The 57,671-nt window shown below is 66.7% G+C and carries 38 protein-coding genes (1 of these 38 running past the window's edge); 30 read left to right on the forward strand and 8 right to left on the reverse strand.

Features of this window, described 5'->3' with window-relative positions:
* The 4 genes from ACVOJ1_RS06525 to ACVOJ1_RS06540 all read left to right on the forward strand — a co-directional run.
* Positions 1-397: DUF2345 domain-containing protein (locus ACVOJ1_RS06525; protein WP_346480168.1), on the forward strand; the 397-nt coding region annotated here is incomplete at its 5' end.
* A 4-nt stretch (positions 398-401) separates the two neighbouring features.
* On the forward strand, positions 402-1,307 hold the full coding sequence (locus tag ACVOJ1_RS06530; protein WP_346480169.1) for a DUF4123 domain-containing protein: 906 nt from the start codon (positions 402-404) through the stop codon (positions 1,305-1,307).
* On the forward strand, positions 1,300-4,314 hold the full coding sequence (locus tag ACVOJ1_RS06535) for a T6SS effector BTH_I2691 family protein (protein ID WP_346480170.1): 3,015 nt from the start codon (positions 1,300-1,302) through the stop codon (positions 4,312-4,314). The genes ACVOJ1_RS06530 and ACVOJ1_RS06535 overlap by 8 nt, the downstream gene beginning before the upstream one ends.
* Positions 4,314-5,255, forward strand: coding sequence for a DUF6708 domain-containing protein (locus ACVOJ1_RS06540; protein ID WP_053520405.1), 942 nt, complete (start codon positions 4,314-4,316; stop codon positions 5,253-5,255). The genes ACVOJ1_RS06535 and ACVOJ1_RS06540 overlap by 1 nt, the downstream gene beginning before the upstream one ends.
* Positions 5,256-5,305: 50 nt before the next feature.
* Here ACVOJ1_RS06540 and ACVOJ1_RS06545 read toward each other — a convergent pair whose 3' ends face one another.
* Complete coding sequence (locus ACVOJ1_RS06545; RefSeq protein ID WP_111185956.1) at positions 5,306-6,055, reverse strand: hypothetical protein; 750 nt, start codon at positions 6,053-6,055, stop codon at positions 5,306-5,308.
* 197 nt (positions 6,056-6,252) lie between these two features.
* Between ACVOJ1_RS06545 and ACVOJ1_RS06550 the strand changes: the two genes are divergently transcribed.
* The 6 genes from ACVOJ1_RS06550 to ACVOJ1_RS06575 all read left to right on the forward strand — a co-directional run bounded on the left by ACVOJ1_RS06550 (position 6,253) and on the right by ACVOJ1_RS06575 (position 14,462).
* Complete coding sequence (locus ACVOJ1_RS06550) at positions 6,253-7,134, forward strand: M15 family metallopeptidase (RefSeq protein WP_239519783.1); 882 nt, start codon at positions 6,253-6,255, stop codon at positions 7,132-7,134.
* 105 nt (positions 7,135-7,239) lie between these two features.
* The gene (locus ACVOJ1_RS06555; protein WP_053518398.1) at positions 7,240-7,500 is read left to right on the forward strand and encodes a PAAR domain-containing protein; all 261 of its coding nucleotides are present in this window, start codon (positions 7,240-7,242) and stop codon (positions 7,498-7,500) included.
* Between the two features lie 42 nt (positions 7,501-7,542).
* On the forward strand, positions 7,543-8,976 hold the full coding sequence (locus tag ACVOJ1_RS06560) for a hypothetical protein (RefSeq protein ID WP_346480171.1): 1,434 nt from the start codon (positions 7,543-7,545) through the stop codon (positions 8,974-8,976).
* Between the two features lie 16 nt (positions 8,977-8,992).
* Positions 8,993-12,694 carry a type VI secretion system membrane subunit TssM gene (tssM, locus tag ACVOJ1_RS06565; protein WP_346480172.1) on the forward strand — a complete coding sequence of 1,234 codons (3,702 nt, stop codon included), beginning with the start codon at positions 8,993-8,995 and terminating at the stop codon, positions 12,692-12,694.
* The gene (gene tagF, locus ACVOJ1_RS06570; RefSeq protein ID WP_053518394.1) at positions 12,691-13,674 is read left to right on the forward strand and encodes a type VI secretion system-associated protein TagF; all 984 of its coding nucleotides are present in this window, start codon (positions 12,691-12,693) and stop codon (positions 13,672-13,674) included. The genes tssM and tagF overlap by 4 nt, the downstream gene beginning before the upstream one ends.
* A 2-nt stretch (positions 13,675-13,676) precedes the next feature.
* Entirely contained in the window at positions 13,677-14,462 is a 786-nt protein-coding gene (locus tag ACVOJ1_RS06575; RefSeq protein ID WP_111185953.1) for an OmpA family protein, read from the forward strand.
* 56 nt (positions 14,463-14,518) lie between these two features.
* On the opposite strand, the gene tssA is transcribed toward ACVOJ1_RS06575, so the two are convergent.
* Positions 14,519-15,577 (reverse strand): type VI secretion system protein TssA, encoded by a 1,059-nt coding sequence (gene tssA, locus ACVOJ1_RS06580; protein ID WP_065175277.1) that lies wholly within the window; start codon positions 15,575-15,577, stop codon positions 14,519-14,521.
* A gap of 233 nt (positions 15,578-15,810) precedes the next feature.
* On the opposite strand from tssA, the gene ACVOJ1_RS06585 reads away from it, so the two are divergent.
* The 12 genes from ACVOJ1_RS06585 (at position 15,811) to ACVOJ1_RS06640 (ending at position 30,839) form a co-directional block, all read left to right on the forward strand.
* Positions 15,811-18,594, forward strand: a complete 2,784-nt coding sequence (locus ACVOJ1_RS06585; RefSeq protein ID WP_346480173.1) for a type VI secretion system Vgr family protein — start codon at positions 15,811-15,813, stop codon at positions 18,592-18,594.
* Positions 18,591-19,487 (forward strand): DUF4123 domain-containing protein, encoded by an 897-nt coding sequence (locus ACVOJ1_RS06590; RefSeq protein ID WP_346480174.1) that lies wholly within the window; start codon positions 18,591-18,593, stop codon positions 19,485-19,487. Before ACVOJ1_RS06585 ends, ACVOJ1_RS06590 begins: the two co-directional genes overlap by 4 nt.
* Positions 19,488-19,497: 10 nt before the next feature.
* Entirely contained in the window at positions 19,498-19,977 is a 480-nt protein-coding gene (locus ACVOJ1_RS06595; protein WP_231107796.1) for a DUF3304 domain-containing protein, read from the forward strand.
* Positions 19,978-20,334: 357 nt separating this feature from the next.
* A complete protein-coding gene (locus ACVOJ1_RS06600) occupies positions 20,335-21,915 on the forward strand; it encodes a phospholipase effector Tle1 domain-containing protein (protein WP_343237013.1) in 1,581 nt (526 codons plus the stop codon).
* A gap of 92 nt (positions 21,916-22,007) precedes the next feature.
* Complete coding sequence (locus ACVOJ1_RS06605; protein ID WP_262218310.1) at positions 22,008-22,598, forward strand: hypothetical protein; 591 nt, start codon at positions 22,008-22,010, stop codon at positions 22,596-22,598.
* A 91-nt stretch (positions 22,599-22,689) separates the two neighbouring features.
* Positions 22,690-23,298 (forward strand): hypothetical protein, encoded by a 609-nt coding sequence (locus ACVOJ1_RS06610; RefSeq protein WP_220083897.1) that lies wholly within the window; start codon positions 22,690-22,692, stop codon positions 23,296-23,298.
* A gap of 126 nt (positions 23,299-23,424) precedes the next feature.
* Positions 23,425-24,042: a decarboxylase gene (locus tag ACVOJ1_RS06615; protein WP_346480175.1), complete on the forward strand. Its 618-nt coding sequence runs from the start codon at positions 23,425-23,427 to the stop codon at positions 24,040-24,042.
* Between the two features lie 122 nt (positions 24,043-24,164).
* A complete protein-coding gene (locus ACVOJ1_RS06620; protein ID WP_346480176.1) occupies positions 24,165-26,939 on the forward strand; it encodes a type VI secretion system Vgr family protein in 2,775 nt (924 codons plus the stop codon).
* A 2-nt stretch (positions 26,940-26,941) separates the two neighbouring features.
* Positions 26,942-27,805 carry a DUF4123 domain-containing protein gene (locus ACVOJ1_RS06625; protein ID WP_065182771.1) on the forward strand — a complete coding sequence of 288 codons (864 nt, stop codon included), beginning with the start codon at positions 26,942-26,944 and terminating at the stop codon, positions 27,803-27,805.
* A gap of 16 nt (positions 27,806-27,821) precedes the next feature.
* The gene (locus ACVOJ1_RS06630; protein ID WP_111185948.1) at positions 27,822-28,322 is read left to right on the forward strand and encodes a DUF3304 domain-containing protein; all 501 of its coding nucleotides are present in this window, start codon (positions 27,822-27,824) and stop codon (positions 28,320-28,322) included.
* On the forward strand, positions 28,309-30,006 hold the full coding sequence (locus ACVOJ1_RS06635; protein ID WP_111185947.1) for a T6SS phospholipase effector Tle1-like catalytic domain-containing protein: 1,698 nt from the start codon (positions 28,309-28,311) through the stop codon (positions 30,004-30,006). The genes ACVOJ1_RS06630 and ACVOJ1_RS06635 overlap by 14 nt, the downstream gene beginning before the upstream one ends.
* A gap of 56 nt (positions 30,007-30,062) precedes the next feature.
* Positions 30,063-30,839: a CDP-diacylglycerol diphosphatase gene (locus ACVOJ1_RS06640; protein WP_258391151.1), complete on the forward strand. Its 777-nt coding sequence runs from the start codon at positions 30,063-30,065 to the stop codon at positions 30,837-30,839.
* Here ACVOJ1_RS06640 and ACVOJ1_RS06645 read toward each other — a convergent pair.
* Positions 30,836-31,387 (reverse strand): GNAT family N-acetyltransferase, encoded by a 552-nt coding sequence (locus tag ACVOJ1_RS06645; RefSeq protein WP_309250431.1) that lies wholly within the window; start codon positions 31,385-31,387, stop codon positions 30,836-30,838. The two genes, ACVOJ1_RS06640 and ACVOJ1_RS06645, sit on opposite strands and share 4 nt — an antisense overlap.
* Before the next feature lie 262 nt (positions 31,388-31,649).
* On the opposite strand from ACVOJ1_RS06645, the gene ACVOJ1_RS06650 reads away from it, so the two are divergent.
* The gene (locus tag ACVOJ1_RS06650; protein ID WP_346480177.1) at positions 31,650-34,376 is read left to right on the forward strand and encodes a TonB-dependent receptor plug domain-containing protein; all 2,727 of its coding nucleotides are present in this window, start codon (positions 31,650-31,652) and stop codon (positions 34,374-34,376) included.
* Positions 34,377-34,484: 108 nt separating this feature from the next.
* Here the strand turns inward: ACVOJ1_RS06650 and ACVOJ1_RS06655 are convergent, their stop codons facing one another.
* Together ACVOJ1_RS06655 and ACVOJ1_RS06660 are read right to left on the reverse strand one after the other, a co-directional pair.
* Positions 34,485-35,126 carry a hypothetical protein gene (locus tag ACVOJ1_RS06655; RefSeq protein ID WP_111185944.1) on the reverse strand — a complete coding sequence of 214 codons (642 nt, stop codon included), beginning with the start codon at positions 35,124-35,126 and terminating at the stop codon, positions 34,485-34,487.
* A 109-nt stretch (positions 35,127-35,235) separates the two neighbouring features.
* Positions 35,236-36,117, reverse strand: a complete 882-nt coding sequence (locus ACVOJ1_RS06660; protein ID WP_065182775.1) for a LysR substrate-binding domain-containing protein — start codon at positions 36,115-36,117, stop codon at positions 35,236-35,238.
* A gap of 92 nt (positions 36,118-36,209) precedes the next feature.
* Between ACVOJ1_RS06660 and ACVOJ1_RS06665 the strand changes: the two genes are divergently transcribed.
* From ACVOJ1_RS06665 to ACVOJ1_RS06690, 6 genes are all read left to right on the forward strand, one after another.
* A complete protein-coding gene (locus ACVOJ1_RS06665; RefSeq protein WP_197571162.1) occupies positions 36,210-36,914 on the forward strand; it encodes an ankyrin repeat domain-containing protein in 705 nt (234 codons plus the stop codon).
* 51 nt (positions 36,915-36,965) lie between these two features.
* Positions 36,966-38,432 (forward strand): amidohydrolase family protein, encoded by a 1,467-nt coding sequence (locus tag ACVOJ1_RS06670; RefSeq protein WP_346480178.1) that lies wholly within the window; start codon positions 36,966-36,968, stop codon positions 38,430-38,432.
* A 591-nt stretch (positions 38,433-39,023) separates the two neighbouring features.
* On the forward strand, positions 39,024-47,174 hold the full coding sequence (locus ACVOJ1_RS06675) for an Ig-like domain-containing protein (RefSeq protein ID WP_346480179.1): 8,151 nt from the start codon (positions 39,024-39,026) through the stop codon (positions 47,172-47,174).
* Positions 47,174-48,448, forward strand: a complete 1,275-nt coding sequence (locus tag ACVOJ1_RS06680) for a TolC family protein (RefSeq protein WP_065175268.1) — start codon at positions 47,174-47,176, stop codon at positions 48,446-48,448. Before ACVOJ1_RS06675 ends, ACVOJ1_RS06680 begins: the two co-directional genes overlap by 1 nt.
* Positions 48,429-50,594 carry a type I secretion system permease/ATPase gene (locus ACVOJ1_RS06685; RefSeq protein ID WP_262100521.1) on the forward strand — a complete coding sequence of 722 codons (2,166 nt, stop codon included), beginning with the start codon at positions 48,429-48,431 and terminating at the stop codon, positions 50,592-50,594. Before ACVOJ1_RS06680 ends, ACVOJ1_RS06685 begins: the two co-directional genes overlap by 20 nt.
* A complete protein-coding gene (locus ACVOJ1_RS06690) occupies positions 50,587-51,777 on the forward strand; it encodes a beta-barrel domain-containing protein (RefSeq protein ID WP_005414746.1) in 1,191 nt (396 codons plus the stop codon). Before ACVOJ1_RS06685 ends, ACVOJ1_RS06690 begins: the two co-directional genes overlap by 8 nt.
* On the opposite strand, the gene ACVOJ1_RS06695 is transcribed toward ACVOJ1_RS06690, so the two are convergent.
* On the reverse strand, positions 51,758-52,705 hold the full coding sequence (locus ACVOJ1_RS06695; RefSeq protein WP_346480249.1) for a LysR family transcriptional regulator: 948 nt from the start codon (positions 52,703-52,705) through the stop codon (positions 51,758-51,760). The genes ACVOJ1_RS06690 and ACVOJ1_RS06695 overlap by 20 nt on opposite strands.
* A gap of 93 nt (positions 52,706-52,798) precedes the next feature.
* On the opposite strand from ACVOJ1_RS06695, the gene ACVOJ1_RS06700 reads away from it, so the two are divergent.
* On the forward strand, positions 52,799-53,992 hold the full coding sequence (locus ACVOJ1_RS06700) for an MFS transporter (RefSeq protein WP_193395914.1): 1,194 nt from the start codon (positions 52,799-52,801) through the stop codon (positions 53,990-53,992).
* Positions 53,993-54,014: 22 nt separating this feature from the next.
* Here ACVOJ1_RS06700 and ACVOJ1_RS06705 read toward each other — a convergent pair whose 3' ends face one another.
* Together ACVOJ1_RS06705 and ACVOJ1_RS06710 are read right to left on the reverse strand one after the other, a co-directional pair.
* Positions 54,015-54,668, reverse strand: a complete 654-nt coding sequence (locus ACVOJ1_RS06705; RefSeq protein WP_065175264.1) for a response regulator — start codon at positions 54,666-54,668, stop codon at positions 54,015-54,017.
* Positions 54,661-57,671 carry the 3' portion of a sensor histidine kinase gene (locus ACVOJ1_RS06710; RefSeq protein WP_346480180.1) on the reverse strand. Its footprint extends 19 nt past the window's final position, so 3,011 of the gene's 3,030 nt are visible here — the last part of the coding sequence; its start codon lies off the right edge, out of view; it ends in the stop codon at positions 54,661-54,663. The genes ACVOJ1_RS06705 and ACVOJ1_RS06710 overlap by 8 nt, the downstream gene beginning before the upstream one ends.

Raw genomic sequence — 57,671 nt, forward strand, 5'->3', positions numbered from 1 at the left:
CGCCGGCATGGAACCCAGCGGCGAGAGCCCGAACCAGGAGCGCGGCATCGCGCTGCATGCTGCACAGGGCAAGGTGAGTGCGCGTGCGCACAAGAACCAGGCGATCGTGGCGGCCAAGACGCAGGTGCGCATCGCCAGTACCGAAGCGGACGTGCAGCTGTCGGCGCCGAGCAAGCATCTGCTGGCGACGGCGGCCGGCGCCTACATCCGGATCGAGGGCGACAACATCGAACTGGGCGCGCCGGGCAAGGTGGAATTCAAGGCGAGCCAGAGGGAATGGCTGGGGCCGGCGAGTGTGCCCGGTGAGGCGTCGAAGAACGAAGGGAAGCTCGCCCTGTGCCCGACCAAGGCGGCAAATGCCGAGCGCACGGGTGCGGCTGTCGTGGGAGTGGGCTGATGCCATGAGTTTTTCGCATAGGCACTTTCTCGAACATCCCATTGCGATCATCAGTGAATCCACACTTGGCCTGATCCCACTCCTGGCCCGGTTCCAGTGCCACAGCCTGGAACCGTCGGGACTTGCTTTGCCTGCCGGTGTCTGCCCGCATCTGGTCGTGCTCGATGGCGTGGATGCAGCACTGCGCCTTGCTCTGCTGGACGAGCTGGAACATCTTCATGTGGAGGGAGAACTGCGTGGGTTGCTGGCATTGCTTGGGAGCAGTGAGTCAGGAGAACGGGTAGCCGCGCACCTGCGCTCTGTAATGCTGAGACGCAAGCCCGGTAGTACGCGCTATTGGCTCCGGCTCCACGATCCGCGTGTATTCATGCATTTTCCCCGCATCCTTGACTCCCTCCAGCTGCGTGATCTGATGGGACCCATCAGCGTATGGTGGTGGCGCGATCCCGACCTCAATCGTTGGGGAAGCATCGACCGCCCAGCGGAAGCAGGACAGCCTGGCCAGGGCTGGACAGAGCGTCAGTGGGATGCAGTCTTCAGGATAGAACTGGTGAACCGTGTTGCGCTCGATGTGGTGCGCGCCGCCCCGCAGATGGCGGCCCATCCAGATCTCCACGAGCGCGCCGACGTGGCCTTGCGAAGAGCGATCGAACTGGAAGCGCTTGTAGTGCCGGAGGACCAGCAGGCATTCGCCGTGGACCATGTGATCCATGGAGAGGCGCTGTTCGCACACCCGGAAATGCAACGCTGCCTGCGCGACGTTCGCGAGAATGGCGCGACCTACGTCGGCGGTACCGTCGATCTGGACCTGTTCGCGCTCGCACGCGCCACGAATCCAGCAGCCCAGGCCGAACGCCCCTCCGGGCGGCACTGGTCGGAAAATGAAATCAAAGGAGTGAGAGATGTCTGACTTCAAGCCAGGTTGGTATATCGTCTCCGAACCGGATGCCGAGGGACGGACCACGCTCAAGTACTTCGCCGAGCGAGGTCTGGTCACCTGTGAGTGCTACAGCACGAGTGATGGCCGACAGATCTATCTCTGGGGTAACCGTGAGCGCCCGGCGGGACGAAAGGAGTCCTGGAAATCCACCTACAGGTTCGTCGCGACGGATCCCAATGGGCATTGGGACAACGAGAAGGTTGCTGCCAAGACCAACAAGGGTGCAGGCCAGGGGAAGGCGAAGGCGCTTTCCCCCTGTGAAGACCTGACCAAGCACTGCCCCGCCTGTGACCGGAAAGGCCTGCTGCTCATGCCATTGCGTTATGCGGTCGCGAGGGCGGACGTCAATGGCTGGGCGCAGGCCCCGAAGCTCGCTGGAAGTTTCGCCAGTGGTGGAAGCGCGGTGCCGCTGCCTGGAGCGCTTGCGCAATACACCCTGAGAACAATGCGCGAGGGCTACCTGTATGTGTTCAACGAGCGACTGGGTGCCAAGGGGTGGAAGGGCTACCTGGTAGATGCCAAGGGCTATCTTTCCGAGTTCGACGTGCACGCGTCGCAGCCTCCGACCCTGGAAGCACTGGACAATGCGCCATGCGGTCGTCGAGCGACATCCGAGATGGCGCGCTGCATACCCATTCCTGATGCGCACCTGCCTGGCAAGGTCGGCAACATCTGGATGGCGTTCTGCGATACGCCCTGGACCCCTGCCGTGCTGAAGGAGCACATGGACAAGCCTGCAGTGAGACAGGCGAACATGCGTGTGTTCGATGGTGCCGCGTGGTGCGAGTCCAAAGGCGCAGCAGCGCAGTCGCATGCCGCGACCCTTGCCGCGAATCATTCCAGCGTTGCGGAGTTCAAGGTGGGCGGGGATCTGTTCGAGCGGATGATGCAGCCGATCAGCTTTGCCTGGCCGCTCGGGCTCAACGCCGTGCAACAGAACACGTCACCAGCGTTCGCCGACTCATTGAGTCCCTTCATCAGTGCGGTTGGGAAAGTTCCCCAGCTGCTTGAGGCCGCCAGGCAGGCCGGAAAGGATATTCCGGTCGCAATGGTTGCGCTTGAGGATCCAATAGGCATTGCGATGGATCTGAATGCCCAGATCATCCGACGGACCCATGCATGGACCAACGAACCGCTGCGCCGCTGGAAGAGGGAAAGCGCGCAGGCGATTGATGCGCTCGCCATGGCGGTGCGGCACAACGTTGTCCAGCGCACGAGCGAGACACGCTCGACTGTGGCGGGAATTTTCGGAACATGGTTCCCCGCGCACTCCAGCGCGGTGTACCGCGGACGGAACCCGGGCGAGAAAATGGAGTACGCGGGCTACATTACCGAGGAAGAAGCTGATCGTCTCGGCACGGAAGCCTGGAATAGCGACCATATCGAACTGTTCGACAATGCCAAGAAGAAGAACTACATCGAGGTTGAGTACCCCGCAGAGCTCTCCGCATTCGAGAAGGCAACCATCGAGCCGCTCGATGCGGCCTACCTCTCGTGGATGAAGTCGGATCTTTACAGAAATCACTTCATCTACAATTTCGACAGGCGGAACATCGACAGTGGCGTGGCCTATGTCCACAAGGTGATGCTGGTCATCACCGATGCCACGGCACGCGCCAGCGTTACCCGGTTCCTGATGGATCGCCTTGGTGATGACCCTGAGAAGCCAGGCTCCGTCGAGGTGCGTGCCCTGGCAGCCAATCAGGAGGAGATCATCAAGGGGTGGGCAGCGGCTACCAAGGAGGGGGCCATGAAGAAGGATGGCGTCAGCTGGGCGGATGCGTCCGAGAAGATCTGGGGCGTGTTCAATTCCGTGCTGACCAGTGATGGCTACAAGGCGGCGATGGCTGGTGGCCCTGCGCCGGTTGGCGGAAAGTGGATGGAGGTGGCGATGAATGCCATCGCCAAGTACGCGTTCCAGATCAGCGGCCCGGTGGTCTCGAGACTGAATGGATTCGGCAACGGTGCGGTGGGCTGGGTGGCGGCAAAACTGCCAGAGCGACGCATCATCTCTCTGCTGGGGGCACTCGCCAAGACGGAGGATCCGAACCGGCGATTGAGGTTGATCGACCTGCGCACGGAGGCGACCCGCAAGCAGGCGACCCGAATGGTGGCCTCCGCGCTGGCAAGCATTTCCGGCGGAAACGAACAGCAGTACCGCAGCGCCGTGCGCGCATCGCTTGATGGAATCCAGGATGCGCAGGGGCGGCGCTATCCGTATCAGGCCCTCATGTTCGTTGACGAGGGCGAAGCACAGCGCCTGACCCAGTTGCGGGGTGCACAGCTCGATGCGCACATTTCCCAGTCGGTGATCGTGCGGCACGAGGAATTCGATGCGCTGCTGCAACGAAATGTCAGGCGGGTTTTCGATCTTGATTTCAAGGCCGGCGTCGTCTCGAACATCTTTACCGCCTTCAGCCTCGGGCGAGCGTGGGATGAGATGAAGAAGGCGAAGCAGGAAGAGAAGGACGTCAAGATCGTCAACTTCGCAGGTGGCGTCGCGGGATTGACTGGCGGTCTGATGGAGCTGAGCGCAGGTGTGGCGAAGAAGCACCCCTGGTGGGTTGGCACCCACGGCATCAGGTTGCGGGCACTTTCCGGACAGCTGAGCACAAGGGCGGGGCTGCTGGGAGGGCTTGGAAAGTTCCTTGGCGCCGCGGCGGGATTCATTGGCGGCACGCTGAACATCATCGACGGCTATCAGGACATCGGTCTTTCGCGAGGTTATGGCATCTGCATGATTGGCCTTGGTCTGGCCAGCATCATCGCCGCCATCCTGCTGTTCACTACCTTCGCCTTCGTCGGCTTGATCATCGGCCTGGTGGTCGCGATCATCACGTTGATTGTCGGCTACTTCAAGCCGACGAAGATACAGAAGTGGCTTGATGCCTGCTATTTCGGAAAGCACAAGAGCAAGAAATTCGAGGGTCTCCAGCAGGAGACAGAAGGCTTGAAGGCACTGAGTGAGGCGGATTGATGTACAGCGGCTGGATGCGCAGTTTCCCGACGGATCGCTTTCTCTCGGCACAGGAGAGCGCCTCGCGTTTCGATCCTCGGATCGCCGAGGATGTCGCACCTGACGAACGTGCGTCGTTGGTTCATTTCAACTCGACCTACATCGATCTGATCGACCGAAGGTTCCGCCTGCGCGGAATGGTCTCGACCACCATGGTCCTGCTGGGGACGCTGGCCCTGTTCCTGTTCGGTTTCTTCCTGCTTTTCACGCTGGTGATCCCGAACCTGGAAGGCGACTTCTGGGACTGGGTGATGTACGCCATGGTCGGCGTGTGCGTGGTCGGTGCCCCGGTGCTGTTCTGGCACACGACGCTGCGCTACGAGTTCTTCACCTATGTCTGGTATCCGACACGGTTCAACCGGCGCAACCGGACGGTCTATTTCTTCACGGGTGGGGAAGAGGGCGCTGTATCCGTCCCATGGGATGAGGCCGTGTTCTACATCGGGCAGGGGACCAGCCAGGCCTTCCTGCGCGACCTGCGCTGCAGCATCCTTGAGGATCGGGTGATCAAACGGACCTTCGCGGTGGGCCATTACTTCGACGACGAACAGAAGATCCGCGGCATCTGGGAGTTCATTCGCCGCTACATGGAGCAGGGGCCGGCAGAGGTGGTCGATACCATCGAGGGTCGCCAGATGAACCTGTCCGTGACGCCGTCATGGCGCAACTGCTACCTGTTCGTGGTGGCCAGTCTCGGTCCCAGCCTGCTGGGCGCACGCTTCATCCTGATGCCCTTGCTGCTGCCCCTGGTGTTGTGCCGATGGCTGGTCCTTCGATCCTGCCGCGCGCCCGTGTGGCCACAGTGGGTGGAAGACGAGTGCGCAATCGATGCCAACGATCCTCTTCGGCTCGTGGAACCCGAGGTGATGGCGCAGTTCGAGCCGGATCGGCGTCCGCTCTGAGCGGGCCGCTGCGGCAGCGCCCTGCCTGCGTCAGCAGGCAGGGCTCGGGATCACATCGCCGGGCAGGCCGGATCCTTGCCGCTCACCGCCGCACAGATCCTGCGCCGGCAGTCCACGCCTTTCAGTGACGTAGGGCTGGGGCAGCTGCGCAGCTGCGCCTGGATGTTGGATTCGGTCGAGGCGGACTTCTTGCTGGCCACGCGCTCGAACGCGGCGCGCTCGTCTTCGGCGCGTTTGCGCTGGTCTGCTTCGATCTGGGCGATCAGATCATCCATGCTTTGAGGCTGGGCCTTGGCTTTTGCCTTGGCCTTGTCCTCTTCCTTGATGATGCCGAGCAGGGTGCCGAGCAGATTTTCATCGCCCTTGCCTGCGGTACCGGCGGCGCGACTGCTGCGTTCACCCGGCTGGGCGCCCCGTGCCCGCGTCGTTGCAGCGGTGCCGGTGGTTGCGGCAGCGCCCGCAGCAGCGGTTGCCGCGTCAGCGGCAGGAGCGGGTGGGCTCCCGGCGGTGGCCGGCAGCGCCGGCTCAGACGGAGAAGCGGGCGCATCGACGATCATCGCGGCGCCTTCACCCGGTGCCACCGACGGGGCGTCCGGGTGCCCGGTCACATGGCCGGTGTCGGGTGTCAGTGAATACTCGGACGGGTCGCTGTAGTCATTACTACCGGACAGACCCCAGGCGGTCAGCCCGGCGATGACGACCACGGCACTGGCCAATGCCAGCCACAGGACCGTACGGCGTTTGCCGCTGGACGGCGCGCGTGCGGCACGTGGCGACGCGGTTGCCTGCCGGCCCTCCATGTCTGCCAGAATACGGCCCGAATTCGGGGCCTGGCCCTTTGCCTGCGCTCCCCCTGAGAGCAGACTTGGCCGATTGATTCCGCCATTATTCAAGTGCATCCAGCCCTTGGTTTGAGTCGGCAACTGCCGAAGCGAATTTGCGCATTCTTAGTGAAAGCGGTTGGGGCGTCAACCAGATCGCGTGTCAGGGAGGACCGGTGTTGCCAATCGTGGTTGCTGCCATTGCCGTCGTACTGTTGGTGGCTGGCGTGTGCTGGGTACTGTTGTTCCCCGAGACGGTCGAATCGCTGCGTCAGGCGATCGCGAAGCGTCTGGGCGGATTCCGTCGTCGGGCGGGGCAGGTCGGTGACCGGGTCGGCCACGGCGCCACCCGCGTGCGCAGTGGGGTTCGTGAAGAGGTCGGAGCCGTGCACGGCGCACTGCGGCGCCACTGGCTCATTCTGGTTGTCGCCGCAGCGTTGCTGCTGATTCCTCCAATTGTGATATTCGTCACGCGGCAGACCGTGGTGCTGGAGGATTTCAGGGGCGATGATCTGGCGGAATCGAGTTCGATGGTCGCCCAGCTGCTACGCGGGGAGCGGCTGACGCCGCCACCGCCGCCGCCGCCGGAGGTGTTCACCACTGCCGAAGTGCGTCGTCTGCGGCCTGAAATCGTCACGGCTGATCGCAAATGGGGTCAGATCGATCCCGATCTGCAGCAGCGCGTGCTGGCCATCTATGAGGTGATGCGACGCCAGTACGGTTACGAAATGGTGCTGATCGAAGGCTATCGCAGTCCGCAGCGGCAGGCCGAACTGATGGCCGGTGGCAAGGCGACCCGGGCCGGTGCCTGGCAGAGCTGCCACCAGTATGGGCTGGGCGTGGACAGCGCACCCATCCGCGATGGCAAGCTGCAATGGGACATGGAAGATCCGTGGACCCGGCGTGGGTACTTCCTGTACGGCGAGCTGGCTGAACAGGCGGGCCTGGACTGGGGCGGAAACTGGCGGAGCATCAAGGACTATGTTCACGTGGAAATGACGGACCGCTGCCGCGCCGCCCGGGTGGCAAAGCGCGAGGAACTGTCCCGTCAAGGGTGATAACCGCACGGCGGTACTGGTATGGTTACGCCGATGGCCTGCGTCGTCGGGGGAACCGGGGGGCGATGGAACGCCGGGTCACACATGGATCAAGGAGCATGATGGATGGCACGACCGTTTATCGTCGTCGGTGACCCGCTCAGCCACGGAGGGACCGTGGTGGCGGGCACCGGACAGACCGACATCAATGGCAGGCCGGTGGCGCGCGTCGGTGATCGTGCGTTGTGCGCCGTGCACGGCGCCACCACGATTGTCAGTGGCGACGCGACAGTGCTCATCGACGGTCAGCCGGTGGCGCGCGACGGCGACCGCACCGCGTGTGGAGCGACGCTGGTCGCTTCACAGGCCATGACCGGTCTGCGTTGACCTGCGCGGTCGACAGGAGCAGCGCATGGAGCAGGGCAACTGATGGCAGGATGGCTGGGCAAAGCAGCTTCGGTGGTGATGATCTTCGTCGCCACCTGGGGCGCGACGATTCTCTACTGGCGCAACAGCGGCACGGTACCGACCGGCATGCAGATGCTGGCCTACCTGGGCCTGCTGCCCGTCGGCCTGAGCGGTGCCGGCTTCATGCTGCGTGGCGCCGCGCGCCGTGGCGTCGATGCGGCGCTGGACAAGGCTGCGGCCAACGATGGGGAGCCGGTCAAGGGCAAAGGCGAAGCCGTCGCGACGAAGGTGATGGTGCCGCCGTCGGTGGCGTTGATTGCCGGTGGCCTCAGGCTGGGTGTGGATCTGGATGCCCAATCATGGCTGGCTGCTGCCGCTGCGCCACCGCGTCCGACGCTCGATGGCCGCTTCCGCGACAATTACAACCTGCCGGTGCGCATGAGCGCGGCGCAGGACCTCGATGAGTTCCTGGTGCTGCAGGCCCGTCAGGACGGCATCGACACCGCAGCCCACGAACGGCGTGCGCTTGCCCTGCTGCAGCCGGTGCTGGAGGAACTGCTGGAGGCAGCATCCGCGGCGCTGCCGGAAATCATGGCTTCCGAGGAAGTGGTGGTGGCCGGTCTGCGACGTCGCGACGAACAGCGCGTGGAGAACGTACTGAGCGTCGAGCTGCTGGTGCCGGGCAGCTGGTCCGATGCGCTGCGCCCCTGGGTGCAGACATGGCTGCTGGAGCAGGCGCGGATGGCAGGCATCGATGCGCGCCGCTTCGATGTCCGGGTCACCTCGCTGGACGGCGCACGCGAGGTGTGGCCGCACCTGCAACGGGTGATCGACGCACTGGATCAGGGCGAGCCACGCTGGCACCTGCTGGTGTCCGCGTCTTCTTCGATCGATGCCGCCATCGTTTCCTCATGGCAGTCCTCCGGTGTGCTGGCAACCGCACAGAATCCGGATGGCCGCATACCGGGCGAGGGTGCTGCCGGCGTCCTGCTGGCGAGCCGGGGCGTTGCCCATGAAGGCGACGCGCGGCTGTGGCGCCCGCAACTGGTACGCGCCGAGCAGATCGAGGCAACCCGGCCGGCCGAACAGCGCCGTCAGCTGGCGACGCTCGCTGCGCAGTGGCAGCAGACGCTGGGCCTGGAGGGCGCACAGGCCCAGTTCGTGCTGCATGATGCCGATCACCGGGGCGATCTGATGGTCGATGCCGCCGCCATCACGGCGTCGCTGGCTCCCGACCTGGACTTCAGTCCGCAGAGCCTGGCGCTGGCGATCAGCGCAGGCGAACTGGGCCCGGTGCTGCCGTTGGCGCAGCTGGCACTGGCCCGCGCACAGCTTGACCGCCAGGCCGAGCCGGTGCTGTTGCTCGGCGTGGCCGACAACCAGCAGCGACTGTTCGGCCTGGTCGACCCTCTTCCTTCCCCGACGCAGGCGGCCGATGCGCCGTCGGCCCCCTGACTTCCTGGATCCCTGCATGAGTTTGAGCAATTTCAGCTACTACCTGCGCGACTACCGTCTCTGGATGGTGCTCGGCCTGGTCGGTGCCGCTGCGCTGGCCCACTACGGTGAGGCCGAAGCACGGCAGATCGGCATCTGGGTGGCCATCGTGCTGGCCGGCCTGCTGGTGCTGGCGCTGCTGGTCTGGATCGTGAAGCGGATCCTGGCCCGTCGCGCGGCCAAGCGCGTGGAGGCGATGGTCAAGGATGAGGCGGACAAGGCGGTAGCCACCGCTCAACCCGCCCAGCGTGCCGATACCGAGGCGCTGCGCACGCGCATGATGGACGCGGTCAAGCAGATCAAGTCCTCGCGGATGGGCGTGCTGAAGGGCAACGCCGCGCTGTACGAGCTGCCGTGGTACGTGATCATCGGCAATCCGGCTGCGGGCAAGAGTACGGCCATCCTCAATTCCGGCCTGCAGTTCCCGTTCGAGGACAACCGCGGCAACGTGGTGCAGGGCATCGGTGGTACCCGCAACTGCGACTGGTACTTCACCACCAACGGTATCGTGCTCGACACCGCTGGCCGCTACTCGGTCAGCGTCGAGGACCGCATGGAGTGGCTGACCTTCCTCGGCCTGCTGAAGAAGAACCGCCCGCGCGCACCGATCAACGGCGTGATCATCGCCGCCAGCCTGGCCGAGCTGTCCGGCAGCAAGCCGGAGTTCGCGATCGAGCTGGCCAAGAACCTGCGCCAGCGCGTGCAGGAAATCACCGAGAGGCTGGAAGTGTTCGCGCCGGTGTACGTGCTGTTCACCAAGGCCGACCTCATCGCCGGTTTCAGCGAGTTCTTCCGCAACCTCGATCCCGGCGAGCGCGAGCATGTGTGGGGTGCGACGCTGCCGTTCGACGTGCATCAGCAGGGCGACGCGCTGGCGGCATTCGACAGCCATTTCGACGAGCTGGCCGAAGGCATCAAGGAAATGAGCCTGACCCACATGGCGATGCAGCGTGGCCGTGAAGTCTCGCCTGGGCTGCTGTCGTTGCCGCTGGAGTTCGTCGGCATCAAGCCGGCGCTGCGCACCTTCATCGCTACGCTGTTCGAGGACAACCCCTACCAGTTCAAGCCGGTGTTCCGTGGCTTCTACTTCTCCAGCGCACTGCAGGAAGGCCGTTCGGTGCATCACGCGTCCGAACGCGTCGGCCGCCAGTTCAACCTGGAGCGCGGGTCCAATGTCGATGAGGCGCCGACCGGCCATACCGCGTTCTTCCTCAAGGACCTGTTCCGCAAGGTGATCTTCGCCGACAAGGAACTGGTCCGGCAGTATTCCAGCCCGCACCAGAACCGGCTGCGCTATGGCGTGTTCCTGGGCGCAGTGGGTGTGCTGGCGCTGGCGCTGGGCCTGTGGACCTGGTCGTACACCACCAATGCCCAGCTGGTGGCCAATGCCACCAAGGACCTGGATCAGGCCGTGCGCGTGCAGAAGGACCGCATGGACCTGAAGTCGCGCATCGATGCCTTGCTTCTGCTGCAGGATCGCATGGAGCAGCTGGACCGTTATGGCAAGGAGGGCGGCATCACCACCCATCTGGGCCTGTACCAGGGCACCGCGATCCGCGAGAAGCTGCTGCGTGAGTACAACCACGGCATGCAGCAGGTGATGCTGGCGCCGACCGTCTCCAATCTGGAGAACTATCTCGGCCAGGTGGTCGCCGAGCGCGACAAGCTTGGCCAGGGCAGCAGCGCTGCCGCCGAGAGCGAGGTGCTGTATCAGAACGCATCGCCGACCAGCACCAACGATGCGTACAACGCACTGAAGACCTACCTGATGCTGGGTAATCCGAAGTACGTCGAAGGTGCTCACCTGTCGCAGCAGCTGACCCTGTTCTGGCGCACCTGGCTGGAGGCCAACCGCGGCCAGATGAGCCGTGAGGAGATGGTGCGCGCGGCCGAGAAGCTGATGACCTTCTATGTGGCGCAGGCGGGCCAGCCCAGCTGGCCGCAGATACAGAACAAGGTCACGCTGGTGTCCGACACGCGTCAGGCGCTGGGGCAGGTGATGAAGGGGCAGCCGGCGATGGAGCGCGTGTACGCGCAGATCAAGGCACGTGCCGGCGCCCGCTTCGGAACGACCACCGTCGACAGCCTGGTGGGTGTGGAGCGCAACGGGCGCCTGATCAACGGCAGCTATGCGATTTCCGGTGCGTTCTCGCGCAAGGCGTGGGAAGAGTACGTAAAGGATGCGATCAAGGAAGCGGCCAATACCCAGCTGAGCACCACCGACTGGGTGCTGGGTACCACCGAGCAGAGCGATCTGTCGCTGGCCGGCAGCCCCGAGCATGTCTCGCGCGAGCTGGTGACCCTGTACAAGAACGACTACGCGCGCGAGTGGAGCAAGTTCGTGCAGGGCCTGAGCGTGGCCGAGTTCAGTACGTTCGACGAGGCGGTGGCCCGCATCAACAAGCTGGGTGATCCCGGCAACTCGCCGCTTCGTGTTCTGCTGGAGCGCATCAACGAGGAGACGGTATGGGACAACCCGCCGGCGCAGGCGCGTTCGAGCAAGGCGCGCAAGGGCTTCGTGGCCTGGTTCCAGCGCACCATCCTGCGCAAGGACCCGGCAGCGACGGCCGCCGCGCAGCCGGTGGGTCCGATCGGCAAGGCGTTCGAAGGCATCGCGCGGCTCACCAGTGAGCGCGGCGATCAGCCGGCAGTGATCACGGCCTACTTCGAGACACTGGGCAAACTGCGTGCGCGCCTGAATGCCATCAAGAGCCAGGGCGAAATCGGCGTGGGCACCCGCAAGCTGATGCAGGACACCTTCAGCAATGAAGGCTCCGAACTGAGCGCGGGCCTGGCGCTGGTCGACGAGCAGGTACTGACCGGGTTGGACGAGAAGCAGCGCGAAGCCCTGCGCCCGCTGCTGCTGCGCCCGTTGACCCAGACTTTCAGCGCCCTGATCCCGCCGACCGAGGAAGAGGTCAACAAGACCTGGAAGGCGCAGGTCTATGACCCGTTCAAGGCACGCATCGGGCAGCAGTACCCGTTCAACCTCAACTCGGATGTGGATGCCGCACCGAGCGACATCGCCGGCATCTTCGGCGCCAGTGGCAGCATTGCCGCCTTCAACAAGGACGCGCTCGGCACGCTGGTGATCCAGCGCGGTCCGCTGCTGGAGACCCGCCGCTGGGCAGGGCAGGGTGTGAACCTGTCGGCTGAGCTGGTTGCCAACTATGGCAACTGGGTGAGCGGCTCTGCCGCCGGCGCGGCGCAGGACACCACGATCTTCGAGATCCTGCCGTCGCCGGCTGCCGGCGCGCTGGAGTACAGCATCGAGATCGATGGCCAGGTGCTTCGTTATCGCAATACCCCGCCGCAATGGACCACCATGCAGTACCCGAACGCGGGGCAGGTGCCGGGCGTGAAGATCACGGCGGTGACCGGCGATGGACGTACCGTGGAGGTGTTCAGTGCACCGGGCGCGAACGGCTTCAACCGCCTGATGGCCGAAGGCGAATACGAGCGCCTGGATGATTCCAGCCGGATCACCTGGAACGGCAATGGTGTGGCCGTGACGGTGGAAATGCGCATCGTCCGCCGGGCCGGCAGCGGCAGCGAGGGCGGTGGCGACTGGCAGCGCGGCCTGCAGCTTCCCGAGCGGGTGGCCGGTGGTACCCCTGCCGCGCCCGCGCCGGCAGCCACCGCGCCTGCTGCGGCGCAGACCACGGGAGGTGCGCGATGAGCCGCGTCGTCAGTGCCGGAGTTTCCTACTTCGGCAAGGTGCCGTCGCGCGGTGATTTCGTCCGTGCGGCCGACAATCACCAGCTGCTGGGCTGGCTGGACCGGTGGGCGGGCGAGAGCCTGGAACTGCTGAGCCAGAGCCCGGACTGGAAGCAGCGCTACGACGAGGCACCGGAGATCCACTACGCGTTCCTGGGTTCTCGCAGCAAGATGGTGCTGTGCGGGCACTTCCTGGCCAGCCGCGATTCCTCCGAACGCCGCTTCCCGCTGCTGTCCGCGCTGCGCCTGGATGCGCCGGAACCGTTGCCGTTCATCGGCCGCAGCCCGCTGGCGATGTCCAACGCCTGGTCCGGACTGGCCCGCCTGGCACGCCAGGCCTACCAGGAAAGCGACGCGGCGCAGGCGCTGGCGCAGCTGGCGGACGCACGTTTCAGCATCAGCACCGATCCCGGTGACTACAACGGCAGCTTCCAGGACTTCCTGGAGAGCACCTCCGTGGCAGACCTCGAGTCGCGCCTGCGCGATTCCGGTCACGGCGAGGTGGCGCTGCGACAGGTGCTGCCGGCACTGGGCCTGCTGCTGCAGCCGGTGCTCAGCGGGGGCGATGTCAACATCGACAAGGCGCTGGTGTTTCCGCTGGTCCGTGACCCGGCCTATCGCCCACTGGTGGCGGCATTCTGGCTGGATCTGCTGTCCAGCTTCGTCTCCCGCGGCGATTTCGAACTGGCGGTGCTGATCCGCAACGACGCTGCGCCGAGCATGATCGTCGGTTTCAACGGCGCCGACCGCCAGGTGCTGCGTGCGGTGCTGGACCCGGCGGAAGCCGGCGACTTCCTGATCCGGATCCAGCATTCGGAATGGGTGGACGACTATCTGCGCGGCGATTACAACCTCAACCGCTTCGGCAGCTTCCTCGACCGTGACGATCTGGCCCTGGCCACCGCACGCAAGCTGTTCGGCGAGACTTTCCTGGGAACCTGATGATGCGCTTGTGCAACCCTCTCTCCCTTGCGTTGCCGCTGCTGCTCGCAGCCGTGCCGCTGGCCGCGCAGAACGCGCCTGCTGCGGCACAGGCTGCCACCGAACGACCGGTGGTGATCGAAGGCGTGGTGCCTGACCAGGCGACCAAGGCCAAGCTGCTGAACAATCTGCGTGCCGTGTATGGCGCCGAGCGCGTGGTCGACCGCATCCAGGTCGAGACGATCGCGACCCCACCGAACTGGGGCGATTACGTGGCGGGCATGATCAATCCCGGCTTGAAGCGGGTGTCGCCCGGCAAGCTGGAAGTGAACGGACAGGCAGTGCGGATCACCGGTGAGGTCGGCAACGAAGCGCTGCGGCAGCAGGTGGCCAGCGACCTGAGTCTGGCCAGCAATACCAGTTACACCGTGACCAACGCGCTGAAGGTCGGCTCGCAGCAGAACGTGCTGGACCAGACGCTGGCCAACCGCATCATCGAGTTCCAGAGTGGCAGTGCGCGTCTGACCCCGTTCGGCATGAGCATCCTCGACGAGATGGTCGCCAAGATGGCGCAGATGCCGGACAGCCGTTTCCTGATCATCGGCCATACCGACAATGTCGGGCAGCGCGAATCGAACCTGGCGCTCAGCCACGCGCGTGCGCTGTCGGTGAAGAACTACATGGTGTCCAAGGGCATTCCGGGCAGCCACATGGATGTCGTCGGCAAGGGACCGGACGAGCCGGTGGCGGACAACACCAGCAACGATGGCCGCGCACGCAATCGGCGCATCGAGTTCAAGATCCAGTAAACATGACGGGGATCGGGCCAGACCCGATCCCCGCACGAGCGTGATCCGCAGGCAGATCAGTCTTCTGGATTGACGTCCAGCATCTCTTCCATCTGTTCCAGCGTGCCGTGGTCCTTGATGACGCGCTTGAGCCAGACATGCAGCGGCATCTCGCCCCAGCGTGCGGCCTTCTCGGCGAGATAGGCCACGGGGCTGTGCGGTTCGGTCCGACGGAAGAACTCAGCGACCTGGCGCAGCTGCTGCAGCGCTTCCTTGCGCGAGCCGGGTGCACCCGCAGGGCCACGCGGTGCTGTCACCGGGACCGCTTCGGACGCGGGCGCCTCATGGCCGAACGATGCATCTTCAAAATCGTCGGAGGAGGCTTCGGTTTCACCATCGAGCAACACCCCGGCTTCGCGTGCGAAACGCAGCACGGTGCGCTGCAGGTGTTCAAGCTGCTCACGCACCGCGCTGAAGCTTGGGCCATCCAGCCCCAGGCGGTTGTCGACCGCGGCCTGCAGTTCGGCCAGGGCCTGGCTGCAGTCGGGCAGGTCGTCGGCCAGCTGCCGGTAGAACCCGTGCTGGGTATCGCGGCGGGCGGCAGTGAGAATGTCCAGGCCAGGGCGGCCGTCATCCTCTTCGCCGCTGTTGGCACGGGCATGGGCATGCTCGAAGTCGGCGAGGCTGAAACGCCCCTGCGGCGCGACGGCAATCGGCACGGAGCGCAGCCATTGCAGCGAGTTGGTCAGCAACCAGCTCAGGTTGCCGATGCGCTCTTCAAAATCGCCGTCAGGTGCCTGCGGATGCACGTCATCCCAGTAGCGGTCGCACAGGCCGGCGGTGAGCCGGTAGCCAGCGGCGAGGCCCTGGAATCCTTCCAGCTGGGTGGCGGCTTCGCTGAGCCAGCCTGCCAGCCGCAGGTCCTTGGTCCGGGTCTGCAGCAGGTCGGTGGCATCGCGCAGCACGCTGCTCCAGTCAGCGTACTTGATGTCGGTCTGCCACGCCCCCTGGTCCAGGGTCGGGTCGTCGGCACGACGGTTTTCGATGATCCGATCGAATTCAGCCGAGAACGACAGGTCTTCACCGGTCGGGGCGTGTTCCGAAATCGGGGCCAGCAGGGCTTCCTGATCCAGCATGGCGGGTCTCGTTGGGGACTGTGGGCGATTCTAGCCCGCCGATGTGAACGCGGTCGCGGGATTGGTCCGTCCAGGCATGCCTGAATACGGAATGCCGTCAGTTATGTGACGAACAACGCACTTCTGCGGCGGTCGAGGCGTCGTGATTTTGACGAACACCGCAATCTGGTAGATTTGATGGCTGGAATCCGACGCCGCCGGGTAGGTGCAGGCGTCTTCACACTGGAATTGGCATGGATCAGCTGAACTACGTGATGACCCAGGTTGCCGGGCTCGGAGACGCGCAACGCCTGTATCGACTGCGGTCCGATGCACTGGAAGGGTGCACGGTGGAGCGGTGGCGCGGCGGTGATGCGCTCGGCCAGCATGCCTGGACCGATGTCGATGTACTCGCCACGCGCGCTGATATCGCGCTGGACGCCCTGCCGGGCACGCGTGCGACACTGGTCGCGCAGACGGCCGATGGTGGTCAATGGCAGCGCAGCGGCCTGATCGCGGACGCTTCCTGCCTGGGCAGCGACGGTGGCCTGGTGCGCTACCGGCTGCAGCTGGTGTCATGGACGTGGTGGCTGCAGCATGCTCGGCACAGCCGCGTGTTCCAGGAACAGAGCGTGCGTGCGATCGTCGATGCCGTACTGGCAGGCCACGCTGCCATCGCGCGCTGGCGCTGGGCCGAGGGCGTCGACGCCTTCCTTGGCCAGCGCGTGCGCAGTTACTGCGTGCAGTACCGCGAGAGTGACCTGGATTTCCTGCAGCGCGTGCTCGCCGAAGAAGGCCTGGGCTGGCGTCTGTACGCCGATGAGGAAGCGCCCTGCGGCAATGGCATGGAGATCTTCGCCGACAGCGTCGCGCTGCCGGAAGATGCCACCAGCGCGGCTGCAGGCGTGCGGTTCCATCGCAGTGACGCCACCGAATCCAGTGACAGCGTGCAGGCCATTGGCCTGCGTCGGCGCCTGGCCAGTACTTCGATCAGCCTGCAGAGCGATGATTACCGCCAGGTACGCGCACTGGTGGCACAGTCGCCGATGGAGGGCGGAGGTGGCCAATCGTCGCGCGAAGACTACGATGCGGTAGGTGCCTACGCCTTCAGCGACAGTACCGCCGGTGCGCGTCAGGCCCGCCTGCAGGCGCAGGCGCGCGAAACCCACAGCCGTGGCTGGCAGGGGTCGGGTACGGTTCGCGGCTTCCAGTCCGGACAATGGCTGCGGCTGCAGCAGGCCCCCGGTGCGACACCGCCTGAGCTGCTGCTGGTGGCCGTCGAACATGCCGGCATCAACAATCTCCCTACCGATCTGCGACGAAGCCTCGATGACGCGCTGGGCGTGGCGCCGATCGATCCGGCCGACGCTGCGCTCTGGCAGCAGGCCGAAGCAACCGGGTATGGCAACCGTTTCGACGCGGTGGATCGCACCCTGCCGTGGCGCCCGCTGCTGCAGGACGGTAGTGGCGCACGGCTGAATCCGCGCCCGACCGTGCCGGGTTACCAGACCGCTGTCGTGGTTGCCGGCGACGGAGGCGCCAGCAAGGACCTGCACGCAGACAGCCATGGCCGCGTGCGCGTGCGTTTCCACTTCCAGGAAGGCGAGGGCGGCGGAGCCAACGACAGCGCATGGTTGCGCGTGGCACAGCGCTATGCCGGACCCGGCGTGGGCAGCCAGTTCCTGCCGCGCATCGGTCAGGAAGTGCTGGTGGGCTTCCTCGACGGCGATATCGATCGGCCACTGGTGCTGGGCACCCTGTACAACGGACGTGGCGAGGCGGGCGTGGCACCGACGCCAGCCGGCGGAAGCGGCCAGAGCGACGTATCGCTGTATGGCCAGGCTGCAGACATGCGCGGCAGCGCGCAGGCCAACCTCAGTGGCGGCCAGGCGCCGGCCTGGCATGCTGCCGGCATGGGGGACCAGGCGCATCGGCAGGGCGGTGCGCTGTGGGGTATCCGCTCGCGCGAGTGGGAAGGCGGGCAGGGCGCCAACCATCTGCTGTTCGATGACTCGAACCAGCAACTGCGCGCGCAGCTGGCCAGCAGCCAGCAGGTGTCACAACTGACCCTGGGGCACCTGCGTCATCAGGCAGACAATTATGTCGGCAGCCTGCGTGGCACCGGTTTTGAACTGCGCAGCGACGCGTGGGGCGCGGTGCGCGCCACGGCCGGTGCCTGGTTCTCGGCGTACGGGCATCGGTCGACGGCACCTGCGGGCGAGGCGGTGCAGCCTTCCGCGCTGCTTGCGCAGCTGCAGACGCTGGGCGAGCGCTTCACCCAGGCCGCGCGTACACACCTGACCAGCCCGTTGGCGATGCAGGAGGGCGCGCGCGCGCCAAAGCGCTCGGAGCTGGTTCCCGATCAGTCGCCGGTTCCCGCGCTGCTGGCGAGCGTACGCACCACCACGGGCGGTGATGGATTCGATATCGGCAAGAGTGGTGCGACCGAGCGCAAGTCGGATGCTGGGCAGGATCGCGTGCCGCATTCGGGTGATCCACTGCTTGGACTGGCCGCACCGCAGGGACTGGTGCAGGTGGCAGGCCAGGGAGTGCACTGGGGGAGCGGTGAAGGCCTGCTGTTGGCCAGTGGCGGTCATAGCGACACGGTTACCATGGGGCAGACCCGTCTGCATGCGGGGCAGGCGATCGGCGTGCTTGCGTCCGTGGTTGAGGGAGCAGCGGCCACACCCACCGCGCTTGACGTCGTGGCCGGCACTGAAATGCTCGATATCCAGTCCCAGGCGGATGGGGTGCGCGTGCAGTCGCGTGGCGCTCTGCGCGGGGCCAGCGCGCAGGCGCCGGTGGAACTCGCCGCGGCCAATACGATCCACGTGGCGACGTCCGGGGGGGCCAGCCTGACCATTGCCGGTGGCAACATCACCATCGCCTGTCCGGGCACGATCAAGGTGCATGCGGGCAGCAAGTCATTCGTCGGCCCGGCGCAGCAGGGCTATCCGCTTCCCCAGTTCCCGCGCAGCAGCTGTAAGAGCTGCATTCTCGACGCCATGCGCCAGGGCACGCCGGGAGTGCTGGTGTGAATCGTTACGCCGTGATCGACAGCGCGCAGCGGTCGCACTTCCATGAGCGGCTGGAGCGTCTTGGCGCGCGCTATCGCTCACTGTTCGAAGGCACGGCCGAGGCCGGCCTGCTGGATATTGCTCCCTTGCTGGTGGCTTGGACGGACAGGGACGTGCACGCGCAGCTGGATGCGGAGATCCGGCAGATGGGGGCGCAAAGGCCGGGCGTGACCCTGCTGTGGAGTGCACTGGCACTGGACGATCTCGCGAAGCGGTTGCGTGCTTTCCATCTGGTGAAGGTGCCCGAGAAGGGCGGTCGTGAGATGCTGTTGCGCTGGTACGACACCCGTATCCTGCCTGCACTGCTGGATCTGTTGTTGCCTGCGCAGCGTGCCGCCCTGCTGGAGGGCGTGCAGCGCCTGCAGTACTTCGATCGCTACGGCGATCTGCAGGAATGGCCGCTGGCCGGGATGCTGGCCGGAATGGATGATGCCGGCCTGCCTGCGCTTCCGCCATTGCGCCTGGACGAAGACCAGTACACGTGCCTGCTGGACGCGTGCGAGCCGGATGTGGCCATTGCCCAGCTTCGCAGGGTCATCCCCGATGAGATCAAGCGGGTGCCGTATCGATCGCTGTACCCGTTCGTCGTCGACCTTATGCAGGATACGATCGCCCACGGTGTGAACCAGGTGGACGATCACGTGCAGTACCTCTTGCTGGCGTTGTACACCTCCGGCGCGTGCCGCGGCCATCCTGCCGTGCAGGCGCGTTTCGCGCAGCCTGCCGGGAGCTGTGAGGTGCCGTTCGCGGACTGGGCATCAGCGCTGCCGGAAGATGTCTGGACGACGGGCGTCCCGCTGTGGGACCACACCGCCTCGCCTTTGCAGGCCGAGCCTGCACCCTCGTGGACGTGAAGGAAGAATCATGCGTTTGATGCGGACCCATCTGCTGGCGGCCCTGGCGTTGCTGCTCCTGTTGCCGGCATTGGCGGCCTGCAGGGGACGGACGGCCTCCACGCCGGTGGCCGTGCTCGGCTACAACCATACGGATGCATACATTGCGCAGTTCCTCGTGAATGGCGGCAGTGGCGGGTCGGCCGATTCCCACTCGGAAGGCGGAACTGTCTGCTGCGTCGTGCTGCCTGATCGATGGACGCCGGACATGAAGGTGGAGATCGAATGGACCACGGATCTCGAAACGTTCCAGAAGAAGACCGTTGCGATTCCGAAGTACAACCAGCTCGGAAACCTGGCCGTCCATTTCCTGCGCAATGGCGAGATCAAGGTCTTCGTCACCAATCTTGTGCTCGGTCATCCCGACTATCCATTGACCGGCCCCGAGGCGCCCTTGCGCGAGGGCGAGAATCCAGTCTGGGAGCACCTTCGGCGCCCGCTTGAAAAGTGATCACGGGGCCCGGTCGCTCACCGGGTATCCGATCCAAATGCTTGGCGTGGGTGACAAGGACAACGATCCCGGCGGGGACCAGCAGCGAATCCAGGAGACAAGGACATGAGTGGACGCACGGCAACCGGCGCGCAACCAATGCCGGCAGATGGACGCAGAGCGCTGAGCGGCGCCGAAGCGCAGCAGCGGGCGCGGGCCATGGCGTGCATGCGCGAGAAGGGCTCCGAATGCCAGGGCCAGGTGCACGTAGGCATCTACTTCGACGGCACCGGCAACAACCGCGAGTGGGAAGGGACCTTTGTAACCGGCAAGACGCGCTCCCCCAAGACCCAGCTGGCCCGCAACGGTCACAGCAATGTGGCGCGCCTGTACGACGCCGCCCTGAAGGAGCGTGGCAACGGCTTCTTCAGCATCTACGTTCCCGGCGTCGGCACGCCATTCGCCGACGTCGGCGATACCAACCAGGATGGTGACACGCTGGGAGGCGGCGCCGCGCGTTATGGTGCGGACCGCATCCACTGGGCCATCCTGCAGGTCATCAATTCGGTACATCAGTACCTGAACGGTGGTGACCTGATCCAGCCCAACGAAGCCAAAGTATTGGTCGCCTCAATGAGCGAGACGCGACTGCTGGAAGGCATGACGCGACGCGCGATGCTCACGGCAATCGCGCAGCGGTTGGAGCGCGTGGTCAAGGGGCACCAGCGCCGCGTCAAGTCGGTGCACGTTTCCGTCTTCGGCTTCTCGCGTGGCGCGGCACAGGCGCGGGCGTTCGTGCACCGGCTGTATGAGACGGCAGAAGCCTGGGGCAGCGGTTGCGGCTACAACATTGCCGGCATTCCGCTCTACCTGAACTTCATGGGCATCTTCGATACCGTTGCGTCGGTCGGCGTTGCTGCGATGAGCCGCGTCTCGAAGGGCAAGTGGGACTGGGCCGCCGGTGACATGATGAGCATTCACCCCGAAGCGCGCCAGAGCGTGCATTTCGCCGCCCTGCACGAGCAGCGGATCAATTTCCCGCTGGACCTGGCGACCAGCGGGAAGGAGGTGCTTTACCCGGGCATGCACTCGGATGTCGGTGGCGGCTACTCGCCCGGCGGCCAGGGCAAGGACTTCGTTTCCGGTGCCGCGAACGGTACCGCCAAGCTTGCGCAGATTCCGTTGATCGACATGCATCACGAGGCCGTCAAGGCAGGCGTGATAATGAAAACGATCGAGGAACTGGGGGCGCAGCCAGTGCTCGCCATGCATTTCGGCTGCCACCCACAGCTGATCCGCGATTACAACGCCTGGCTGACCGGTCACGGTGTCCCCGGAGGCGCGCACACGCAGCAGATTGCAGGACATTGCCGGCAGTACGTTGCCTGGAAGGGCAAGCGGCTGCCGAATGGGCCACAGAGCGTGCTGCAACAGCCGTTCTTCAAGCAGTCCGATGCCGAGGATCAGGTGGATCTGGCCAATGCGCAGCGCGATTTCGCAAATCTGGTTGGAAAGCTGCGCAGGGGCAAGGAGGATATGGCGGCCTACCGCAGGCAGCTGGACGAAAGCCAGAAGCGCATGGAGGCGGGTCGCAAGATCGGGCGACCGGTATTTGAACCTACGCCGCGGGCCTCCCAGGCGGCTTACGACTACGCAAAAATCCCGGCCGAGACCAGCACTCTGCTTAACCTTGTGCTGGACGGTGCGCCGGTACCCGATGTGAGTACGGTGCTGTTTGACAACTACATGCATGACTCGCTGGCCGGCTTCTACATCGGGAAGTGGACGGAGCTGAATATTCCTGCCGTCAATACCTACGGCTACCTCCGCTATCGCGAGGTCTTCAGTGTGGCCGGCAGGAGGGCTCAGGAGTGCCGGGATCCGGCTACGCTGCCGCCAGCGAACATCCCCACCATCGGCGGCGCGTTCCAGCAGCTGGGCTCGGCAATGGGCGGGTGAGGCGATGCAGCGTCTGGAATGCCCGTTGCGCTTATGCGCCAATCGGGCGCTTCACCTCTGGGAGGCTGGGAGCCATGCATCAGAGCAGGTCAGTGAATCGCCAGCGCCCCGCTGCGCTGCGTCAGCTGCTCCTGGCCAGCCTTGTGCTGCCGCTGGTGGCATGCCGGCAAACCACCTCACAGGATGTCGAGCAGGCAGACACCGCCGGCCGTGCGCAGGCCTCCATCGAGGCAAAGGCAGACGCCCATGCCGCGCAGGCGGAGCCGCCGTTGCCGGGTGATCCGGACAGCTCTGAAACGCTCTTCGACGGAGTGCTGGATTGCCAGCCGAAGGGCTGGTACCTCAGCACTGAATCAGGCCAGCCCGCGAATCCTTACCTGGCCCTGCACGCGCCCGAACCCTGCGAACGCGATGAGGAGTTCGGGATCGCGCACTTCTGCGTCAAGGCCGATTTCCATGGCCTGCCGGTCTACAGGGTCGTTGCCCATCTGGGAACCGCACCCACGCCCATCGGCATCATGATCGATCTGCCACTGGAACAGGCGCGTGCGCGACTCCGCATGGCGCTGGGGTCTGAGTTTCCCGATGACGCGCGCAGCCGGCGCGGCGAAAGGCCGATGCTGGGTCCCCAGGTCGGCAACGCGCAGAAGTCGCAGTTGATGTGTGCGCCCGATTGGGCCTGATCAAGATGGGCAGGCGATGGCCCGAACAAGCCAAAGGTTGAGGCTACGTCGGTGGTTCGCGCGCTTCTTGTCGAAGGCCTGGAACGGAGAAATGGTGAAGATCAACACCCGTGTCTGGCGTGGACTGCAGCCTGTGCTGCTGCTCGGCCTTCTTCTTTCGGTCGCCGCTTGCACCGGGAAGCCGAATTCATCGCAGAATCCAGCTGCAGGTGTGCCGGCAACGGGGGCGGCCACTAAGACGAAGGAAGTGCCTGCATCTACAGCGCGAAGCGCACGATATGCCGGCGTCAGGATGCTCTCACCTCATTCCGGCTGCGCGTACGAATACAGCCCGGTGGACTTCTGTGATGCGCAGCATCGCGCGCAGATCGACCAGGCCATCCTTACCCAGGTGCCGAACTTCAACCGGCATTACATCCTGGCCCAGCTGGACGAGCGCAAGGAGTACTTCCAGCGCTCCATCGTGCTGATCGACAGCCGCGACGGCACCGTGTATCCGTTGCCTATCGATGCGTTCTCGGGCCCATTGGTGGGCAAGGAGGGCGCGCGCACCTATGGCACGGTGGAGACATCCGCTGAGAGCGACACGTTCTGCGTGAACGGCGCACTGCTCGTCTACCGGGCATTCGAAGAGGGCCGCTTCTGCTTCGGATTCGATGGTGTCAGATTCACCGGCCACACCACGCAGTACATGCAGTAGCGGCCGCCTTCACCCGCGAGCGCCGGGCCCGGCTGAACGAGCCTGGCCTCCCGACGTGGCGGGCGTCGCACCTTCATGGCATCCTCACGAAACTGATTGGCCACCGGCCATCGACGGATGAACGACATGCAGAAGTGGATCGGACGCACCGCCGGCGGGCTTGCGGTGGCGCTGTGCCTGGCGGCGCCGCTGGCACAGGCCGCCGAACCGGCCATTGGTGGCTGGCGCAACCTGGACTCCCGCGATGGTGCCGAGCCCGCCTTGCGCGACATCCCGTTCGCACTGCTGCCGACGCCGGTCGCACGCGATGCGCGCTTCTCGGTGTATGACCGCGAGAGCAAGCGGCTGGTGTGCTGCCTGCAGGTGGCCAGTGCCGAGCTGGATGACACCGCACTGCGCAAGGTCTATCAATTGCCAGAGCAGTGGGTGACCGACCTGCGCAACGGCCGCAGCACGGCCCGCCCCTGGCCGACGCGGGTCTACGAAATGCGTCGTACCGATGAGCTTGTCGACTACGGTTTCAGCGACGCGCCCGAAGCCTACAGCGATCTGGGCGGCTTGCTGCTTCCGGCCGACGCACGCCTGCTGCCCGATGGCAGCGTGCAGGCAGGGGCGACCTACCGTCTGCAGTTCCGCAGCACGCCGCTGGGCGATGACAGCAGCGCGCTGGACCGCTTCACCCTGCAACCGGCTCAAGACACAGGCAAGCCGGTGATCGTCGAAGTGTCCTACGGAACCTATTGATCCGGAACGTTAATCCGGCGTGACGGCGGTCGCGTGCGCCGCCGTTTTCCATCTGCTACCGTCGCCCTACAGGGGAAGGACCTGCCCGCCGCGTCGCGGAGGGCAGCAACGGTAGGAACGCCATGGAAGCGATTCGCAACCTCATGGTGCAGGCAGCGGGTCTTGATGCCGGCAGCCGCCTGTATCGGTTGGATCTCCCCGGCATGCCGGCGGTCGTTGTCGACCGGTGGCACGGGCGTGATGCCCTGTCGCAGGGGCGGCATCTTCAGATCGATGTACTCGCGCTGGACGCATCGCTGCCACTGGCTGACTGGCCGGGGCGGCTCGCATGCCTGCATGTGCACCTGGCCGATGGCCAGGATTGGCCGCGTCACGGCGTGATCGCCGATGCGCAGTGCGTGGGTGCTGACGGTGGACTGGTGCGCTATCGCATCACGCTGCGTGACTGGACCTGGTGGCTCGACCAGGCCCGCTGCAGCCGCGTGTTCCAGGAACAGAGCGTGCGCGAGATCGTGGACGCGGTGTTCCAGATGCACCCGCAACATGCGCATTGGCGCTGGAGCGATGAGGTCGACGGGATGCTGGCCGCATCCCGTCCGCGCAGCTATTGCGTGCAGTACCGCGAGACCGACCTGACCTTCGTGCAGCGTTTGCTGGCCGAAGAAGGGCTGGGCTGGTGCGTGCAGGATACCGGGGAGGCGACGGCGGGCCACGGCGTGCTGCTGTTCGCCGATTCGACCCTCCTGCCGGAAGCCGCTGCGTCGCAGTCGGCGGGAGGGATCCGCTTCCATCGCGCCGATGGCACCGAGCAGAGTGATGGCGTGCAGCAGCTTGGCCTGCAACGGCGGCTGCAGAGCACGCACGTGCAACTGCACAGCAGCGACTACCGCAGTGCGCGCTCGCTGGCCGGCCAGTTGCCGGTGCAGGGCAGCGGGCAGGCGCGGCGCGAGGACTATGACCCGGTTGGCGCGCATGCCTTTGCCGACGCGGCCGAGCTGCAGCACCACGCTCGTCTGGTCGCCGAGGCACTGGAAGCGCAGGCACTGCAATGGCACGGCCGTGGCAGTGTGCGCAGCGCTGATGCCGGCCAGGTCTGGTCATTGCGCGGAACGCCGGGGTCGGTGCCGACCGAACTGTTGCTGGTGGACGTCGAGCACGCCGGGGTCAACAACCTGCCGGTGGATCTGCGCCAGGCGCTGGCAACGATGGACGATGCCGCCGCCACCGCGGACACGCTGCAGGTGGCTGCCCAGACGCAGGGCTACGCACAGACATTCGTCGCTCTGCCCCGCGACCGGCGTTGGCGTCCGACGCTATGGGACGGCACGGGCGCGCGACGCAATCCGCGGCCGCTGGCGCCCGGTTACCAGACAGCGGTCGTGGTGGCTGCGCAGGGCGCCGATGGCGCCGAGCTGCACGCCGATGCACTGGGACGGATCCGCGTGCGGTTCCACTTCCAGCAGGAAGAGGGCAGCACGGACAGCGCGTGGCTGCGCGTCGCGCAGCGCTATGCGGGGCCGGGCGTGGGCAGCCAGTTCCTGCCCCGTATCGGCCAGGAAGTCCTGGTGGGCTTCCTCGAGGGCGACATCGACCGGCCGCTGGTGCTGGGCGCGCTGTACAACGGGCGCGGCGAAGGCGGCGTCGCGCCGACCCCGCCGGGCGCCAGCGCGGAGGCTGATACGTCCATGTACGCACAGGCGAGGGATGGCACCGGCAGTGCGCAGGCCAACCTCGGGGGCGGCCAGGCGCCTGCGTGGCACGCGGCGGCGACCGGAGAGCAGGCACACCGCAACGCCGGTGCGCTGTGGGGCGTGCAATCACGGGAGTGGCAGGGGGCCGGCTGGAACCGTCTGCTGTTCGACGACAGCGACCAGCAGCTGCGGGCCCAGCTGGCCAGCAGCCAGCAGGCTTCGGCATTGACGCTGGGGCATCTGCGCCATCAGGCGGACAACCATAGAGGCAGCTTCCGCGGCAGTGGATTCGAGTTGCGCAGCGACGCCTGGGGCAGCGTGCGCGGGCAAGGCGGGCTCTGGTTGAGTGCCTATGCCCGCCGCAGCGTCGAACCGGCAGGTACGGCGGCACAGCCTGCTGCGCTGTTGCAGCAGCTTGCCACGCTGGCCCACAGCCATGCTGCGGCGGCGGGTACGCATCTGACAGTGCGGCCGGCCGCGCATGTCGGCGTGCAATCGCCGCAGCGCTCGCGGTTGGACGGTTCGCAGTCACCGCTGCCGGTGCTGCTGGCCAGCGTGCGCAGCACGGTGCCCGGTAGCGCGTTGCAGGATGCGGCCGGCTCGGCGCCGGAACGCAGCGGTGATGCCGGCGAGGGCCGCGTTCCGCATACCGGCGATGCCCTGCTGGGCCTGGCTGCACCTGATGGTGCGCTGATGGTGGCCGGACAGGGGCTGCATTGGGCGCCGGGCGAGACTCTGGCACTGGGCAGCGGCCAGCACGGTGAGGCCGTGGTGATGGGGCAGGCGCGCTGGCATGGACGGCAGGCCATCGGCGTACTGGCCGCGACACTGGAGGGGGCTGATCCGGGCGAGCCGGCGCTGACCCTGGCCAGTGGCGAACAGGTGCTGGACGTCAAGGCGCAACAGGACGAGGTGCGCGTGCAGTCGCGGCAGTCGCTGCGGGGCACGAGCGCACAGGGTGCCGTGGAGGTGGCTGCGGGCCGGACGGTGCAGGTGGCCACCGCAGGCGGGGCCAGCATCACCCTCAGCGGCGGCAACATCGTGTTCAACGCACCCGGGAGGATCGCCGTGCACGCGGGACGCAAGTCGTTCCTGCCCGGCGATCGCGGCCGTTACCCGTTGCCGGTCTTCCCGCAGTCGGTCTGCAAGGAATGCCTGCTGCTGGCCGCACAGCGTGCAGCCCCGCTGACACCGAAGGGAGGCTGAGCGTGGCCAACGACTGGCAGTTCCCACCGTTCTCGCCACCGCCGTTGGAGGAGGGCACCCAGCGTTACGTTCTGCTTGATGGCGCGCAGTGCGAGCAGCCCCTGCAACTGCTGCGCGCGCTGCCCTGGGCGCCGCTGCCCCTGTTTGACGGCCTGCTGGCCGATGGCACGGATGACGCCAGCGTGTTCCTCGCGCGCCTGCCGCGTGGCCTGGAGCTTGACGGTTTCCTGCAGCGTGCGGCGTCGTACGCGCGTTCTCCGGGCCTGCTCAGCCTGATCGACACGGCATTGCCTGCGGAAGAGCTGCAGCAGCGGCTGCAGAGACGGCTGGACGCCAGCTACCCGAACGGCAAGCTGTTCCTGGCCCGCTTCTTCGACGCGCGGGTGCTGCCATGGTGGGTGCAGGTGCTGGACGCGGCGCAGTGCCGGGCCTTCCTGGCGCTGGGAGAGCGCTGGTGGTACCTGCGCCACGATCTGAAATGGGCGCACCTGGAATTGCAGGACAGCGTGCAGGATCCGCACGATCCTCCCTGGGTGCTGGAGGCGGCGCAGCGGCGCGCCCTGATCGATGCCAGCTACCCCTACACGCTGATCGATCACTTCCAGCTCTCCGATCCGGAGCTGCTGGCGCGGCTTCCCCGTGCGCGCTGGTATACCTTCTTCCGACGGGTGGTGGCCACGGCCGCGGACGTCGGCATCGAGGACAGCCGACGGCTGGTGATGGTGTCGACCTGGGCGCTGCTGGCCGGTGTCGATCTTGGCGAGGATCCCGCATGGCGGCTTCGCCTGCAGGACTTCGCGGCGGGGCGGCGCAGCGCTGCCGATATCGGTGACGAAGTGTGGCCGCTTGAAGAAAGCTGGGACTGAACGGAGCGCGATCGGAATGATGGGCAACAAGTACCTGTGGTGGAGCGCGCTGGCGGTGATCGCGCTGCTGGTGGTGGGCGTCGGCTGCAGCCGGGCGATGGCGCGCGGCAAGACGCCGATCATGTCGTTGTTCGCGTTCAACTACAGCCCGTATTACCTCGACGATGTAAGGGTGGATGGGCAGTTTCTGGGCGGAATCGGTGGATACACCAACGGTGGCTCCGGCATGGCCCCGCGTGCGCCCCGAGGCAAGGGGCCGCACAGCGTGCGCGTGCGCTGGATCGAGGCCAACCGATACGATCTGGCCACCAACCGCTATCTGGATGAAGGGCACCGCGTGCCGCGTGAAGCCGTGGTACCGCTGAAGACGCCCTATCCGCCCAACCCGGCCACCTTGCTGCTGCACTTCTATGCGGACGGCCATGTCGAGGCCGAGCTGCTGGACAAGGGCGTGAACAAGTGGGACGTACGGCGCATGCCAGTGCCGAAGGAGCACAAGGACCATGACCAGTATTGATCCGACCGCGATTCCCGGGCAGGTGGATCTTGAACCGGGCACCCCGGATCCGGTCGCCCAGGCCGAGGGCACGGCACGCACTGCGCGACTGGCCCGCGGCACACGTCCGCTGAGCGATGCCGAGCGCCGCCGTCGCCAGGAGGCGATGTGTGGCACCGTGCCCGACAAGGAAGCGGCCACTACGGGATGCACGCAGAGCCTGCACCTGGCCGTATTCTTCGATGGCACCGGCAACAATCGCGATGAGGAGCTGAACAAGGCCCAGAATGAGCGCGCATTGTCGAACATCGCCCGCTTGTTCATCGCGCACAAGGACGACACACGGAACATAAAACGGCAGTACCTGTCCGGCGTAGGAACACCGTGCCCGGAGGTCGGTGATAAGGGGGGGCTGCTGGGGCTGTCCATCGGCAAGGGCGGGCGCGAGCGCATCGACTTCGCGCTGCAGGCGCTGGACGAGCTGATAGACAGCCAGCCCGAGCCGATGCGCATCCTGGTGGTCAGCGTGTCGGTACTGGGCTTTTCGCGCGGAGCGGCTTCGGCACGCGCGTTCGCCCGCGATCTGGCCGCGCGTTGCCGACGCCAGGCCGATGGCACCTGGCTGTACCGCGAGCGTATTCCGCTGCGGATCGGATTCATGGGCGTGTTCGATACGGTGTGCTCGGTGTGGCCCAGCCTGACGGCGGCGGCAGTGAACTACCGCAATGGGCATACCGGATGGGCTGAAGGCATGACCATACCGGAGATCGTGGAGCAGTCGGTGCACATGACCGCCGCCCATGAGCTGCGCGGCCAGTTCCCCCTGGATTCCACCCGCGAGCATGCCGAATACCCCGCCAACACGGTGGAAATATGGTTCCCGGGTGTGCACTCGGACGTGGGCGGTGGCTACGATCCCCAGCACCAGGGGCGCCGGAACAGCATCGCGCGCTTTGCCCTGAACGAGATGTATGACATGGCGCAGGCCAGGGGGGTGCTGCTCAACCCGATCAGTCGCCTGGAACAGCACGTCAAGGCTGAGTTCGACAAGCAGGATCCGGAACTGCAGTCGGTGTTCAACGCCTATCTGCAGGCGGTGCGGGTCAAGCGTGGACGCATGGAGGACGTGCAGGCGTCGCATATGGAGCTGCTGTATCGCTGGCTGCGCGTGCGCGTGGCACGTGGTGACCAGTTGCCGTCGATGCAGCGGCTTGCTGCACGCGAAGAGGCCCTGCGGGAACAGGTGCGCACGCTGCGCCGACGGCAGTCGCAGCTGCCATCGCCCTGGGACAACGACAACCTGCATCTGGCCGACCAGGGCAATGCGGAGAAGACCGCCGAATGGAACCGGGTGTCAGACGAGCTGAAGGCGCGCAACGATGAGCTCTCTGCGGTACGCAAGCAGCGCCGGGGGCTGGAGAAGGAGAACGACACGCTGCTGGACAAGATCGTCAGCCTGCGACGGCGCCGGGAGCGCGGCAGAACGCTGACCATGGCCGAGCGGGTCACTCTGGAATCCTGGGACAATACGACCCTGCTGCCGCCGGAGGTGGAGACCTTCTTCGATGGGTACGGTCATGACTCGGTGGCGCACTGGTTCATCGGCAACCTGAGCCAATGGCGGGTGCTGTACTTCGGCGCGACCAAGTACACGCCCGGCAAGGTCGAGGAGACGGCGGATACGCGAGAGGCCGTGCCCGGCTGAGGGGGCAGGGTACACTGGCCGGCGCAGCCCTTGCCGTGCCGTCGATTGTGAGACCCGTGACCCGCCTGATCCTGTTGTTGTCCTGTTCGCTGCTGGCGGCCTGCGCCAGCGCGCCTGCGCCTGCTCCGGTCCCGTCGGATGCGCTGTGGAGGCTGATCGAGCGCGATTGCCGCGGTGCCGATGTGCCGCGTGGCGCCTGCCTGCAACGGGACGCGACCGCGGCCCGCCGCGATGTGCTCATCAAGGATGCCCATGGCGACTACCAGTTCCTGCTGATGCCACTGGACAAGGTCAGTGGCATCGAGAGCGCTGCCCTGTACCAGCGCGGTGCGCCGAACTACTTCGCGGCCGCCTGGCAGGCCCGCGGGCATACCGAACAGGCACTGGGCCGCCCCTTGCCGCGCAATGTCGCAAGCCTTGCACTGAACTCGCCGCACGGCCGTTCCCAGCATCAGCTTCACATCCACATCGACTGCCTGCGCGCCGATGTGCTGCAGGCGCTGGACACGCACGCCGCGGCGGTCGGAATGCAGTGGGCGGCGTTGCCCGTGCCGCTGCGTGGCCATCGTTACGTTGCGCGCATGCTGCCGGGAGCAGAACTGCGTGCGAATCCATTGAACCTGCTCGCCTATGACCTGAGCGGGCTGCCCGATGTCGGCCAATGGAGCCTGGTGGTGGCAGGCCGCGAGAATGTGCTGGGAGGCCCCGGCTTCATTCTGCTGGCGACCCGCCTGGATCCCGCGACCGGCAATGAGGCCAGCGGTGAGGAGCTGCAGGACCATGCGTGCTCGGTACTGACCGGGGCGGATGCCGCGCTGGAGCGGGTCCGCTAGTCCGGGCGGACCTGTTGTCGCCAGCGCGGCGCGGTCAAGGCCAGCAGTTGCCGGTCCTGCCAGCCATCGATATCCAGATGGTGATCGCGCAGCAGGCCTTCATGCTCGAACCCCACCGAGCGCAGTGCATCGACGAAAGGCGTGCTGCTGGCCACCGGAAGCAGGGTGAACACGCGATGCAGTCCGACCTGGTCGAACAGGAAGGGGCACAGCGCCTGCAACGCCTGCGCGGGATGCTCGTGGCTGTGCTGCATTGAACGCAGCTCGGCGCAACGGGCGTGGGCGGAGTGCAGCTGGATCTGCAGTTGATCATGCAGCATGCCGTGCCGGTCATCGAACACGCCCAGCAGCAGCTGGTCGTTGTCCTGCTGCAGGCGCGAACGGTGGACGCCTGCCAGGAAGCGCGCTTCCTCGTCGACGCCTGACGGGCGGAAGATGCCGCGGCTCCTTCGATCGTCGAAGGCGCGCCAGCGTGGCAGATCGGCGCGGTTGAACAGGCGCAGGGTGATCGGGGCCGCCTGCAGCTGCACAAGGTGTTGGCGCAGCACGGGGCGGAGCGGCGGAATCGGAGGGCCGAAGGAACAGGTCGTCATGGCTTGACGATGCCCGTACATGCGCCGCCACACCATCAAGAATGTTGTAAAACGCACGTTGTCAGCGCGCGGTGTCACTTATCAGGTTCCGGCATAAGCCCATCAGGCCTGGTCATTTCCGCTGAAACTGTCCGTTCGGGACACTTTCGTTACGGGATCGTTATGCGTGCACAGGCCGCCGCGTCCCGTCCAATCGTCCAACTCCCCCAGGAAGCCCATGTCCGCCTCTCCCCAGGCGCTGCGCCATCGTCCGCTGGTGCTCGCGCTGTCGTCCCTGATGCTGGCCTCGTTGCCCGCCTTCGCGCAGGAAAGCGCACCTACATCGCTGCAGGAAGTGAAGGTCACCGGTTCGCGCATTCCGCGCGCCAGCGTTGAAGGGCCGTCGCCGGTGACCGTGATCAGCCGGGAGCAGATCGACGCACAGGGCTACCGCAATGCATTCGACGCCCTGAGTGCGCTGACCGAGAACACCGGCAACGTGCAGGGCGAGGATTACGGCAATACCTTCACCCCGGCCGCCAACACCATCAATCTGCGCGGGTTGGGGCCGAACCGCACGCTGGTGCTGGTCAACGGTCGTCGCCAGTCCGACTATCCGCTGGCCTACGAAGGCTCGGTCAACGTGGTGAACCTGGCCAACATTCCCAGCGCCCTCATCGAGCGTATCGAAGTGCTCGCCGGCGGCGCTTCGGCCGTGTACGGTTCCGACGCCATCGCCGGCGTGGTCAACATCATTCTCAAGGAGCGCTACGACGGCGTGGACATCAACGTACGTGCCGGCGGTACCGAGCAGGGCGGGGGAGACAACCAGCGCGTGCAGGTGGTGGGAGGTGGTGCCGGTGAGCGATGGGAAGGCGTGTTCGGCTTCGAGCTGGGAATCCGCAAGGCCATCCACGCACGCCAGCGCGATTTCATGGACTCGCTGGACGATGATCCGCGTGGCACGGTCCCGCAGGCCACGGCCATCGCCTATCGGCGCAATGCAGCCACCGGCAGGAACATCGACCCGGGCAGTGACGGCTGCGATGCCGCTTCCGGGATCTACGGCGGGAGCGTGTTCCGCGCCACCAATCCGCGCCTGGGCAGTTACTGCGGCAGCAACGAGGCCGCCGCCAGCTACTGGACCGTGCAGACTGAAAAGCGCAACCTCGATGGCTATGGCCTGCTGACCTTCCACCTGGACGAACGGACCGATCTGTTCGCCGACCTGGCCGTGGGCAGCGCCACCATCTACAACAACACCCGTGCCCCGACGTGGACGTCCGCACGCAATTACTTCTACAACCAGAACAGTGGTGAACTGGAGAGCTGGTATCGCCGGTTCGCACCGGAAGAAGTGGGCGGCCTGCCGCGCAACGCCAATCGCTTCCTGGAAAAATCGTGGTCGTTCAACGTCGGTGTACGCGGCCAGCTGGGTGACAGCGACTGGGACTACGAGGCCGTCTACAGCCGCTCGCGCTACGAGAACCGGACGCGGCGGCCGGTGCTGCTGGCGGGAATCAACGAATACCTGCTCGGCCCCACACTGGGCGTGCGCGACGGGGTGGAGGTCTACGCGCCGGATCCGGCACGGCTTTACCAGCCGCTGACGCCGGACGAGTACGGGCAGTTGTCCGGTTACCAGGAGAGCCGCAATGCGGCGTGGCTGCAGACCTTCAGCGCCAGCGTCAACGGCCGCCTGTTCGAACTGCCCGGGGGAGACGCGGCGCTGGCGGCCGTGGTCGAGGCCGGCAGCCAGGGGTATCGCAACCGACCGGACCCGCGGCTGGGAACCGGAGAGTTCTGGAACACGAGTGCCGGCGTTGGCGCAGGAGGAGAGCGTGATCGCTATGCGGTGGGCGCCGAACTGCAGCTGCCGTTGCTGCCGCGCCTGACCGCCACGCTGGCGGGCCGCTACGATCAGTACCGGGCCGCAGGCGAACACATCGGCAAGGCGACGTGGAGCTTCGGCGTGGAGTTCCGCCCGCTGGACAGCCTGTTGATCCGTGGCACGGCCGCCACCAGTTTCCGTGCGCCGGACATGAACTACGTGTTCGCCACTGAAACCCGCGGCTACAACCCGGGCATGACCGATTACTGGCGGTGCCGTACCGCCGGTCAGCCGTATGACGACTGCGACTTCAACGGGCTGTCCATCGACTTCAGCAACCGCGCCAATCCGCAGCTGCAACCGGAAACCGCCAAGTCGTACGGCTTCGGTGTGGTCTGGTCGCCGCTGGCAAGCCTGGATTTCAGTGCGGACTACTACGACATCCGCATCGACAACGAGGTGACCAATCTCGACAGCAGCCGCATCCTGCGCGACGAAGCCGATTGCCGCCTCGGCCGTACCCTGGGCGGCGAAGTGCGCGATATCGGTTCGCCGCTGTGCCAGGACGCGCTGGCCCGCGTGATCCGTAATCCTTCCACGGCGGCGGTGCAGCCGGACCAGGTCACCCGGGTGCTGATCAATCCGATCAACGCGGCATCCGAGTCCGTGCGCGGCATCGATCTGAAGGGCAACTGGCGTTTCGATGCCGGGCGGGCGGGGCGCTTCACCACGCGCCTGGCCTACACCGTCGTGCTTGAGCATGAGTACCGGCAGTTCGCCGATGACGAGGTGCGTGACATCCGCAATTCCCTCGACGACTGGCAGTGGCGCAGCAAGGTCAACGGCAGCGTGACCTGGAGCCGCGGTGACTGGACCGCGACGGTGTACGGCAACCGCTATGGCTCGCTGCCGAAGAGCGACGGCAGTGGCCGCATCGGACCGTACATGACGTACAACGCGAGCGTGTTCCGCACCTTAGGAGACAACCTGTCGCTGGGTGTCATCGTCAACAACCTGCGCAACAGCCGGCCGCCGGCGGACCGCAACGGGGGGGGCTGGCCGTTCTATCCGGTCGGCAACTACGACCCCTATGGCCGCCAGTTCTGGGTGGAGATGGATTACCGCTTCAACTGAGCAGCGCAGGTGGGGCGCCTCTTCGACTCGCGTCTGCGGCGAGCGGAGAGGCGTCGCTTGGTGCCTTCACTACGCGCGGACAGTCGTCACAGCCATCCGCAATCACGCTTACGGCAACGCCTGCACCAGATAGGATTCGATGACGTAGCTGAAAGGTTGCTGCTGGCGGTCGCGCAGCAAGGCGCGTACTTCCAGGATGATGCCGTGGTCGCCCTCGCCACGGGGGGGCCAGAAGGTCTGGTCGGCTTCGGTCTCGCGCTGGAAGCCCAGCGGGCCGACCACGCGGCCGAAAGGCTCGTCGGTGCTGTCCAGCACCTGGTTCATCGCCGCACTGAGATGGCCGGGCAGGTACCAGTTGTCGGCCTCGGACAGCACGCGGTTCCCGCACACCAGCTGCACGCGGCGGTAGCGCAGCGCGGCGCTGGAGTCGGCGCCCAGTGCCTGCAGCACCTCGGCCGGGGCCTGCTTGTCATCGCCATGGATGCGCACCGCGCGGACGCGGGCCTGCTGGGCCAGGCCGTGTTCGGCACACCAGCTTTCCAGCGTGGCTGTGGCGCTCTGCCCGGACAGCACCCGCTGATGCAGCCGTTCGACCAGCGCCGCCGGGGCGATCCGCTGCTGGCCAGGCGGTGCCTGCGGCGGCGGAGCGCCGACGGCATCGCTGGCGGACAGGCTGGCGATCGGCGCGGCGGCAAGCAGTGAAGCGGCCTGCCAGCGGCGGATACGATCGTGGCGGTCGGACGGGCCCATGCGGCATCACAGCGGAAACAGGTGTCTATGGTACCCGTTCAGCGCTGTGTACGGCGCACCCGCCGCGCCCCTGCTCCCGGCGGTTCCCGGCGGTATTCATCGAACGGGCTCATACCGGCTCGCGCTGCACCTGCTGCCACAGCTCGCTGGCCAGCGCACGCACGGCATCATCGGCGTCGCCACGGTGCAGCAGCCCGATCTCGTAGTTGTCGATCACCGGCAGGTTCCGTTCGCCGTCGATGATGCGGTGTCCGCGGCCCACTGCCCGGCGCGGCAGCAGGCTGATGCCGATGCCATCGGCAACCGCGCCCTGGATGCCGCTGAGCGATGAACTGGTGAAGGCGATGCGCCAGCGCAGGCCGAGTGCTTCGACCGCCTGGATCATTTCGTCCCGGTACAGCCCGCGTGGCGGGAAGGTCACCAGCGGCACAGGCTCCTGCAGCAGGCAGCCACTGCGCAGGCTGTCGATCCAGTGCATGGGTTCACGCCGGCAATGCACGGCCTGGCGGCTGTTGCGGCGCTGCTTGACCAGGACCAGATCCAGTTCGCCATGATCGAAGCCATGGGCCAGATCGCGGCTGAGGCCGCTGCTGATCTCCAGCTTCACCTGCGGATGGCGGCGGCTGAAAGCGGCCAGCATGCGCGTGGTCTGCGCGTTGACGAAGTCCTCGGGCACACCGATGCGGACCGCTGTTTCGACCGTGGCGCCCGCCAACGCCTGTGCCATTTCCTCGTTCAGGTCGAGCATGCGCCGGGCATAGCCCAGCAGCGTGTGGCCGGCGTCGGTGGGCTGCACATCGCGATGGCCACGCTCGAGCAGGCGATGACCGGCCAGGTCTTCCAGACGACGCACCTTCTGGCTGACCGTGGACTGGGTCGAGTGCAGGCGGGTGGCCGCAGTGGTGAAGCTGCCGCAGTCGGCCACCATCACCAGGGCCCGCAGCAGGTCCAGTTCGAACAGTGACCTATTCGATTTTGAACTTTCTTGCATTTGAACATTTCATTTCTGGATACCCGTGGCGACTTCTACCATGCGGCCAAGGTACCGGCAACGTCCGGCCGACTGATTCCGGAGGGTTCATCATGCACCTGCAACACCGCTGTCTGCGCTGGGCTGCGCCTTCACGGCGCGCGCTTCTGCTGTGCCTGCTGGCCGTGGCATTTCCGGCCTGTGCCGCAGACCCGTCCGGCCAGGCCGACGTGCGGTTGCGGGAGGCCGCCAGCCGCGGCGATGCCGGAGCGGTGCGCCAGGCACTGGCCGATGGCGCGGCGTTGGAAGCGCGCGACGCACAGGGCCGCACCGCGCTGCTGCTGGCGACCCATGGCAACCGCGTGGACGCGGCGCGCGTGCTGATCGAGGCGGGGGCCGATGTCAACGCCAAGGACAGGCTGCAGGACAGTGCTTATCTGTACGCCGGTGCGCGCGGACTGGACGGGATCCTGGCCTTGACCCTGAGCCATGGTGCCGACTTGCGCAGCACCAACCGTTATGGCGGCACCGCCCTGATTCCTGCCGCCGAGCGTGGCCACGTCACCACGGTGCGCATGCTGCTGCGTGCGGGCGTGGCAGTGGACCACGTCAATCGACTGCAGTGGACGGCGCTGCTGGAGGCGATCCTGCTCGGCGACGGAGGGCCGCGCCACACGCAGATCGTGCAGCTGCTGCTCGAAGCGGGCGCCGATCCTGAGCTGGCCGACGGCGAGGGCGTGACGCCGCTGGCTCACGCGCGCCAGCGCGGCCAGGCCGCGATCGAAACCCTGCTGCGCCAGCATGGCGCGACACGCTGATATCTGCTCCTTCCATTCCGCACGCTGGCCGTGCCTACCAGGATGTTGTCCATGTTCTGTTTCCGCCCGTTGTCCCTTGCTGTGCTGTTCGCCTGCGCACCGCTGTCCGCTGCTGCGGCCGAACGTGCCGATCTGCTGATCCGCAATGCCACCGTGGTCGATGTGGAGCACGCCCGCACCCTGCCGGGGCAGAGCGTGGTGATCCGCGGCGAGACGATTGTTGCGGTCGGCCCTGACGCAGGGCTGGAGGGCCAGTGGCGCGCGGACCGGCAGCTGGATGCGCAGGGGAAGTACCTGATTCCGGGACTGTGGGACATGCATGTGCACTTCGGTGGAGGCCCTGCGCTGATCGAAGAGAACAAGGCACTGCTGCCGCTGTACGTCGCCCATGGCATCACCACCGTGCGCGACTGTTCGGGTGATCTGCCGCAGCAGGTGCTGCAGTGGCGTGGCGAGATCGCCGCCGGCACACTGTTCGGTCCACGCCTGCTCAGCTCCGGCGCCAAGATCGAAGGCATCAAGCCGGTCTGGAAGGGGACGATCGAAGTCGGCAGCCGCGCCGATGCCGATCAGGCGATCACGCGCCTGCAGCGCGACAAGGTCGACTTCGTCAAGATCACGGACAGTACGCTGACACCGGAACTTTTCCTGTACTCGGCCGCCGCCGCGCGCAAGGCAGGATTCAGGGCATCGGGCCATATCCCAATGGCACTGACCGTGGAGCAGGCGGTCGATGCTGGCCTGGCGTCGATCGAACACCTGGACTATGCGTTCAAGGCGGGCAGCAGGGATGAGGCGCGGATTGCAGCCGATTTCGGCGCCGGGCGTATCGATCGTGCGGAAGCCAACCGGCAGCTGGATGCCAGTTTCGGCCGTGACACCGCGATGCGCGCGTATCGTGATTTCGCCCGTCGAGGCGTGTTCGTGACGCCCACACTCAACGGCGGACGCATTCTCGACTTCCTCGACCAGGACGATCATGCCCACGATCCCTATCTGGCCTACATCGGCCCAGGCCTGCGTGCCACTTACCAGTGGCGCGTGGAGCGCGCGGCCAAGGCCACGCCGGCACAGATCCAGGCGCGGCATGCGCAGTACCGGCAGGTGGCCGCGGTGCTGCCGATGCTTCAGGAAGCGGGTGTGACGATCATTGCCGGCACCGACGCCGGCTTCCTCAATTCGTTCAACTATCCCGGGATCGGACTGCACCAGGAACTGCAGCTGTTCGTGCAGGAAGGGCTGACACCGCCCCAGGCCCTGTCAGCGGCCACGCGGTCTGGCCCGGCCTGGTTCGGGCAGATGGACCGCTACGGGAGCGTGGCCGACGGCAAGGCGGCGGACCTGGTACTGCTCACCGCCAATCCGCTGCAGGACATCGCCGCGACCGGGAAGATCGACAGCGTGATCCTGCGCGGCCACGTGCATGATCGTGCAGCGCTGGACAAGATGCTGGCCGACACCCGCGCGCGCGTGGCCGCGTGGAACGATGAAGCAGACAAGGCCCGATCAGTGGACTGAACGCAGTCATCGTCGTAGTGATGAGGGGAACGGGGGAGTCGCCACGCGTTGCTGCGGGCACTCCCGACCGTTCCTTCGTTCGTTTTGCGCTGCGCAAAACGAGCCTGAAGCGTCAATTGGGATCGCATTTTTTCCCCCTGAAAACGGGTGTTCCAGCGTAATGACGTGCCAACTGCGTCACAGAGCTTTTAACGACCTGCGCGATGAAGGCCGCATGCACGCGATCTGCATGGAACGTTCACTTCAACGCGGTGTATACCCTCCCGCACCGGACGGGGAGCAATGGCCGACGTCCGACGGCCCTGACCGCGTCGCTGAACGCGCGTCGGCGATTCCAGACAAGAGGATTGTCGTTCATGCATCTGCATCTCGCGCCCACGCTGTAGCGCTGCATCGCACCACGACCGGGCGCGTCGCATCGCTGCATCCGGTCGCCTGAAGAATCCGAAGCACGTATCCGACAGCAGGCGATTTGCCCGTTGGCGGTGGCTTCGCGCGAAAACATATCCATTCCGTGCCGCCGTGCCAGCGTGATCGCTGTGCGTGACGTCGTTGTGCGCATGGCGGTGCGCCTGTAGAGAGGAATGTCCCATGGCCATCCGCGTCAAGGTTGTCCCGGCAAGCGAATCGATCAGCTCCGATACCGCCGCCACCACCGTCCGCAATGATGTCGTGACGCTGCAGCAGAGCAGCAACGTCGCACTGGACATCGATCCAGACCAGGTCGCCGGCTACGTGAAGGACGGCCAGGATCTCGTGGTGCAGCTGAAGACCGGCGAGAACGTCCGCATCGTCAACTTCTATGCTGAAGGACAATCGCCCAGCCATCTGTTCCTGGTGGATGACAAGAAGCTCGTGGCCGTCGATCTGCCGGCGGTGGCCAGCGATGGGCCGTTGGCGGCGAGCTATCTGCCGCAGGAGACGCTGGCTGGGTTCGACTCGCTGACCGCAGCGGGCGCGGGCGCGGGCAGTGGCATCAGCGGCGCGATGGTGCTGGGCGGGCTGGCCGCGGTCGGCGCAGCGGTGGCGTTGGCCGACAGCGGCGGCGGTGGTGGTGGCGGATCGGCGAATCCACCGCAGAATCCCCCGGTACCCGACACCACGCCGCCGGCCGCACCCACTGGGCTGGCATTCAGTGCAGACGGCCGGACGCTTACCGGCAGCGGTGAAGTCGGTGCCACGGTGCGCGTCGATACCAATGGTGACGGGCAGCCTGATGCGACCGGAACGGTGGGTGCCGATGGGCGATTCAGTGTCACCCTGTCGCCGCCGTTGACCAACGGCGAGAGCGTCAGCGTGACGCTGGTCGATGCCGCCGGCAACGTGAGCGGACCGGGGCAGGCGACGGCCCCCGATACGACACCGCCTGCAGCGGCCAGCAACGTGGTGGTGGCTGACGACGGCAGCAGCATCAGCGGCAGCGGTGAGCCGGGAGCAACGGTGGGCGTGGATACCGATGGCGATGGCCAGCCCGATGCCACCGTGGTGATCGGCGGCGACGGCCAGTTCACGGTGCCACTGGATCCACCGCTGACCCAAGGCGAGACGATCAGCGTGGTAGTGACCGATCCGGCCGGCAACAGCAGTCCGCCGGTCACGGTGCAGGCGCCCGACTATCCCGACGCGCCGCTGGTGAATGCCAGCAATGGCAGTGTGATTTCCGGAACGGCGGGCGCGGGCCTGACCATCCTGCTTACGGATGGCGATGGCAATCCGATCGGCCAGACGGTAGCGGATGCGAGCGGCAACTGGAGCTTCACGCCGCCTGCGGCGCTTGCTGATGGAACCGTGGTCACTGCCGTGGCCCAGAATGCGGCCGGCAATACCAGCCCCGCCACGTCGATCACCATCGATGGCGTTGCGCCTGCCGCACCGGTCATCGATCCAAGCAACGGCACGACGATCAGCGGTACCGCCGAGGCCGGCAGCACGGTGACCCTCACCGACGGCAATGGCAACCCGATCGGCCAGGTCACCGCCGATGGCGATGGCCACTGGAGTTTCACCCCGGGCACGCCGTTGCCGGACGGCACGGTGGTGAATGCCACCGCAACCGATCCGGCCGGCAACACCAGCGGCCAGGGAAGCATCACGGTCGATGCGGTCGCGCCGTCCACGCCTACCGTGGAGCCCAGCAATGGCGGCACGCTCACGGGCACCGCCGAGCCCGGAAGCACGGTGGTGCTGACCGACGGCAACGGCAATCCGATTGCGGAAGTCGCCGTCGATGGCAGCGGCAACTGGAGCTATACCCCCGGCACGCCGCTGCCCGATGGCACGGTGGTCACGGTGGTTGCCCAGGATGCCTCAGGCAACAGCAGCCCGCCGGCAACGGTCACCGTGGATTCGCAGCCGCCTGCCGCGCCCATACTCGAGGCCAGCAACGGCACCACGCTCAGCGGAACCGCCGAGCCCGGCAGCACGGTCACCTTGACCGATGGCAACGGTAATCCGATCGGGCAGGTCACCGCCGACGGCAACGGTGACTGGAGCTTCACCCCGGCCACACCGCTTCCGAACGGCACCGTGGTCAACGCCAGTGCCACGGACGCCACCGGCAACACCGGCCCCGGCGCCAGCATCATCGTTGATGCGGTCGCACCCGCCGCCCCGGTCGTGCTCCCCAGCAACGGCACGAGCATCAGCGGTACCGCCGAGCCCGGCAGTACCGTGACGCTGACTGACGGCAGCGGCACTCCGATAGGCCAGACCACCACTGACGGCAACGGCAACTGGAGCTTCACCCCGGCCACGCCACTGCCGGACGGTACCGTGATCAATGCCACCGCCACCGACGCAGCAGGCAACACCGGCGGGCAGGGCGGCACCACGGTGGATGCGGTGCCACCGGCCGCGCCTGTGCTGAACCTGAGCAACGGCAGCGCAGTCGCTGGCACCGCCGAGCCTGGCAGCAGGGTGATCCTCACCGATGGCAATGGTGATCCGATTGCCAGCGTAACGGTGGATGGAAGCGGCAACTGGATCTACACGCCCGCCACGCCGCTGCCCAACGGGACGGTGGTCAACGCCGTGGCAGTGGATGGCTCCGGCAACGCCAGCGTCGGCAGCAGCGTCACCATCGACTCGCAGGCGCCGTCGGCGCCCGTGCTCGACGTCAGCAATGGCACCCTGATCGTAGGCACCGCCGAGCCGGGAAGCACGGTGACGCTCACCGACGGCAATGGCAATCTCATTGCGCAGGTCACCGCCGATGGCTTTGGCGACTGGACCTTCACTCCGGCGACGCCGCTTCCTGATGGCACCGTGATCAACGCCACGGCCACCGATGCCACCGGCAACACCAGTGCGCCTTCGTCGATCACGGTCGATGCCGTCGCACCTGCCGCACCCGTGGTCAACCCGAGCAATGGCATCACGCTCACTGGCACGGCCGAGCCGGGCAGTGTCGTCACGTTGATCGATGGCAGCGGTAATCCCTTCGGTCAGGCCCCGGTCGACAGCAACGGCAACTGGTCGTTCCCGCTCGCTACGCCGCTGCCCGATGGCAGCGTCGTCAGCGCGACCGCCACCGATGCCTCTGGCAATACCAGCGGCGCGACCAGCATCACCGTGGACGCGCTGCCACCGGCGACGCCGGTGCTGAATCCCAGCAACGGCAACACGGTCAGCGGTACCGCCGAGCCCAACAGCACGATCATCCTCACTGATGGCAACGGTGGTCTGATCGCGGAGGTCACCGTCGATGGCAGCGGCAACTGGAGCTACACGCCGGCCACCCCGCTGCCCGATGGCACCGTCGTCACGGCCGTGGCGGTGGACGCGGCAGGCAATACCAGTCCGCCGTCCACCGTCCCTGTCGATGCCAGTGCGCCGCCGGCGCCGGTCATCGATCCCAGCAACGGCACCACCGTCAGTGGTACTGCCGAAGCTGGCAGCACGGTCATCCTGACCGACGGCAGCGGCAATCCGATTGGCCAGGTCACCGCCGACGGCAGTGGCAACTGGAGCTTCACTCCCGGCACGCCGCTGCCGGACGGGACGGTGATCGTGGCGACCGCCACCGATGCCACCGGCAATACCGGTCCCCAGGCGGCCATCACCGTCGATGCGCTGCCGCCGCCGGCCCCCGTGCTCGAACCGAGCAATGGCACGACGATCACCGGCACCGCCGAGGCCGGCGCCACGGTGATCCTCACCGATGGCAACGGCAACCCGATCGGACAGACCACGGCCGATGGCAGCGGCAACTGGAGCTTCACCCCGGCCACGGCACTGCCTGACGGGACGGTGGTCAACGCGGTCGCGCAGGACGCGGCCGGCAACACCGGCCCGCAGGGCAGCACCACGGTCGATGCGGTGGCGCCGCCAACGCCGGTCGTCAATGCCAGCAATGGCAACGTCCTCACCGGCACCGCCGAACCGAACAGCACCGTGACGCTGACCGACGGCAACGGCAATCCGATCGGGCAGGCCACTGTCGATGGCAGTGGCAACTGGAGCTTCAGCCCCGCCACGCCGCTGCCCGATGGCACGGTGGTCAACGTCACCGCGACCGATGCCGCAGGCAACACCAGCGCACCGGCAAGCACCACCGTCGACAGCTCGCTGCCCTCGATTCCGCTGATCGATCCCAGCAACGGCTCGGTGATCAGCGGTACTGCAGATCCGGGCAATACGGTCATCATCACCGATGCCAGCGGCAACCCGATCGGCCAGGTCACGGCTGACGGCAGTGGCAACTGGTCGTTCACCCCGGGCGTACCGCTGCCCGATGGGACCGTGGTCAACGTGATCGCGCGCAGTCCTTCGGGTGTCGACAGTGCGCCGGCGGCCATCACCATCGATGGCGTTGCGCCGCCGGCGCCCGTGATCGATCCCAGCAATGGGGTCGAGATCAGTGGCACTGCGGAAGCCAATGCGGTCATCGTGCTGACCGACGGCAGCGGCACTCCGATCGGGCAGACCACGGCCGATGGCAGCGGCAACTGGAGCTTCACCCCGGCCACGCCATTGCCCGACGGCACGGTGGTCAACGCCATCGCGACGGACCCGGCCGGCAACAGCAGTGGCCCGGCCAGCATCACCGTGGATGCGCTGGCACCGTCGGCACCGATCATCAACGCCAGCAACGGCGTGGTGATCAGCGGCACCGCCGAAGCCGGTGCGATAGTGATTCTCACCGATGGCAACGGCAACCCGATCGGGCAGACCACGGCCGATGGCAGCGGCAACTGGAGCTTCACCCCCGCCACGGCGCTGCCGGACGGCACGGTGATCACCGCGGTCGCCCAGGATGCGGCGGGCAACACCAGTGGCCCGGCAAGCACCACGGTGGACGCGGTGGCACCGCCGGCGCCGGTGATCGACCCGAGCAACGGCAGTGTGGTAAGCGGTACGGCAGAAGCGGGTGCCACGGTGATCCTCACCGATGGCAGCGGCAACCCGATCGGGCAGACCACGGCCGATGGCAGTGGCAACTGGAGCTTCACTCCGGCCACGCCATTGCCCGATGGCACGGTGGTCAACGCCATCGCGACGGACCCGGCCGGCAACAGCAGCGGCCCCGCCAGTACCACCGTCGATGCGGTGGCGCCGCCGGCACCGGTGATCAACGCCAGCAACGGTGCGGTGATCAGCGGTACCGCCGAAGCCGGCGCGACGGTGGTCCTGACCGATGGCAATGGCGATCCGATCGGGCAGACCACCGCCGATGGCAGTGGCAACTGGTCGTTCACGCCCGCCACGCCGCTGCCCGATGGCACCGTGATCACGGCGGTGGCCCAGGATGCGGCAGGCAACGCGAGTGGCCCGGCCACGACCACCGTGGATACGGTGGCGCCGCCGGCGCCGGTGCTCGACCCGAGCAACGGCAGTGTGGTGAGCGGTACAGCCGAAGCCGGTGCCACAGTGATCCTGACCGATGGCAGCGGCAACCCGATCGGCCAGACCACCGCCGATGGCGCCGGCAACTGGAGCTACACGCCGGCTACACCGTTGCCGAATGGCACGGTGATCACTGCGGTGGCACAGGATGCGGCGGGCAACGGCAGCGGCCCGGCCAGTACCACGGTCGATTCGGTCGCGCCGCCGGCACCGACGATCGACGCGAGCAATGGCAGCGTCATCAGCGGCACCGCCGAAGCCGGTGCGACAGTGATCCTCACTGACGGCAACGGTATTCCGATTGGGCAGACCATCGCCGATGGCAGTGGCAACTGGTCGTTCACGCCCGGCACGCCTCTGCCCGATGGCACCGTCATCAATGCACTGGCGCGCGACGCGGCCGGCAACAACAGCAGCCCGGTCAGCACGACCGTCGATGCGGTCGCGCCCTCGGCGCCGACGCTCGATGCCAGCAACGGCACGGTGATCACCGGCACCGTCGAGCCCGGCGTGAAGGTGATCCTGACCGACGGCAACGGTGATCCCATCGGCGAAGCCATCGCCGATGGCAGTGGCAACTGGAGCTTCACCCCGGCTACGCCGCTGCCCGACGGCACCGTGATCAATGCCATCGCGCAGGATGCGGCCGGCAACAACAGCGGCCCGGTCACCACCACGGTGGATGCGGTGGCGCCGCCGGCCCCGGTGATCGATCCGAGCAATGGCAGCGTCATCAGCGGTACGGCTGAAGCCGGCGCCACGGTGATCCTCACCGATGGCAATGGCGATCCGATCGGGCAAGCTATCGCCGATGGCAGTGGCAACTGGAGCTTCACCCCTGGAGCGCCGCTGCCCGACGGCACCGTGATCAACGCGGTGGCACAGGATCCCGCAGGCAATAGCAGCGGCCCGGCCACCACCACGGTGGATGCGGTGGCGCCGCCGGCCCCGGTGATCGATCCGAGCAACGGCAGCGTCATCACTGGCACCGCTGAAGCCGGTGCAACAGTGATCCTGACCGATGGCAACGGCGATCCCATCGGCGAAACCACCGCCGATGGCAGCGGCAACTGGAGCTTCACTCCTGGAGCGCCGCTGCCCGATGGCACCGTGATCAACGCGGTGGCCCAGGATGCGGCGGGCAACAACAGCGGCCCGGCCACCACCACGGTGGACGCCGTGGCGCCGCCGGCGCCGCTGCTCAGCGTGAGTGCTGACGGTACGCTGCTGAGCGGCACGGCCGAGCCCAACAGCCAGGTCCGGATTGTGGTCAATGGAGACACCGCGAATCCGATCACCGTCAATGTGGATGGCAGCGGCAACTTCAGCCTGCCGTTCGCACCACCGTTGATTGCCGGCGAGCTGATCTCTGCGGTCGCGATCGATCTGGCGGGCAATACCAGCGGTCCGGCGACGATCAATGCCCCCGATCTTGCGCCACCGGACATCAGCGTGCCGGAGGCCGCCGACACGTGGATCAATGCTGCGGAAATCGGCGACGGCATCCAGGTCGACGTGACCGTTCGCCCGACGATGCAGGTCGGGCAGGTCATCACCGTCAGGTTCGCGGGCCAGAACGGCTACGAGGCCGATGTCAGCCACACCCTGACCGCTGCGGACATCGCGGCCGGTTCGGTGACCGTGACCTTGACGCCGCCCGCTGGCATGGGGCCGTTCCCGGAAGGCGCATCGACCATCACCGCCGAAGTCGCCGGTGGCACCGCATCGGCGCCGGAAGCCTTCACCATCGATACGGTTCCACCCGCAACCCCGGTGCTGTCGCTGGTCGGCAATCTGCTGACCATTTCCGCCGAACCCGGCACCGAATTGACGGTCACGCTGACGGTAGGAGGTGTGACGGCCACGGCGACGGTCACCGCCGACAACAGTGGCCTGGCGTCGCTGAACCTGCTCACCGATCTGGATATCGACTTCACCTGGGACCAGCTGCTCAACGCACAGGTGTCGGTCGTGGGCAGTGATCCGGCTGGCAATCCGAGCAACGTGGCCAGCATCGGCATCGGCACCAGCATCGAACAGCCGGTCACCATCGGCAACTTCGGGGTGGACGTCAGCCTCAATCCTCTCAGTCCGCGCTTTGGCTTCAGTGGCACCACCGAGCCGGATTCGAGCGTTGTGATCCGGGTGATCACGCCCGCGCTGAACGTCGAGCTGCTGCCGATCCAGGCCGATTCCTCCGGCAACTTCTCGCTGAACCTGCTCAGTCCGACCATCCTCAGCCAGCTCGGGTTGAACATCACCGATATCCTCAACCTTGGGTCGCAGATATCCTTCAATCTGGTATCTACCGATTCCAACGGCAACGACAGCGCTGCCTACGGCGTCACGCTGAGTCCGAACGGCCTGTCGTTGAACATCGGTCAGATCGATGTCAACGGTACATCCGGGAATGACGTACTGTCCGGCGCCAACGGCAGTTCCGAGCACATCAACGGCGGCGATGGCAGCGATCTGATCTTCAACGTCGGCAGCGGCGATCACGTGGTCGCCGGCAACGGCGACGACGCGATCCAGATCACCGCCACCAACTTCGTCAGCATCGATGGAGGGGCTGGATTCGACACCCTGATCCTGGCCAATGGCATCGACCTGGACTACAACTCGGCCGGTGTGGGCACGCTCAGCAACATCGAGCGCATCGATCTGGGCACGGGAGATTCGGGCAGCGTGCTCACCCTCACGGCGGCGGAAGTGGCGGCGATCACCGATGGCAACGACACGCTGCAGATCACCGGCGAGAGCAACGATGTGCTGAACGTCATCGGTGCGGTCAACACCGGAACCACCCAGTTGATCAATGGTGTGACCTACGACGTGTACACCTTTGGCAGCACCACGCTGCTGGTGGAGGACAACTCGGTGCAGGTGGTGGCCTGATGCCGCAACGGCGGAGCCGAAGGCGGTGGGCAGGAGGAGCGTTCGCGCTCCTCCTGCTGTGCGGCCTGCCGGCGGGGGCCAGTGCGATGAGTGTGGAGCAGGCTGTGCAGACCGGACTGGCGATCCATCCCCGGGTGCGTGCGGCGCTGAGCGAAGCGGAACGGGCAGGCACCGACGTGAAAATCGCACGGGGGGGCTACTTTCCCGCACTGCAGGTCTCTGGCGGACCGCAGGCCGGACACATGTCCGAGATGGTGTACGACGTCACGCTGTCGCAGATGCTGTTCGACTGGGGCCGGACGCGCAGCCAGGTCGAGGCCGCCAGTGCGACCCAGCGCCGCTATCTGGCAGCGCTGGAGGTCGCCCGGGACGACGCAGCGCTGGATATCATCGAGACCTACCTGGACGTGCTGGTCGCCCGCGAAAGAGTGGTGGCCGTGCGTGACTTCCTGCAGCGGATCGAGGGCGTCCGCGGCATGGCCCGCGACCGCAGCGGCAGCGGCTACGCCGACCGCACCGAGCTGGATCGCGCGCAGCTGGAGTTCGCGCGCGGCCAGGACCAGCTGGCGTTCGAGGAAGGCGCGTTGCGCGATGCCAACAACCAGCTGGCCCTGCTGCTGGGCCGGGATCCTGGCCCGCTGCAGGCGCCGGACCTGCCTGCCGGACAGCGGGCGTGGCAGCGTGACGGCCTGGATGCAGCAATCGAGGCCGCGCCGCTGCTGCGGGAATCGCGCGAGGATGCCGCGGCAGCCGAGGCGGAGCTGGCCGAATCGCGCGCGGCATTGAAGCCACAGCTCAACGTGGAGGCATCGGCGCTGCGCCGCGAGATCGGCGGGCAGATGGAGAACGATTCGGTGGTTTCGCTGCGCCTGCGCATGGATGTCCTGCGCGGCTTCAGCAATTTCCAGCGGCCGGCGGCGGCCCGGCAGCGACTGGAGGCGGCGCAGTGGAGTGCCGACGCCACCCGCCGTGATCTGCGGCGCAAGATGCGCACCTTGTTCGACAACGCCGATGCGCTGGTACTGCGTGAGCAGGCGCTGCAGCAACAGGTGGAGGAGTCCACGCACGTCGGCGGCCTGTATCACGACCAGTTCCAGGTCGGACGCCGCGACATCATCGATCTGCTCAGCGTGCAGCGCGAGCGGATGGAGGCCGAACGCCAGCTGGCAACTCTGCGCATGGAGCGGGTCCGTATCGATTATCGCGCTGCCGCCCAGATCGGGCAGCTGGGTGAGTTGCTTGGAGGGAGGACGCATGCAGACGCCGCGCATTGAATCGACTACCACCGGCAGCGGCAACACGCCGCGCGACCCGCTGCAGGATGGCCTGTTGCTGCTGTGCGAGCGGCTGGGCCGGCCACTGGGTGCTGCCGAGCTGGTTGACGGCATTGCTCTGGAGCACGGGCGGCTGCCATTGCAGCGGGTGCCACGCGCGCTGCGGCGGGCGGACCTGAACGCGCGCGTGGAGGCCTTCGAGCTGACCGACATCGACGCCTATCTGCTGCCGGTCCTGCTGCTGCTGAACAATGGGAACACGCTGTTGTTGACGGCGATCAGCGATGACCAGGCGCAGGTGGAGGTGCCACAGGCCGAGGGTGGCACACAGGCCATGCCGCTGCAGGCACTGCAGGCGCTGTACAGTGGTACGGCAGTGTTCGCCAAACCGCGCTTCCGCTCGGATGGCCGGGTCGGCGATTTCGCTGCGGGCCGGGGCGAGCACTGGTTCTACGGGCCCCTGCGTCAGCTGTGGCGCTCCTATGTCGAGGTGGGGGCCGCCGCATTCGTGGCCAACCTGCTGGCCATCGCGACGGCGATCTTCGCCATGCAGGTCTATGACCGGGTGGTGCCGGTGGCAGCGTTCGACACGCTGTGGGTGCTGGCCAGTGGCGTTGCCCTGGCGGTCATCATCGAAGGGGTGATGCGCGTCCTGCGCGGGCAGCTGCTGCATGTGCTCGGCAAGCGCATGGACCTGCAGCTGGGAACGCTGCTGTTCGCCCGCGTGCTCGGTACCCGGATCAACGCCAAGCCGGCGTCGATGGGGGCATTCAGTACGCAGGTGCGCGAGTTTGAGGGCGTGCGTGATTTCTTCACCTCGTCCACCGCTGCGCTGCTCAGCGACCTGCCGTTCGTGTTCGTGTTCCTGCTGCTGATCGCGCTGATCGGTGGGCATGTGGTCTGGGTGCCGGTGGCGGCCTGTGTCCTGATGGTGCTGCCGGGCGTGCTCGCGCAGCGCCGGCTGGGTGAGCTGTCGCGGCAGAATCTGCGCGAAGGGGCGATGAAGAACAGCGTGCTGCTGGAGGCCTTTGAACACCTGGAATCAGTGAAGGCCACCCGTGCCGAAGGCCGCAGCCTGAAGCACTGGGAAAGCCTGACGGCGCAGCTGGCGGGAACGGCGTTGAAGACAAGTACGCTCACCGCCAGCCTCAGCCATGGCGCGGCCGTGGTGCAGCAGCTTGCGTATGTGGGTGTGGTCGCCTTCGGTGTCTACCGCATCAATGACGGTGCGATGACCGTGGGCGCACTGGTGGCGTGCTCGATCCTGTCATCGCGGGCGATCGCGCCGCTGGCGCAGGTTGCGGCGGTGCTGGGGCGCTGGCAGCACACCCGCGTCGCCATGGAGGGGCTGGACCAGTTGATGGGCGCCGAGCAGGAGCGCCCACAGGGTGCCCGCTTCGTGCACCGGCCGCGCCTGCAGGGTGCCTACCAGCTGCACGATGTCCGCCTGGCGCTGGGCGAAGGGCCGTGGGTGGTCGACGTGCATGCGCTGTCCATCGCACGTGGGCAGCGGGTGGCGCTGCTGGGCGGCAACGGTGCGGGCAAGTCCAGCCTGCTGCGCGTGCTGTCCGGACTGGTGACGCCGCAGCAGGGACGCCTGTTGCTGGACGACGTGGCGCTGGCACAGATCGATCCCGGTGACCGCGCACGGAACATTGGTTATCTGCCGCAGGACGTGGCGTTGTTCCATGGCAGCCTGCGCGACAACCTCAATCTGGAAGGTGCCGCCTGGCGGGATGAGGAGCTGCTGGAGGCGCTGGACGCGGTGGGCATGGGGCCTTTCGTGCGCGGCAATCCGTTGGGGCTGGACCAGCTGGTGATGGGCAACGGCAGCCTGTCCGGTGGCCAGCGCCAGGCCATCGGCCTGGCCCGGGTGATCCTGCAGGATCCGCCTGTCGTGCTGCTGGATGAGCCCACCGCCGCCTTCGACCAGCAGAGCGAGACCCATGTCATCCAGTTCCTGCAGCGTTGGCTCGGCCAGCGCACGCTGGTACTGACCACCCACAAGCGCAGCATGCTGGCCCTCGTCGAGCGTGCCGTGGTGATGCGCAACGGCAGGATCATCATGGACGGCCCATTGGAGCAGGTGGTGCAGGGCAACCAGGTGCAGCCGATCACCGCGGTCGCAGGGGGACATCATGGTTGAGCGGCAGAAGCGTTCGCAGCGACTGCGGCGCGAGCTTGCGGATCCACTGCTGGCGTCCACGCATCCCGTGTACCGACCGCTGTTGTGGGTGCTGCTGGCGACGGTGGCCATCGCCGTGGGCTGGGCCGCGCTTGCGCAGCTGGACCAGGTGACCCGTGGCGAGGGCAGGGTGGTGCCGTACAGCCGCATGCAGAAGATCCAGAGCCTGGAAGGCGGCATCCTCGATCGCCTGCTGGTGAAGGAGGGAGACCTGGTCGAAGTGGGCCAGCCGCTGGTGCGGCTGGAGGAAACCCACTTCCGCACCAACTACGAGGAATCGGCCAACCAGTCGCAGGTGCTGCGGGCCGCAATCGCGCGACTGGATGCGGAGGTGCTGGGCAAAGGTGCCATCGAGTTCCCGGACGACATTCCGGCCGGGAGCGCGCTGGCACGTTCGGAGCGGGAGCTGTACCAGTCCCGCCGTGCGACATTGCAGCAGAGTTCGGCAGCCATCGGCCAGCAGCTGTCGATCGCGCGCGACCAGCTGCGGATCGTGCGGCCGCTGGTCGCGCGCAACGCCGTCAGCCAGATGGAAGAGTTGAAGCTGACCCAGGAAATCGCCACGTTGACCGGCAAGCTCAGCGAGTTGCGCAACACCTATTTCCAGGAAGCCTATACCGAACGCTCCAAGCTGAAGGCGGAGTTGTCCGCACTGGAGCCGATCGTTCACCAGCGGCAGGACCAGCTGCGGCGCACCGAGATCCTGTCGCCCGTGCGTGGGCGGGTCAACACGGTGCTGATCAATACCCGCGGTGGCGTGATTCCTCCCGGCGAGCCGATCATGGAGGTGATTCCGGTGGAGGAACGGCTGCTGGTGGAAGCCCGCGTCAAGCCGCGCGACGTCGCGTTCCTGGTGCCGGGCATGCCGGCCAAGGTCAAGATCACCGCCTATGACTACACCATCTACGGCGAACTCAGCGGCACCGTCGAGCAGATCAGTGCCGATACCATCGAGGAGGATACGCCGCGGGGCAAGGAATCGTTCTACCAGGTGCTGATCCGCACCGATGGCAGCCAGCTGCGGCGGCACGGCGAGGCCCTGCCGATCATTCCCGGCATGGTGGCGGATGTGGACATCCTGACCGGCAAGCGCAGCGTCCTGAACTACCTGCTGCGACCGTTGATCAAGGCGCGGTTGAACTGAGACCGGGAGTCGGCCGCATGCCATGCAGCTGCGGCAGGGCGGCCTTCATCGCATCGATGAAGGCGCGCAGCCGCGCCGGCTGCTGGCGCGCGACAGGAAACACCACATGGACCGGCAGGGGCGGCGCTTCCCAGCCCGGCAACAACTGGACCAGGCGGCCGTGCGCCAGATCCTCGGCGACCAGCCAGGCCGATACCACCGCCGCACCCAGGCCCGCACGCGCCGCCTGCTGGACCACGAACAGGTTGTCACTGAGCAGGCGCGGCGTGATCGACAGTGTGTGCGGACGCCCGCGTGCGTCGTACAGCAGCAGGCGTTCGCGGTAGTAGGTGACGAGGGAGATCCAGGGCATTGCCTGCGCCTGTGCAGCGGTGGTCACCGCATCGGGATCGACCAGCGAAGGCGCGGCGACCACGATGCGTGGGACTTCGGCCAGCGGCAGCGCGACCATGCGTGGCTCGTCCACCGGGCCGACCCGCACCGCACAGTCGACGCCCTCGGCAATGAAGTCCGGGCGCCGGTCTTCGAGGATCCACTCCAGGCTCAACTGTGGATGCCGGGCGAGGAAGGCGAGCATGGTCGGCAGCAGCTGTGCCTGTCCAAACGCATGCGGCACCATCACACGCAGGCGCCCACGCAGCACGTCGGGTTGTCCCTGCAGTTCGGCCTGGAGCGTTTCCCATTCTTCCACCACCCGCTGCGCGTGCCGCTGGCAGCGCATGCCCTCCTCGGTCAGCTGCAGACCATGCGTGGACCGGTGCAGCAGTCGCAGGCCCAGTTGCCGTTCCAGTGCCTGCAGGCGGCGGCTCACGGTGGGCTGGGTGGTACCCAGCTGCGCGGCGGCGGCAGACAGGCTGCCGGCGTCGACGATGCGCAGGAAGGTGCGCAGCAGGTCGAGCCGGTCGGCGCCCGGGGCCATGTCCATCATACGCACCATGTATGAAAAGTATTCATTTGATCCTACTACAGACGTGAGGCGAATAGGCGCAGGCTACCTCCCGTTCCCTGACTGGAGTTGCTGATGTCCACCCCCACGCTTTCCGTGACCGCCCCGCCGGTCGTGGCTCCTTCCACCTCCCTGGTACTGGCGATGGCGGCCGGTGCCGGGTTTTCGGTGGCATCGCTCTATTACAGCCAGCCGATGCTGGGACTGATCGCCCAGGACCTGTCCGCGGGCGAGCGCGCGGCAGGTCTGGTGCCGACCCTGACCCAGCTCGGCTATGCGCTGGGCATCCTGCTGCTGGCGCCCTTGGGGGATCGTTTCGACCGCCGGTCGCTGATCCTGCTGAAGTCCGCGCTGCTGTCGGTTGCACTTGCCGCAGCGGCCGGGGCGGGGCACCTGCCGGGCCTGCTGATGGCCAGCCTGCTGGTCGGGTTGATGGCAACGCTGGCCCAGGACATCGTGCCTGCCGCTGCGGCGCTGGCACCGGATGCGCAACGCGGGCAGGTGGTCGGACGGGTGATGACCGGTCTGCTGCTGGGCATCCTGCTGTCGCGCGTGGTCAGCGGGATGGTGGCCGAGGCCTGGGGCTGGCGCACCCAGTTCGTGCTGGCGGCCGTGTCCGTGGCGGCGATGGGGGGGGTGATGGCGCGTGCACTGCCCCGCTTCGCACCCACCAGCACCCTGCGCTATCCGGCGCTGCTGGGCTCGTTGCTGTCGCTGTGGCGGGAGCAGCCGCAGCTGCGCCGGGCGGTGGCGAGCCAGTCGTTGCTGGCGGTGGGTTTCAGCGCGTTCTGGTCAACCCTGGCGCTGATGCTGCATGCGCGTCTGGGACTGGGCAGTGCTGCCGCCGGCGCCTTCGGTATTGCCGGTGCGGCGGGCGCGCTGGCGGCGCCGTTCGCCGGTCGCTTCGCCGACAGGCTGGGCAGCCCCGCAGTGGCACGCCTGGCGATCATGGTGGCATTGCTTGGCTTTGCACTGCTGCTCGCCGAATCGTGGCTGCCCGCAGCGGCACTGCTGCCGCTGCTGGTGGCCAGCGCACTGCTGTTCGATTTCGGCTTCCAGTCGGCTTTGGTGGCCCACCAGACACTGGTGTATGGCCTGGCGCCCGCCGCACGCAGCCGTCTCAATGCAGTGCTGTTCACCGGCATGTTCATCGGCATGGCGGCCGGAGGCGCACTTGGCAGCCTGGCATTGGCGCAGTGGGGGTGGCATGGGGTGGCATGGCTGGCGACGCTCTGTGCCGGTGGCAGCCTGCTGATCCGCCTGCGCTGAGCGCTGCGCGCGCAGCCGCGCGTCAATCGTGGCCGCTGTCGTCCAGGCTGATGATGCCGCGGCGCAGGGCCTGGGTGACCGCATGGGTGCGGTCGCCGACGCCCAGCTTGTCCATCAGGCTCTTCATGTGCGCTTTTACCGTCTGCTCCGAGATCTGCATGCGTTCGCCGATGCGCTTGTTCGAGAGTCCGCCGGCAACATGCCGCAGCACCTCGGTTTCGCGCGGCGACAGCCGGTCCTCCACCACGTGCGCGGCGATGCTGGCGGCCACCGCGGGTGGAATAGGCGCACGGCGACCACCGGCCACCATGCGGATGGTATCGATCAGTTCATGGCGCAGCATGTCCTTGAGTAGATAGGCGCTGGCGCCGGCCTGCAGGGCGCGCACCGCTCGTACGTCGCCGCGGTAGGTGGTCAGCACGATGATGCGGGCACGCGGGTCGAGCGCGCGGATCCGCATGATGGCCTCGACACCGTCCAGCCGGGGCATCTGCAGGTCCATCAGCACCACGTCCGGTTGCAGATGCTGGTACTGCGCGATGGCTTCTTCACCGTCGGCAGCTTCGCCCAGCAGCCGCAGGTCCGGCTGGGCGCCGAGCAGGGCCGCCAGGCCGTCGCGCAGCAGCGGGTGGTCATCGACCACCAGCACGCCGATGGGAGGGGAGAGCTCAGTCATGGTCAGGTCTGCTCCAGGGCCAGCGCCAGCGCGACGGCCTTCGGTGATAGAGGCGGCGCGCGGGGACCGACAGCGCCACTTCAGTGCCCAGGCCGGGCCGCGTCCACAGCTTCAGCGCCGCGCCCAGCCGCTGCGCGCGCTCGCGCATGCCCTGCAGCCCCCAGTGGCCGGCACCGGCATGGTCGTCGGCAATGCCAACGCCGTCATCGCGGACATGCAGCAGGAAGCAGCGGGCACCGTAGGACAGCTCGACCTCGATGGCGCTGGCCTGCGCATGCCGCAATGCATTGCGGATCGCCTCGCGGCCGATCAGGAACACCTCCTCGGCAGCATCCGGCTGCAGGCGGGGCGGTGTGCCTTCCACGGTCAGGCGCAGTGGGTTGGTGCCCTGGCCGGCGTACTCGGCGTGCACATCGGCCAGGGCCGAGGCCAGATCACGACCCGCGAAGGGACCGTCGCGCAACGCGTTGACCCGTTCGCGGCCCTCGGCCAGATTGCGTTCGGCCAGCTGCATCGCCGATTCCAGCTGGCTGCGCACGGTTTCCGGCGTCTGTGGTGACTGGCTGATCGCGTGCAGGCGCAGGATCAGGCCCTGGCTGCCCTGCAGCAGCGTGTCATGCAGGTCACGGGCGATGCGCTCGCGTTCGCCGTTGCGCTCCTGCAGCCGGGCCCGGAACAGCGCGGCCAGCTGTCCGCTGCGGATCCGTACGGCCATCACCAGCACCACCAGCACCAGCAGCGCGCACAGCAGCTTGAACCAGACGGTCTGCATGAAGGTCGGTGCGATGCGGAAGCTGCGATGCGCCGGCACCCGGCTCCAGATGCCGTCTTCATTGGCGGCCTCCACCTCGAAGCGGTAGCTGCCGGGGGCCAGGTTCGTGTAGTAGGCGCGGGTGCTGCTGCCGGCGTCCTGCCAGTCCTCGTCGACACCCGACAGTCGATAGCGGTAGCGGTTGCGTTCGGGCCGGGCCAGTGAAAGGGCCACGTAGTCGATCTGCAGCTGGGTGGTACCAGCGGGCAGGCGCATATTGTCACGCAGTGGTTCGTGCACGTTGCCGTACAGCACATCGCCGATGCGGACGCTCGGCGCCATGCTGTTGACGTGCGCGTGGGTCGTGTCCAGCCATGCCAGGCCCTGGTTGGTGGCCAGCCAGAGCAGCCCGTCACCGGCCAGCACCGCCGTGGAGATCGGACCGCTCTGCAGGGCGACGCCCGGCATGCCGTCCACGGCATCGAACAGGCGCGGCGTCACCGGCAGGCCGGCGCGCAGCGCGTGCCGCAGATGCGCGCTGTCCAGACGCACCAGGCCGCGGCTGCCGTTGAGCCAGAGCCGGCCCTGTGCATCGGCCACCATGCCGGTGATGCCTTCGAGCACGCCCGCAAGGTCGGTGCGTACCGGCATGAAACGTCCGCCGCCCAGGCGTGCGGCCAGGCCCGATTCGCCGGCGACCAGCAACAGATCGCGCTGCTGCAGCAGGGCAGTCACCGGCCCCACTGACAACCCCTGCGTGGCACCGAAGGTCTCGATCGTGCTATCACCCAGATGGCGCAGGCGTCCATCGGCATACCCCAGCAGCAGCTGGCCGTTGTCGTCCATTGCCAGGGAGGAACAGGCCTGCTCGGGCAGGCGCGGTTCGCGCTGCCAACGGCCCTGCGCGTAATGCAGCACGCCGCGCTCGCCGGTACAGACCCAGGCCTGCTCGTCATCGGGAAACAGCAGCGCGTGCAGTGGCTGGCCGGTGAACGGCGCCGGCAGTGCGATCCGTGCGGTCCGGCCGTTACGCGTGCGCGCGAGATTGACCCAGTCGAACTGCCAGATCGGCGTCGGCGCGCCGCGTGCAGCGGCTTTAAGTTGCGCGCCACTGCCGTCGAGCAGCTCCCGGCGCAGGTCATAAGGTGCCAGATCCTCGCCGTAGCCATACACGCGGCCATCGCTGGCACGGACCAGCGAGCGATACGGATCGGCAGGACCGGCCGACAGCGTTTTCACGCTGCGCGCGCGGAAGCGGTTGAGGCCGAGATTGGTGCCGACCCAGATATTGCCTTCGCGGTCGGCCATGATCGGCACGGCCGACGTTGCGGTCAGGCCATCCGGTGAATCGAAACGTTCCATGCGCACGGCGCGCCTGCCATCGAACGTGACCCTGGCGACCCCACCGTGCGGGCTCATCGTCGCCCACAGCGCGCCATCAGCGGTGAACTGCAGCCGCGCAGCGACCAGCTCCGGCAGGCGGCGTGCTTCGCGCTCGTGCTGTGGCAGCACACCCTCCGCGTTGGCCAGCGGCGAGGTGCCGCGCACGCGGTCGGCCAGCCACACCTCGCCCAGCGGGCTCTCCACCAACGTGGCCATCTGCGAGACAGCGATGCCGGTGTCCTCGAAGCGGACGGCACCCGGCGCGCGTTTCCAGATCTTCAGGTCGGCCAGCACCCAGAAGGTATTGCGGCTGTCCTGCAGGACCCACTGCACGCGCCGCTCGGGCAGGCCTGCGCTGGCCGGTGGCGGCCGCCAGCGCTTGCCGTCGAACCAGCGCAGCCCGCCGTTGATGGCGGCCCAGCGGCGCCCCTGCTGGTCGCGGCTGAAGCGCGGCACCACGCCGACCGGAACCCCTTCCTCGCGCCCGAAGTTGCGCAGCTGGCCATTGGCGAACTGGCTGATGCCCGCCTGGAAATAGCCGATCCACAGCGCATCGCCATCGCCGGGCACCAGGGTGACCATGTTGGTGGAGGGAAATCGGCTGCCGGGCGGTGCGGGCTGCCGCTCGAAGCGACGCCCGTCGAAGCGGTACAGCCCGGAGCCGGTGGCCAGCCAGAGCAGGCCGTCGCGATCCTGGGCGATGTCCCAGATATCGCCGGGTGCGCCCTGTCCCACCCGCCAGGCGGTGTGCTCGTAGCCGGGCAGCCCGCTGCTCACTGCCGGGCGCTGCACGGCGTGGGCGGGCAGGGCGATGCACAGCAGCAGGCACATCAGCAACGCCGTCAGGCGACGCAGGGAAGGGAAGGGGC

The organism is Stenotrophomonas sp. STEN225 (assembly GCF_056756445.1).

Excerpts from the sequence above, each read along its gene's own strand:
- ACVOJ1_RS06530 (WP_346480169.1), top strand. The coding sequence starts at position 402 with ATGAGTTTTTCGCATAGGCACTTTCTCGAACATCCCATTGCGATCATC.
- ACVOJ1_RS06540 (WP_053520405.1), top strand. The coding sequence starts at position 4,314 with ATGTACAGCGGCTGGATGCGCAGTTTCCCGACGGATCGCTTTCTCTCG.
- ACVOJ1_RS06630 (WP_111185948.1), top strand. The coding sequence starts at position 27,822 with ATGATGGGCAACAAGTACCTGTGGTGGAGCGCGCTGGCGGTGATCGCG.
- tssA (WP_065175277.1), bottom strand. The coding sequence starts at position 15,577 with ATGCTGGATCAGGAAGCCCTGCTGGCCCCGATTTCGGAACACGCCCCG.
- ACVOJ1_RS06635 (WP_111185947.1), top strand. The coding sequence starts at position 28,309 with ATGACCAGTATTGATCCGACCGCGATTCCCGGGCAGGTGGATCTTGAA.
- tagF (WP_053518394.1), top strand. The coding sequence starts at position 12,691 with ATGAGCCGCGTCGTCAGTGCCGGAGTTTCCTACTTCGGCAAGGTGCCG.
- ACVOJ1_RS06535 (WP_346480170.1), top strand. The coding sequence starts at position 1,300 with ATGTCTGACTTCAAGCCAGGTTGGTATATCGTCTCCGAACCGGATGCC.
- ACVOJ1_RS06585 (WP_346480173.1), top strand. The coding sequence starts at position 15,811 with ATGGATCAGCTGAACTACGTGATGACCCAGGTTGCCGGGCTCGGAGAC.
- ACVOJ1_RS06685 (WP_262100521.1), top strand. The coding sequence starts at position 48,429 with ATGCAGACGCCGCGCATTGAATCGACTACCACCGGCAGCGGCAACACG.
- ACVOJ1_RS06560 (WP_346480171.1), top strand. The coding sequence starts at position 7,543 with ATGGCAGGATGGCTGGGCAAAGCAGCTTCGGTGGTGATGATCTTCGTC.
- ACVOJ1_RS06675 (WP_346480179.1), top strand. The coding sequence starts at position 39,024 with ATGGCCATCCGCGTCAAGGTTGTCCCGGCAAGCGAATCGATCAGCTCC.
- ACVOJ1_RS06615 (WP_346480175.1), top strand. The coding sequence starts at position 23,425 with ATGCAGAAGTGGATCGGACGCACCGCCGGCGGGCTTGCGGTGGCGCTG.
- ACVOJ1_RS06680 (WP_065175268.1), top strand. The coding sequence starts at position 47,174 with ATGCCGCAACGGCGGAGCCGAAGGCGGTGGGCAGGAGGAGCGTTCGCG.
- ACVOJ1_RS06650 (WP_346480177.1), top strand. The coding sequence starts at position 31,650 with ATGTCCGCCTCTCCCCAGGCGCTGCGCCATCGTCCGCTGGTGCTCGCG.
- tssM (WP_346480172.1), top strand. The coding sequence starts at position 8,993 with ATGAGTTTGAGCAATTTCAGCTACTACCTGCGCGACTACCGTCTCTGG.
- ACVOJ1_RS06575 (WP_111185953.1), top strand. The coding sequence starts at position 13,677 with ATGCGCTTGTGCAACCCTCTCTCCCTTGCGTTGCCGCTGCTGCTCGCA.
- ACVOJ1_RS06655 (WP_111185944.1), bottom strand. The coding sequence starts at position 35,126 with ATGGGCCCGTCCGACCGCCACGATCGTATCCGCCGCTGGCAGGCCGCT.
- ACVOJ1_RS06695 (WP_346480249.1), bottom strand. The coding sequence starts at position 52,705 with ATGATGGACATGGCCCCGGGCGCCGACCGGCTCGACCTGCTGCGCACC.
- ACVOJ1_RS06620 (WP_346480176.1), top strand. The coding sequence starts at position 24,165 with ATGGAAGCGATTCGCAACCTCATGGTGCAGGCAGCGGGTCTTGATGCC.
- ACVOJ1_RS06595 (WP_231107796.1), top strand. The coding sequence starts at position 19,498 with ATGCGTTTGATGCGGACCCATCTGCTGGCGGCCCTGGCGTTGCTGCTC.
- ACVOJ1_RS06545 (WP_111185956.1), bottom strand. The coding sequence starts at position 6,055 with ATGGAGGGCCGGCAGGCAACCGCGTCGCCACGTGCCGCACGCGCGCCG.
- ACVOJ1_RS06670 (WP_346480178.1), top strand. The coding sequence starts at position 36,966 with ATGTTCTGTTTCCGCCCGTTGTCCCTTGCTGTGCTGTTCGCCTGCGCA.
- ACVOJ1_RS06665 (WP_197571162.1), top strand. The coding sequence starts at position 36,210 with ATGCACCTGCAACACCGCTGTCTGCGCTGGGCTGCGCCTTCACGGCGC.
- ACVOJ1_RS06610 (WP_220083897.1), top strand. The coding sequence starts at position 22,690 with ATGGTGAAGATCAACACCCGTGTCTGGCGTGGACTGCAGCCTGTGCTG.
- ACVOJ1_RS06700 (WP_193395914.1), top strand. The coding sequence starts at position 52,799 with ATGTCCACCCCCACGCTTTCCGTGACCGCCCCGCCGGTCGTGGCTCCT.
- ACVOJ1_RS06660 (WP_065182775.1), bottom strand. The coding sequence starts at position 36,117 with ATGCAAGAAAGTTCAAAATCGAATAGGTCACTGTTCGAACTGGACCTG.
- ACVOJ1_RS06555 (WP_053518398.1), top strand. The coding sequence starts at position 7,240 with ATGGCACGACCGTTTATCGTCGTCGGTGACCCGCTCAGCCACGGAGGG.
- ACVOJ1_RS06705 (WP_065175264.1), bottom strand. The coding sequence starts at position 54,668 with ATGACTGAGCTCTCCCCTCCCATCGGCGTGCTGGTGGTCGATGACCAC.
- ACVOJ1_RS06690 (WP_005414746.1), top strand. The coding sequence starts at position 50,587 with ATGGTTGAGCGGCAGAAGCGTTCGCAGCGACTGCGGCGCGAGCTTGCG.